The following is a 44,066-nucleotide window of genomic DNA, read 5'->3' on the forward strand; positions in this document are numbered from 1 at the left end:
GACGACGTCGAAGTGCGCCTCGGGCAGGAACGCGAAGGTGAGGTCGTCGGCGAGCGTCAGGTGCGGCAGCTTGGCCTGGAGTCCCTCCCGTACGAGGGTGTCCTGGGCGGCGAGCAGGATGGCCGGGGAGATGTCGATGCCGTAGTAGTTGCCGGTGTCCAGGTGGCCGATGAACAGCCGCCCGGCCCGCAGGTTGCCGCAGCCGATGTCGAGCATCCGGTGCCCCGGCTCGAGCCCGTGCCGCAGCAGGTAGTCGAACTGCAGCCGGCCGATGCGCTCCCAGGACTCGGCCGACGGGTTGTGCCCGACGGCGGCCTTCGGGTCGCGGGCGGCGTCGGAGGCCATGACGGCGCGGTAGTACGCGATGTGGTCGCGGTGCCTGAGCCGCAGCCACGTGTCGCGCGCCAGCCGCCGCACGTGGGCGGGCACCTTGTCCGGGTGGGACAGGGCGTACCGCACCTGGTGGGCGAGGCTGCTGCGGTTCCTGGCCGGCCGGGTTCTCGCCATGGGGGCCTCCTGCGGGAAGAACTCGGCTTCAGCGTGCGCTGTATCCGGCGACTCGGCCACCTCAAGGAGTGCGATCGTGAGCGAAGGACACCGGATCACCGTCGGCAGGAGCGACCGGCACGTGCGCGTGGTGCACGACGGCCAGGTCCTCGCGGAGAGCGACAACGCCCTGGTCCTCAAGGAGACGGGCTGCCCGGAGCGCTACTACCTGCCGCCGGAGGACGTGCGGCTGGACCTGCTGACGCCGTCCGGCACGCGGACGTACTGCCCGTTCAAGGGCACCGCGTCCTACTGGTCCCTGCCGGACGCGCCGGACCTCGTGTGGGCGTACCCGGACCCGAAGCCGGCCGTGGCCGGGATCAAGGGCCACCTGTGCTTCTACGAGGTGGAGGTGTCGTGAGGGATTAATCGCCTGTCTTGGGGCAGTCTGCACAGGCATGGACAACGAGACGCTTTCCCAGGACGGCACGTCCATCGCGTACCGGCAGACCGGCCGGGGGCCCGCGGTGATCCTCGTGAGCGGTGCGATGTCGACGGGCGCCACGGTGGCCCCGCTGGCCGGACCGCTCTCCCGGCACTTCACCGTCGTCGTCCACGACCGCCGGGGGCGCGGCGAGAGCGGCGACACGCAGCCGTACGACGTGCGCCGCGAGGTGGAGGACCTGGCGGCGCTGATCGACGTGGTCGGCGGGGAGGCGTCGCTGTACGGCGTCTCGTCGGGCGGCGCGCTCGTCCTGGAGGCGGCGGCGAGCGGACTGCCGGTGCGCCGGGCCGCCGTGTACGAGGTGCCGTACGCCGTGGACGAGGACGGCGTGCGGCAGCGGCGGGAGTACACCGCGCGGCTGACCGAGGCGCTGGGGCAGGGGCGGCGCGGGGACGCGGTGGAGCACTTCCTGCGCCTGACGGGGCTCGCCGAGGAGATGATCGAGCGCGCGCGGCAGTCCCCGATGTGGGCCGCGATGGAGTCCCTCGCGCCGAGCCTGGCCTACGACGACGCCTGCCTGGGCGACAGCCGGGTCCCCCGCGAGAAGCTGGCCGCGCTCACCGTGCCGGTGCTGTCGGTGGCGGGCGGCGCGAGCCCGCCGTGGATGGCTCGGGCGGCCCGGGAGATCGCCGACGCCGCGCCGCGGGGCACGTACCGCGAGCTGGAGGACCAGACCCACCTGGTCGACCCGAACGTCCTGGCGCCGGTGCTGACGGAGTTCTTCGCGGGCTGACCGGCCCGGCGGGCCGGGACGCCGCTCCAGCCGCTCAGGCCACGCCCGCCGCCGTCGCCCGTACCGTCGACGCGATCGTCGCCGAGCCCACCACGCGCGTGCCGTCGTACAGGACGATCGCCTGGCCCGGCGCGACCCCGCGGACGGGCTCGGTGAAGCGGACCTTCAGCTCGTCGCCGGAGGGCTCGGCGATCACCGGGGTCTCGTCGCCGTGCGCGCGCAGCTGGGCCGTGTACGTGCCGGGGCCGCTGGGGGCGGCGCCGCACCAGCGGGGCCTGATCGCGGTCAGCGCGGTGACGTCCAGGGCGGACGCCGGACCGACCGTGACGGTGTTGTCGACGGGCGAGATGTCCAGGACGTAGCGCGGCTTGCCGTCGGGGGCCGGGGTGCCGATGCGCAGGCCCTTGCGCTGGCCGATGGTGAAGCCGTACGCACCCTCGTGCGTGCCGAGCCTGGCGCCGGACTCGTCGACGATGTCGCCCTCCGCCTTGCCGAGCCGGGCGGCCAGGAAGCCCTGGGTGTCGCCGTCGGCGATGAAGCAGATGTCGTGCGAGTCGGGCTTCTTGGCGACGGCGAGGCCGCGCCGCTCGGCCTCCGCGCGGATCTCCTCCTTGGTGGTGACCGTGTCGCCCAGCGGGAACATCGCGTGGGCGAGCTGCCTGCCGTCCAGCACACCCAGCACGTACGACTGGTCCTTCGCCATGTCGGAGGCGCGGTGCAGCTCGCGTGTGCCGTCCTCGTTCACCACGACCTTGGCGTAGTGGCCGGTGCAGACCGCGTCGAAGCCCAGCGCCAGCGCCTTGTCCAGCAGGGCGGCGAACTTGATCTTCTCGTTGCAGCGCAGGCACGGGTTCGGGGTGCGGCCGGCCTCGTACTCGGCGACGAAGTCCTCGACGACGTCCTCGCGGAAGCGGTCGGCGAGGTCCCACACGTAGAAAGGGATGCCGATGACGTCGGCGGCGCGGCGGGCGTCGCGGGAGTCCTCGATGGTGCAGCAGCCGCGCGCGCCCGTGCGGAACGACTGGGGGTTCGCCGAGAGTGCGAGGTGGACGCCGGTGACGTCGTGGCCCGCCTCGGCCGCGCGGGCGGCGGCGACGGCTGAGTCGACGCCGCCGGACATGGCGGCGAGGACGCGGAGGGGTCGGGTGCGCTGCGGGGTGTCAGTCATAGCCCCTCCAGGGTACGGGGGTCCGGGAACCAGGACCCCCGGGTATCCGTTCACGATCACATGGGGGCGACACGGGCATCGAAGGACACCGACCGGCGCGTCGGGCGGCGGGCGCTGATCGTCGGCGGGATGGCGGCGGCCGTCGGCACGGCGGCCCTGACGCGCGACGAGCTGGCCCGGCTGTGGTGGCGGGCGCCGGGTGTGGAGAAGCCGCGCAAGGCGGGCGAGGTGGACTTCCGGGGGGCGCGCTGGGTGGCGGCGTCGGAGGCGAACTGGCGGCGTGCGGACCGGCCCGACGACTACGGCATCGACATGGTGGTCGTCCATGTCACGCAGGGCAGCTTCGCCAGCGCGGTCAGGGCGTTCCAGGACCCGGGGCACAGGGCCGCCACGCACTACATCGTCGGCCAGGACGGCCACATCGCGCAGATGATCCGCGAGCTGGACGTGGCGTACCACGCGGGCAACCGCGACTACAACGAACGCAGTGTCGGCATCGAGCACGAGGGCTTCGTGGACCGGCCGCAGGACTTCACGGACGAGATGTACGAGGCGTCGGCCCGCCTCACGGCCCGGGTCTGCGCCCGCTACGGCATCCCCGTGGACCGGGAGCACATCATCGGCCATGTGGAGGTGCCGGGCACCGACCACACGGACCCGGGCCCGCACTGGGACTGGGACCGCTACATGAAGCTGGTGCGGCGGGCGCGCACGGCCGTGGCGTGAGCGGGCCGGGACCGGCGGCGACGGGGGCGAGGCCCTGACCGAAGGTCCCCGCGTACGGGCCTCGCCGGCCGGTCCGCGCTGCGCCAGCCGCTCTCCCTACGTCAGCCCCGCCGCCCGTGCCCGCTCCACCGCCGGCCCGATGGCCCGGGCGAGCGCCTCGACGTCGGCCTCGGTGGAGGTGTGGCCGAGGGAGAAGCGCAGGGTGCCGCGGGCCAGTTCGGGGTCGGTGCCGGTGGCGAGCAGGACGTGGCTGGGCTGGGCGACACCGGCCGTGCAGGCGGAGCCGGTGGAGCACTCGATGCCCTGGGCGTCGAGCAGGAGCAGCAGCGAGTCGCCCTCGCAGCCGGGGAAGGTGAAGTGCGCGTTGGCCGGGAGGCGGTCCTTCGGGTCGCCGCCCAGGATCGCGTCCGGCACGGCGGCCAGGACCGCGGCCACCAGGCTGTCGCGCAGGGCGCCGATCTCGCGGGCGAACCACTCGCGCTGCTCGGCGGCCAGCCGCCCGGCGACCGCGAAGGAGGCGACCGCGGGCACGTCGAGGGTGCCGGAGCGCACGTGCCGCTCCTGGCCGCCGCCGTGCAGCACGGGTACGGGCGTGTGCTCACGGCCGAGGACCAGGGCGCCGATGCCGTACGGGCCGCCGATCTTGTGCGCGGACACGGTCATCGCGGCGAGCCCGGAGGCGCCGAAGTCGACGGGCAGCTGCCCGAAGGCCTGCACCGCGTCGGCGTGCAGCGGGACGCCGAACTCGCTCGCCACGTCGGCGAGTTCGCGGACCGGCATGACCGTGCCGATCTCGTTGTTGGCCCACATCACGGTGGCGAGGGCGACGTCGTCGGGGTTGCGGGCGACGGCCTCGCGCAGCGCGTCCGGGTGGACGCGGCCGTAGGAGTCCACGGGCAGGTACTCGACGGTGGCGCCCTCGTGTTCGCCGAGCCAGTGCACGGCGTCGAGGACGGCGTGGTGCTCGACGGGGCTCGCCAGGACGCGGGTGCGGGCCGGGTCGGCGTCGCGGCGGGCCCAGTACAGGCCCTTGACGGCGAGGTTGTCGGCCTCGGTGCCGCCGGAGGTGAGGACGATCTCGCTGGGGCGGGCGCCGAGGGCGTCGGCGAGGGCTTCCCTGGCCTCCTCGACGGTGCGCCGCGCGCGGCGGCCGGCCGCGTGGAGGGAGGAGGCGTTGCCGGTGACGCCGAGATGCGCGGTGAGTGCCTCGACTGCCTCGGGAAGCATCGGGGTGGTCGCGGCGTGGTCGAGGTAAGCCATGGTAAGCCCGATTCTACGGGGCTGCTCCACGGGGCCGGGGGGCGCGCCCCGCCACCCCCCGGGGACTCCCGGCCGCCCGCCCGCGAGCTCCAGGCGAAGGGCTCAGAAGCTCCAGGAGACGGTCTGGTCGGCCTGCATGAACACCGCCAGCACCACGAGGTCGGCGACGCCGAGCCCGAGGCCGAGGGCGGCCCGGCCGCGCCGGGCGGTGCCGCGCCGCAGGGCGACGGCGGCGAGCGCGATGGCGATCGGCCCGAGGAACACGTTGAGGACGAGGAGGCCGAGCAGGCCGAGGACGAAGGACGCCACGGCCATGCCGTCGGTGTCGCGGATGCCGGTCCGGTGCGTGGCCGGTGCGGTCAGATGCATGGGTGGGTCAGCTCCCGACGGTCGGTTCGGATCGGGCGTGCGGGTCAGCCGGCGAAGGGGCCGCGGCGGCGGGCGTGGCGCTCGCGGAGGGCGAAGACGCCCAGCCACGCGGCGATCACGACGGCGGCGACCAGGCTGAAGGACACGGGCGCGTGGGCGACGGTGCCCAGCACCGCGCCGAACAGCAGGAGCGCTGCGACCAGGAACACCATGGAGTTTTCCCCCTCCGGTCGGGTGAACAATTGTGGTTACACTTGTTCACTGACTTTCCAGTCTAACGCGGTCCACGACTTTCCAAAGGGCGCGGAACAGTTGTTGACTACATGTCATGAGTCACACCCTCGGCGTCCGGCAGGCCCAGAAGCGGAAGACCCGGCAGGCACTGCTGGACGCCGCGCTGGGCCTGCTGGAGGAGCAGAGCCTGAGCAGTCTCGGGCTGCGGGAGGTCACGCGGGCCGTCGGCGTCGCCCCGACCGCCTTCTACCGGCACTTCCGCTCCACGGCGGACCTGGGCGTGGCGCTGGTCGAGGAGGCGCTGGGCAGTCTGCACCCGATGATCCGGTCGACGGTGGCCACGACGGGCGACAGCGCCGAACGCATCGACCGCGCCGTCGAGGTGATCGCCGGCCATGTGGAGGCGTACCCGGCGCACGTCCGGTTCGTCGCGCGTGAGCGGCACGGCGGGGTGCGGCCGGTGCGGGAGGCCATCCGCGCCCAGCTGGCGCGGTTCGCCGACGAGGTGAAGGCGGAGCTGGCCCGGGACCCGGTGTCGGAGGGCTGGGACGACGGCGACCTGCTGATGCTCGCGCACCTCTACGTCGACCAGATGCTCGTCACGGCGTCGCTGTTCCTGGAGGCACTGGAGGCCCCGGCACCGCAGCGCGAGCGCGAGCGCGTCACACGGCTCGCCGCGCGTCAGCTACGGCTGATCAGCATCGGCCGCAGGCACTGGCCGGACTGACGCCGCCCGCCCACGCCGACAGCCGGACCCACGGCCACGCCCCCCTCCACGCCCGCCCGGCCCGGACAGCGCGTCAGCCGAGCCGCACCCGCGCGAGCTGCCGGGACTGGGCCACCAGCCGGTCGGCGCTGTCCCAGACCTCGGCGTCCTCCTCCAGAAAGCCGCCGGCGAGGTTGCGCGTGGTGACGGACACCCGCAGCGGGCCGGGCGCCGGGCGGCACCGCACGTGCACGGTCAGCTCGACCGTGGGCACCCAGCCGCTCAGCCCCAGCTCGAAGGCGGTGGGCGGCAGCGCGTCGACCGCGAGGAGCAGCGAGAGCGGGTCGGCGTCCCGGCCGTCCTTGAGGCCGAACCAGGCACGCATCTCGCCCTTGCCGGACGGCTGCCCGAGCGCCCAGCCGAGGGTGGCCGGGTCCACCTTGATCATCAGCCGGTCGGTGAGGGCCGAACCGCTGGGCACGGGGGCCGGCCCGTCCTCGGGCCCGAAGCACTGGTCCAGCGGCGGGATCGCGGGCGGCACCGCCGACGTGCGGACGTCGTCGGGCAGCCCGTCGAGGTCGCCGTAGGAGGCGAGGACGCGGATCCGCTCGACCTCGTTGCCCTCGTCGTCGTACTGGTGGAGCGAGGCCTGGCCGGTGGAGAGGGTGCGGCCGGTGCGGACGGTCTCGGTGCGCACCACCGCCGGGCCCGGCCGGGAGGCGGTGAGGTAGTGCGCGGTGATGGTGAACGGGTCGGGGTGCGGCAGCGCCTGCGAGAGGGCGCGGCCCAGCACGGCCAGCAGATAGCCGCCGTTCACGGCGTTGAAGATCGTCCAGTCGGCGGACAGGTCGATGGCGTAGACGCCTTCCGCGCGCCGGGTGACGGCGGTGTCGCGGTCGAACTCGCTGCTGCCGATGGTCGCCTGGGATGCCTGAGCCATGGCGGTACCGTACAACATCAAACTACTAAGCGGTAGCTTTCTCTGGCCACCGTGTGAACGATGCGGGTCAGGAGAACGACGAGGCCCCGCGGTCCTCCTCCCGCACGGTCGACCTGCGGTTCCAGGCGCGCGGGGCCCGCCAGTGGTAGCACATCGCCAGCAGCCGCAGCACGAAGGCCGTGACGACCGCGAGGCCGCTGGTGACCGGCGTCAGCGCGTCGTGGCGGATGCACAGCGCGACCATCGTGGCGCCGACGATCGCCGGGACCGCGTACAGGTCACGGTCCCAGCGCAGCAGGGACGGCACCTCGTTGGCGAGCACGTCCCGCAGCACGCCGCCGCCCACCGCCGTGGCGAGGCCGAGGCAGGCGGAGGCGGTCAGGCCGAGCCCGTACGCGTGCGCCTTCGTCGTCCCGGCGACGCAGAACAGGCCGAGGCCGGCCGCGTCGAAGACGTTCACGCCGGCCTGGATGCGCTCCACCTGGGGGTGCAGGAAGAAGACGAGCGCGGCGGCGAGCAGCGGGGTGAGGAAGTAGCCGAGGTCGGTGAAGGCGGCGGGCGGCACGGCTCCGATGACCAGGTCGCGCAGCAGCCCGCCGCCCAGCGCGGTGACCTCGGCGAGGACGGCGATGCCGAAGACGTCGAAGTTCTTCCGGACGGCCAGCAGGGCGCCGGAGATGGCGAAGACGAAGATGCCGATCAGGTCGAGCGTGTGCTGGACGGACGGGCTGAACAGTTGCTGAAGCACCCTGCCATTCTGACCCACGAGCGAGCCCCCGCCTTCCAATGAAAGGCGAGGGCTCGTTCCTGCTTGCTACTCCTTGGAGGGAGCGTCCCCGGAAGCGTTCCGCCCGTCGGCGGACGGGCCCTCGGAGGAGACCTCCTTGGCCACCGCCGCCGACGTCTGCGCCGACTCCTCCAGCACCGCGTCGCCCACCAGCGCGCCGGCCTCCTTCGCGGCCGACAGCAGCACCGTGTCGCCCGGGGCCTGGTCCGCGAAGTTCTCCGGGTGGTGGCAGGCGACCCGCTGGCCCGGCCGCAGCTCCAGCAGCGGCGGCTCCGTCGTGCGGCAGATCTCCGTCGCCTTCCAGCACCGGGTGTGGAAGCGGCAGCCGCTCGGCGGGGAGATCGGCGAGGGCACGTCGCCCTTGAGCAGGATGCGCTCGCTCTTGCCCGCCTTGCGCCGCGGGTCCGGGATCGGCACCGCCGACATCAGCGCCTTGGTGTACGGGTGCATCGGCGCCTTGTAGAGCGAGTCGCGGTCGGCCAGCTCGACGATCTTGCCGAGGTACATCACCGCGATGCGGTCCGAGACGTGCCGGACGACGGACAGGTCGTGCGCGATGATCACGTACGTCAGGCCGAGTTCCTGCTGGAGGTCGTCCAGCAGGTTCACCACCTGCGCCTGGATCGACACGTCCAGGGCCGACACCGGCTCGTCCGCCACGACCAGCTTCGGGTTGAGCGCCAGCGCGCGGGCGATGCCGATGCGCTGGCGCTGGCCTCCGGAGAACTCGTGCGGATAGCGGTTGTAGTGCTCGGGGTTGAGCCCCACGACCGACAGCAGCCGCTGCACTTCCTTCTTGACGCCGCCCTCGGGCGCGACGCCCTGGAGCTTGAAGGGGGCGCCGACGATGGTGCCGATGGTGTGCCGGGGGTTCAGCGACGAGTACGGGTCCTGGAAGATCATCTGCACGTCGCGGCGCAGCGGGCGCATCCCGCTCACACCCAGGTGCGTGATGTCCTTGCCCTCGAACTCCACCGTGCCGGCGGTCGGTTCGAGCAGCCGGGTGATCAGCCGGCCCATCGTCGACTTGCCGCAGCCCGACTCGCCCACGACGCCCAGGGTCTCGCCGGAGCGGACCTCGAAGTCGATGCCGTCGACCGCGCGGACCGCGCCGACCTGCCGCTGGAGCAGGCCCTTGCGGATCGGGAAGTGCTTCTGGAGGCCGGTCACCCTCAGCAGGACCTCGCCGGGGGCGGCGCCCTCGGCGAGGGTCGCGCCGCCGCTCGTCGCGGGGGTGGTCACGTCGGTGTCCTTGGAGTTCTCGCTCACAGCTTCGGCGCAATCTCTTCGGTCCAGATACGCTCCCGCTGCTCCCTGCTCATGTGGCAGGCGGCCCAGTGACGGCTGCCGACCTCGGCGAGCTCCGGACGGACCGTGCGGGTGACGTCGTCCTTCGGGACGTCCGCGTAGGGGCACCGCGGGTTGAAGGCGCAGCCCGACGGGATGTTGATGAGCGAGGGCGGGGAGCCCTTGACCGGGATGAGCCGCTCCTGCTGCTCGCGGTCCAGCCGCGGCATCGAGCCGAGCAGTCCCCAGGTGTAGGGGTGGCGCGGCTCGTAGAAGACCTGCTCCGCCGGGCCCCGCTCGACGCAGCGTCCGCCGTACATCACCAGGATGTCGTCGGCCAGTTCGGCGACGACGCCCAGGTCGTGGGTGATGATGATGACCGCGGAGCCGAACTCCTTCTGCAGGTCGCGGATCAGGTCGAGGATCTGCGCCTGGACCGTGACGTCCAGGGCGGTGGTCGGCTCGTCCGCGATGAGCAGTTCGGGGTTGTTCACCAGCGACATGGCGATCATCGCGCGCTGGCGCATGCCGCCGGAGAACTCGTGCGGGTAGCTGTCGACCCGCTTGTCCGGCTGCGGGATGCCGACCCGGTCGAGCATCTCGACCGCGCGCCGCTTGGCGGTCTTCTTGTCGACGTCGTGGTGGATGCGGTACGCCTCCACGATCTGCGCGCCGATCGTGTAGTACGGGTGCAGCGCGGACAGCGGGTCCTGGAAGATCATCGCCATCTCACGGCCGCGCAGCCGCCGCACGTGGTCCGGGTCGGCGGACAGCAGCTCGGTGCCGTCCAGCCAGATCTCGCCGCAGATCTGCGCCTTGCGCTTGCCGTACTGGCCGGCGGTGTGCAGGCCCATGATGCCGAGCGAGGTCACCGACTTGCCGGAGCCGGACTCGCCCACGATGCCGAGGGTCTTGCCCTTGTCCAGCTGGAAGCTGAGCCCGTCGACGGACTTGACCAGGCCGTCGTCGGTCGGGAAGTGCACCTTGAGGTCGCGCACCTCGAGGAAGGCGCTGGGCGCCCGCGAGGTGCCGGTGGGCTCGCCCATGGCCGCTCCGGTCTTGCTGAGTTCGGTCATGTGAGCCTCACTCGGGGGTCGATCACGGCGTACAGGATGTCCACCACGAGGTTGGCGACGAGCACGGCGAGGGAGGTGATCAGGGTGACGCCCAGGATGAAGGGCAGGTCCTGGTTCTTGATCGCGTCCAGCACCTTCTGGCCGAGGCCGGGGAGGCTGAACGTGGTCTCGGTCAGGATCGCCCCGCCCATGAGGGCGCCGATGTCCATGCCGAGCATGGTCAGGATCGGCGTCATCGTGGAGCGCATCGCGTGCTTGCGGATGACGACCTGCTCGCGCAGGCCCTTGGCGCGGGCCGTGCGGATGTAGTCCTCGCCGAGGATCTCCAGCATGGTGGCCCGGGTGATCCGGGCGTACATCGCCGCGTACAGGAACGCCAGGGTGACCCACGGCAGGATCATGCCGCCGAGCCAGCCGGTGAGGCTGTCCTCCATCGGCACGTACTCGCCGTCGATCCAGCCCAGTCCGTAGCTGAAGATCGCCAGGCTGAGCAGACCGGTGAAGTAGATGGGGAGGGAGACGCCCGCCAGGGCAACGACCATCGCGCTGCGGTCCCAGACGCTGCCCCGCTTGAGCGCGGAGAGCACGCCCGCCGCCACGCCCATGATCAGCCACAGCAGGGCGGCACCGAGCGCGAGTCCCAGGGTCACCGGGAAGCGGTCGGTCAGCACCGGCCAGACGGCCTGTTCGCTGCGGAAGGAGTACCCGAAGCACGGCGCGGCGCACTCGGTGACGTCGCCGCCGGCCGCGTAGGTGCGGCCCACGAAGATGCCCTTGAAGAACTCCCAGACCTGGACGAGGACGGGGTCGCTCAGGCCCAGCTTCTGCCGCACCGCCTCGACGGCGGCCGGGTCGGCCTGCTTGCCCACGAAGCTCGTGGCCAGGTCGACTCCCGCCCACTTGGGGACGAGGAAGAAGATGCTGAAGACCACCAGGATGATGACCACCAGCATCACTGCGGCGGCGAACAGCCGCCTGATGAGGTAAGCGAGCACAGCTCTCGGCCCGGCGGCGGACCGGGGCCACCAGAGGTTCTCTGGTGGCCCACGGTCACACCGCCCCGGCCTTCACCTGCCTTTCGTGCCGTGTGGCGGGTGTGCCGGCCGGGTTACTTCTTGACGCTCAGGTTCACGAAGTCGTACTGCCCGTTGTAGGCGTCGGTCGTGTAGACGTTCGCCAGGTCGGACGAGCGCCAGTTGATGAACTTCTCGAAGGTGAAGGGCATGTAGTAGGCGCCCTCCATGACCTTGTGGTTGATCTGCTTCGAGATGTCGGCCTTCTTCGCCTCGTCGAGCTCCTTGACGTAGTCGTCGAAGAGCTTGTCGATCGCCTTGTCCTTGATCAGGGCGAAGTTGTTGTTGCCGCTCTCGAGGATGTACTTGCTGCTCCACAGCGGCAGACCGAAGCCCTGGACGGTGGCGAAGTCCGGGCCCCAGCCCATGATGATGATGCCGTAGCCCTTCTTCTTCACGTTCGAGGGGCTGCCGATGATGCCGGAGGTCTGCGAGCCGTCGTACTGGTCGATCTCCGCCTGGATGCCGACCTTCTTCAGGGACGCCTGCATCGACTCCGCGGTGGCCACCTCGACCGGCTTGTTGTTGCGGACCGCGATGCGGGTCTTGAAGCCGTTGGGCTGACCGCAGGCCTTGAGCTCTTCCTTGGCCTTGGCGATGTTGCCCTTCTTGTTGGCACCCGCCATCTCGTACGGGTCGTACTTCTGGCCCTCGGAGCCCGGCACCGACGGCGGCAGCATGTTGGTGCCGATGTCACCGCCGGCGATGGGGCCGCCGCGCGCGTTCTGCAGCGACACGTGGTCGGCGCCGTAGATGACGGCCTTGCGGCAGTGGATGTTGTCGAACGGCTTCACGCTCTGCGGGAAGACCGCGTACCGGATGTAGCCGCTGACCGGGTTGTCCAGGTTGCCCTTGTGCTTCTTCAGGGCGGTGGTGCGGCCCTGCGGCGACATGCCGGTCTGGTTGATGTCCAGGTGGTAGTCGCCGTTGATCAGGCGCTGGTCCATGTCGTTGGCGTTGGTGAAGAACCGGACGCTGATCTTGTCCGGGTACGCCTTGCGGATCGGGTCCGACTCCTTCTTCCACTCCGTGTTGCGGACGAGGACGAGGGACTTGCCCGGGGAGTACGACTGGAACTTGTACGGGCCGCTGGAGAACGGCCGCAGCGCGTACTTCGACTTGGTGTCCTTGTCCTGGCGGACCGGGGACGCCGACGGCATCGCGAGCATCTCGGGGAAGTCGCTGTTGGCCGCGGGAAGCTTGAAGACGATGGTCTTCTCGTCCGGCGTCTCGATGGCCTTCAGGCCGAGCTTGTCGGGGGACTTGTCCTTGTACGGGCCCTGGTACTCGCCCTTCGGGTCCAGGATGTCCTTCAGGTAGACGGGACCGCCGGACAGCACGTCCTGCGCCCACTGGCGCTGGATGCCGTACTTCACGTCCTGGGACGTGATCGGCTTGCCGTCCTCCCAGGTGATGCCGTCACGCAGGGTGAAGGTGTAGGTCTTGCCGTCCTCCGAGACCTTGCCCGAGTCGGTGGCGAGGTCCGGCGTCAGTTCGGCGCCCGTCTTGCCCGGCTCCGTCTTGAAGCTCAGCAGCTGACGGCTGTAGAAGCGCATGAAGTTCCAGGCGAAGCCGTAGTAACCGCGCGTGGTGTCCCACGAGTCGGCGTCCTGGGCTCCGGCGAACTTCAGCTCGCCGCCCTTGGTGGTGGACGCGTTGGCCAGCTTGTTGTTGGCCGCGTTGAAGCCGGCCGCCTTGTTGCCGCCCTCGCCGCCGCCGTCGCCGCCGCACGCCGCCGTGGCCATCAGCGCGGCGACCACGGCGGCAGCGGCCACGGCCTGCTTGCGCCGCCCTGAGGTGCGTTGGGTAGTCACGATCTCGGATCCTCCGGTTGTGATGAGAGGTCCCGTGCCAGATGCCACGGGCCGCTAGGGGTACGGCAGTTCAGCGGGAGCCCTTCGGGTCGAGCGCGTCACGCACGCCGTCGCCGAAGAGGTTGAAGGCAAGAACGGTGATGAAGATCGCCACGCCCGGGATCACCATGTACATGGGGTCCGAGTCGTAGTAGTCGATCGCGCTCGAGAGCATCTGGCCCCAGGAGGCCGTGGGCGGCTTGACGCCCACGCCCAGGAAGCTGAGTGCCGCTTCGGTGAGGATGTTGGTGGGGATCATCATCGTCGTGTAGACGATGATCGGCGCGACCAGGTTGGGCAGCAGTTCCCTGAAGAGGATGTAGAACCGCCCCGCGCCCAGCGACCGGGCCGCCTCGACGTACTCCCGTTCGCGCAGGGAGAGCGTCTGGCCGCGCACCACGCGTCCGATGTAGGGCCAGCCGAAGAAGCCGATGACGAGGATCATCACGAACAGGCGCACGCCCGTCCCCGTCAGTCCCAGCATCTCGTTCGGCATGACGGAGACCAGCGCGATGATGAACAGCAGCTGGGGGAAGGCCAGCAGACCGTCCATCACCCTGCTGATCGCGGCGTCGACCCACCCGCCGAAGAACCCGGCGAGGATGCCCAGCACGGTCCCGATGACCACCGCCACCAGCGCCGACAGGAAACCGACGAGCAGTGAGATCCGCGCGCCGTAGACGATGCGGGCGAAGATGTCGCGGCCGTTGACCGGTTCGACGCCCAGCAGGTGCTCACTGCTGATGCCGCCCCAGGAGCCCGTCGGGGTGCCGAACAGCGGGTCAATGAGGTCCTCGTGGTGCGACTCGGGATCCTGCCCGACCAGGCTCGTGATCACCGGCGCGAACAGCGCGACAGCGACCAGGAACAGCACGACGACGCTTCCCGCGAGGGCCAGTTTGTCCCGTTTCAGGCGCTCCCAGGCGATCCGGCCCAAGGAGCGTCCCTGCACGGCCTTCGCGCCGGAGCTGACTACCGCCGCTTCTTCGGCCGCACTCGGGGCCGCTTCCGCGGTCGGCTCGTGCAATGGTGCCGTCATCTGGCAGGGACCCCTCTCAACCGGCGGGTGGCCGGCCCGCACTTGCCGCTGTGGCGGCGATTCAGTCCGTCGTACGCAGGCGTACACAGGGGTGAACACCCCTGGTGCGGGAGTCTTCAACGCTTCGGCGTTTCGTTGCCAGACTTGACGGAGAATGGATGCGCAACCGTGATGCTGACTGGGAAATTCCGTTATCCGAACAGCTCATCGCGGCTCTCGGACGCACGCGAGTCGGACCATTCGGCCCAGTCCGGGACCTACCGCCCTTCTCTACGCGCGGAGAGTCGCCCCGGCCGAGCCCGCCCGTCCGTCATGCGGAGGGGTCAGTACCGGCCCTGCGCCGGGGGGAATCCGTACCCCGCCGCGGGCGCCTGGGCGGGGCCCGCGTGCGCCTCGCGGTCGTAGAACGGCCGGGCGTTCGCGCGCAGCCACATCGCCACCGGGTCGTGCTCGTCGGACAGCGCGACCGTCGACACCGGCAGGCCCTCCGGGACCGCGCCGATCGACTGCCGCATCATCGCGCGCACCGATTCCACGGCCGGCGGGCTGGTGTCGTACACGTCGAGACCGATGGCGAGGTACGGCGCGCCCAGCGCCGGCTGCACCCAGGCGCGGCGCAGCGAGCGGACCGCCGGGGTGCGGTGGGCGTTCTGCGCGATCAGGGCGTAGAACTGCGGGATCTCGATGGCCGGTTCGGACAGCCGCAGGGGGCCCGCGGGCTGCCGGTCCAGGCCGGTGGCGATGCGGCGCAGGTCGAGCCAGGGGATGCCGACGCCGCCGCCCGGGGCGTGCGGGTTGAGCCAGAGGCCGTAGCGGTCCGGGTAGAGGGCGCGGGCCACCTCCAGGCCGTCGACCACCTCGTACGACCGGTTCCAGCCGCTGGCCGACAGCTCCTGGGCGGAGGTCACGCAGGGCGCGTAGCCGTGGCCGTCGACCTCCATGCCGGCGTACTGGGCGTCCGGGGAGCCGGCCCGGCCTTGCCACAGCAGCATCCAGACCTGCCCGGAGGAGGGGGTGGCGAGCGCGCGGAGCAGCGCCTCGTAGGCGTCGTAGCGCCCGGGCGTCACCTGGCGCAGCATGTGCTCGACCTGTCCGGCCGCGGCTGTGCCGCTCGCGCTCACGTTGTGCCCCTTCGGGAAAGTGCCGTCGGTTAGGAGACCAGATTAAGTGCGGCGGGAGCCGGTGCGGGAGTTCGGTGCCCGGCCCGCGCCTACATCGGCTGCTGGTAGAACGGCTTGACCCTCTCACGCATCCAGTCCCCCACCGGGTCCTGCGCCACGTCCAGCAGGACCAGGTTGACGGGCCATGTGACCGGGGACCTGCCGAGGGCGCGGGACAGGGCGTCCATGGGCAGGGCCCGCAGGTCGCCCTCGCAGTGGGTCAGCTCGACGCCGACGAACATGACCGGCTCGGCGGTCTCGATGGCGGCGAGGCAGCGGCGGGCGGTGCGGACCACGCCGGTGCCCTCGAACTCGGCCGCGGCCGTGGACAGGAAGTCGACCGGGTCGTCCTGCCAGTCGGGCTCGAACAGGCGGACCCGGCCGCCGCTCGCGGGACCGTCCAGCGGGGTGCGCCCGGTCCGGCACAGCTCGGCGACCGCGGGCGGCGGCAGGGGTACGCCGACCACGCCGCCCGGGTTGACGGCTATGCCCGCCTGCGGGGGCAGGCCGCGCGCGAACTCCACGGCGGGCGCTATGGCGTACGACATGTGGGCGCCGACGACCTGGCGGAACTGTTCCTCGGAGCTGAACACCGGCACGTAGGCCTGGCCCTCGATCTCCAGCGTGGGCAGGTCCAGCGGGCCGCTGTGCGGGCCGCCGCCGCCCGGCAGCGGGACCCAGACGAAGCTGCGGCCGAGCACCTCGACGATCCGGCCGCCGGCCGAGGGGACGCCGAGGGAGGCCGAGAGCACCTCCTCCAGTTCGTTGCCGGGCCATCCACCGTGCGGGTGGGGGTGCGCCTGCGCCGGGAAGTCCGCGGAGTGTTCCGCCGGGAAGTCCATCTGCCTACCGCCTGACTGGTGCCACTGCTGTGGCGGAAAAGGCTATCGGGTGCCGGGCGCGGTCCGGTCAGCCCGTGAAGCCGATGCGGCGCAGCGCGTTCGCCGCGTCCCGGTCCACGAGGACCGCCGAGCCGCAGCCGGCCGGCAGATCGCCCTCGGTGATCGCGCGCCGCAGCCGGTCGGTGGCCGCGCGGTGCCTGCGGAAGGCGTAGCGGGAGACGCCCCGGCCGCGGTCGCGCTGACCGGCCAGCGCCTGCTGCGGGGTGACGTCGAGCAGCAGCAGGTGCAGCTTGCCGCCCCGGCGGCGGGCCTCGCGGGCCAGCCAGGCGCGCACCCAGGCCTGGGTGCCGCAGTCGTGCACGACGACGCCCTCGCCGGAGCGCAGCGCGCGCCACAGCCCGGCGTAGTGCGCGAGGCGGACCAGCGGGCGGTAGACGGCGTACGGCAGGAAGCCCGGCAGGCGGCGGTCCCAGCGGTCCCGGGTGTCCTGGGAGTCGACGCGCCGGCCGGGCACGGCGCGCCGCATCAGCGTGGACTTGCCGCTGCCGGGCAGGCCGGTGACGACGACGAGGTCGCGGGGGCCGAAGAGGAGGGCGCGGGGGCTGTGCCCGCCGCGGTCGCGCAGGTCGCGGACGACCGGTGCGGGCTGCGGGCCGCATGCTCCCCGGGCCGGGACAGCGGCCTGCTCGGGCAGCGCGATGCCCGATGTCGTGGCGTACGCCGAGGTCCTGTTCACCGTGATCGTCCCCCCTGGGGTCGGGTACGGAGTCCCGTTCCCGACGAGTGTAAAAAGAAGGTAATGCAGACGGTCCCGCTTTTTCGTTCACTTACTGCCACAAGCCGGTGACAAGTGCGGGCCTGTCGGCGAGCCGTCCGGGCGTGCAATGATGTGGCCGCCAACTGCATACCGGCCGTTTGAATCCGCGCGGGAGAGTCCCCGGCACTGCCCGGGGCGCCGAAGGAGCAAGTCCCTCCCTTGAATCTCTCAGGCCCCAGTTACCGCGCGGGCGAGGCACATCTGGAAAGCGGGCCGCCGTTCGGTGGCCCCACCCAAGGTGCAAGCCATGTCCATCCCTTTCCCGGGCCGGTCGTGGCGAACCTCTCAGGTTCCGATGACAGATGGGGAGGAACGACCTCGCCCTCCCCCACGCTCGCATCACGCTCGCGTGGGAGGTGCCCCATCGCCCTTGGAGACGACCGTCCGATGAGCAGTAACGAACCCCGCCGTACCGCGCTGGACGCCCTGCACCGCTCGCTCGGCGCGACCATGACCGACTTCGCCGGCTGGGACATGCCGCTGCGCTACGGCTCCGAGCGCGACGAGCACGTCGCCGTGCGCACCCGGGCCGGCCTGTTCGACCTCTCCCACATGGGCGAGATCACCGTCACCGGCCCGCAGGCCGCCGCGCTGCTGAACTACGCCCTGGTCGGCAACATCGCCTCCGTCGGCGTGGGCCGCGCCCGCTACACCATGATCTGCCGGGCCGACGGCGGCATCCTGGACGACCTGATCGTGTACCGGCTGGCCGAGACCGAGTACATGGTGGTGGCGAACGCCTCCAACGCCCAGGTGGTGCTGGACGCGCTGACCGAGCGCGCCGCGGGCTTCGACGCCGAGGTGCGCGACGACCGGGACGCCTACGCGCTGCTCGCCGTGCAGGGGCCCGAGTCCCCGGGGATCCTGGCGAGCCTCACGGACGCCGACCTGGACGGCCTGAAGTACTACGCGGGCCTGCCCGGCACCGTCGCGGGCGTTCCCGCGCTGATCGCGCGCACGGGCTACACCGGCGAGGACGGCTTCGAGCTGTTCGTGAAGCCGGAGCACGCCGTCGAGCTGTGGCAGGCGCTGACGAAGGCCGGCGAGAGCGTCGGCCTGGTGCCCTGCGGCCTGTCCTGCCGGGACACGCTGCGCCTGGAGGCCGGCATGCCGCTGTACGGGCACGAGCTGACGACCTCCCTGACGCCGTTCGACGCCGGGCTCGGCCGGGTGGTGAAGTTCGAGAAGGAGGGCGACTTCGTGGGGCGCGAGGCCCTGCGGGAGGCCGCCGACCGCGCCCGGGAGAACCCGCCGCGGGTCCTGGTCGGCCTGATCGCCGAGGGCCGCCGCGTGCCGCGCGCCGGGTACTCCGTGGTCGCGGGCGGCGAGGTGATCGGCGAGGTCACCTCCGGCGCCCCCTCGCCCACGCTGGGCAGGCCGATCGCGATGGCGTACGTCGACGCGGCGCACGCGGCGCCGGGCACCCCCGGCGTCGGCGTGGACATCCGCGGCAGTCATGAGCCCTACGAGGTCGTGGCTCTGCCGTTCTACAAGCGCCAGAAGTAGACACTGAAGCGCGGCTCGGGGCCCGGCACGCCTGCCGGGTGGGTCGCCGCGCCCCTTTACGCTGCTCAGCAGCGGTCCCAGCAGTCTCTCCATTCACCAGCACTCCCTCGCGTACAGGAGAATCCAGGCCATGAGCAACCCCCAGCAGCTGCGCTACAGCAAGGAGCACGAGTGGCTGTCGGCCGCCGAGGACGGCGTCTCGACGGTCGGCATCACGGAGCACGCGGCGAACGCGCTCGGCGATGTCGTCTTCGTCCAGCTCCCGGACGTCGGTGACACCGTGAGCGCCGGCGAGACCTGCGGCGAGCTGGAGTCGACGAAGTCGGTCTCCGACCTGTACTCCCCGGTCACCGGCGAGGTCACCGAGGTCAACGAGGACGTCGTCAACGACCCGTCGCTGGTGAACTCCGCGCCCTTCGAGGGCGGCTGGCTGTTCAAGGTGCGCGTCTCGGAGGAGCCGGCCGACCTGCTCTCCGCCGACGAGTACACCGCCTTTTCCGCCGGCTGAGAGGTTGTAGCACACATGTCGCTCCTGAACACGCCCCTGCACGAGCTCGACCCGGACGTGGCCGCCGCGGTCGACGCCGAGCTGGACCGCCAGCAGTCCACCCTGGAGATGATCGCCTCCGAGAACTTCGCGCCGGTCGCGGTCATGGAGGCGCAGGGCTCGGTCCTCACCAACAAGTACGCCGAGGGCTACCCGGGCCGCCGCTACTACGGCGGCTGCGAGCACGTCGACGTGGTCGAGCAGATCGCCATCGACCGCGTGAAGGCCCTCTTCGGCGCCGAGCACGCCAACGTGCAGCCGCACTCGGGCGCCCAGGCCAACGCCGCCGCGATGTTCGCGCTGCTCAAGCCCGGCGACACGATCATGGGCCTGAACCTCGCGCACGGCGGGCACCTGACCCACGGCATGAAGATCAACTTCTCCGGCAAGCTCTACGACGTCGTCGCCTACCACGTCGGCGACGACGGCCGCGTCGACATGGCCGAGGTCGAGCGCCTCGCCAAGGAGGCCAGGCCGAAGCTGATCGTGGCGGGCTGGTCGGCCTACCCGCGCCGGCTGGACTTCGCCGCGTTCCGCCGGATCGCCGACGAGGTCGGCGCGTACCTGATGGTCGACATGGCGCACTTCGCCGGTCTGGTCGCGGCCGGGCTGCACCCCAACCCGGTCCCGCACGCGCACGTGGTCACCACCACGACCCACAAGACGCTGGGCGGCCCGCGCGGCGGTGTGATCCTGTCCACGGCCGACCTCGCCAAGAAGATCAACTCGGCGGTCTTCCCCGGTCAGCAGGGCGGCCCGCTGGAGCACGTGGTCGCCGCCAAGGCCGTCGCGTTCAAGGTCGCCGCCTCCGAGGACTTCAAGGAGCGCCAGCGCCGTACCCTGGAAGGTGCCCGCATCCTCGCCGAGCGCCTGGTCGAGGACGACGTGCGGGCCGTGGGCGTGGACGTGCTGTCCGGCGGCACGGACGTGCACCTGGTCCTGGTGGACCTGCGCGACTCCGAGCTGGACGGCCGGCAGGCCGAGGACCGCCTCCACGAGATCGGCATCACCGTCAACCGCAACGCGATCCCGAACGACCCGCGCCCGCCGATGGTGACGTCCGGCCTGCGGATCGGCACGCCCGCCCTCGCCACCCGCGGCTTCACGGCCGAGGACTTCGCCGAGGTCGCGGACGTGATCGCCGAGGCGCTGAAGCCGTCCTGCGACGCGGAGGCGCTCAAGGGCCGCGTGAAGGCGCTGGCCGGCAAGCACCCGCTGTACCCCGGGCTGAACAAGTAGGCCCCCCGGGCACCGCACGCGGCGACACGTGCGGTGCCCGGCCCCCCGCACCACCCCCGCTGTAAGGAGTCCCCGTGGCCATCTCGGTCTTCGACCTGTTCTCGATCGGCATCGGTCCGTCGAGCTCCCACACGGTGGGCCCGATGCGGGCGGCGCGCATGTTCGCCCGCCGGCTGCGCAACGAGGACCTGCTGGGCTCCGTCGCCTCGGTCCGCGCCGAGCTGTACGGCTCGCTGGGCGCGACCGGACACGGCCACGGCACGCCCAAGGCGGTGCTGCTCGGCCTGGAGGGCGACTCGCCCCGCACGGTCGACGTGGAGACCGCCGACGAGCGGGTGGAGACGATCAGGTCCACCGGCCGGCTCCGCCTCCTCGGCGACCGCGAGATCGCCTTCTCGTACGACGACGACCTGGTCCTGCACCGCCGCAAGACGCTCCCCTACCACGCCAACGGCATGACCCTGTGGGCCCACGACGCCTCCGGGGCCGAGCTGCTGTCGAAGACGTACTACTCGGTGGGCGGCGGCTTCGTCGTGGACGAGGACGCGGTCGGCGCCGACCGGATCAAGCTGGACGACACGGTCCTGAAGTATCCCTTCCGTACGGGCGACGAGCTGCTGCGCCTGACCCGGGAGACGGGTTTGTCGATCTCCGCGCTGATGCTGGAGAACGAGCGGGCCTGGCGCACCGAGGAAGAGATCCACGACGGGCTGCTGGAGATCTGGCGGGTCATGCAGGCGTGCGTCAGGCGCGGCATGTCCCGCGAGGGCATCCTGCCCGGCGGCCTCAAGGTGCGCCGCCGCGCCGCGAACACCGCGCGCAAGCTGCGCTCCGAGGGCGACCCGAAGGCCCTCGCGATGGAGTGGATCACCCTGTACGCGATGGCCGTCAACGAGGAGAACGCGGCCGGCGGCCGGGTCGTGACCGCCCCGACGAACGGCGCGGCCGGCATCATCCCGGCGGTCCTGCACTACTACGTCAACTTCGTGCCCGGCGCCGACGAGGAGGGCGTGGTCCGCTTCCTGCTGGCGGCCGGCGCGATCGGCATGCTGTTCAAGGAGAACGCCTCCATCTCCGGCGCCGAGGTCGGCTGCCAGGGCGAGGTCGGCTCCGCCTGCTCGATGGCGGCGGGCGCGCTCGCCGAGGTGTTGGGCGGCTCCCCGGAGCAGGTGGAGAACGCCGCCGAGATCGGCATGGAGCACAACCTCGGCCTGACCTGCGACCCGGTCGGCGGCCTCGTCCAGATCCCGTGCATCGAGCGCAACGGCATGGCCGCGGTGAAGGCCGTGACCGCCGCCCGCATGGCGATGCGCGGTGACGGCTCCCACAAGGTGTCCCTGGACAAGGTCATCAAGACGATGAAGGAGACCGGCGCGGACATGTCGGTCAAGTACAAGGAGACGGCGCGGGGCGGGCTGGCGGTCAACATCATCGAGTGCTGACGGGACCGGCCGCACCGCAACCGCCGCGCCGCGCCCGTCACCGCTGCCCCGCCCCCTGCTGTGCAGCCCGTGCCGTGCGACCGGGAATCGTGCCGCCGTGGACCCGGCCGCCCGCCGTGGACCGAAGTGGACAACTTCGGCCGGACACGGATCAGTCGGGTCAGTGTGGGGCATACAACAATCCCGACTCCTCTCCCCACAGCGGCACTTCAAGGGGGTTCCCATGCTGCGCGGCATCGACGTGAGCGCCTACCAGCCCTCCTCCTACGACACCGACGGCCTGTCCTTCGTCTTCGTCAAGGCGACGGAGGGCCGCACCTACGTCAACCCCAGACTCGCGGCCCAGACGAAGACGGCCCGCGACGCCGGACTCGTCGTCGGCTTCTACCACTTCCTCTGGCCGGGCAACCTCACGGCCCAGGCCGAGTACTTCGTCAGCAAGGCCCCGGAAAGGGCGGGCGACATCCTCGCGGTCGACTGGGAGAGGACCAGCGAGGGCACGTACGCGAGCAACGCCGAGAAGGACCGCTTCATCAGGAAGCTGCGCGAACTGCGTCCGGCCAACCGGGTGATCCTGTACTGCAACCGGCACTTCTGGCTGAACATCGACACGACGTCGTACGCCGGTGACGCCCTCTGGATCGCCGACTACGTCACCGCGGGCAAGCCCCGCATCAAGGCCAGGTGGCGTTTCCACCAGTACACCGACGACCCGCTGGACAAGAACGTGGCCGATTTCGAGAGCCGGGCGGCCCTGCGGACGTGGGCGAGGCGGGACTGACGGGCCGGGCCGCAGAGGGGCGGGCATGCCGAAGGGGCGCCGGATGCCCGCGGGAAGCCGCGCCCCTTCGTGAGCGCCTACTTGTTCAGGTACGACCAGAACTCGTCGAACGACATGAGCTTGTCGCCGTTCAGGTCGCGGCTGTTGATGATCGCCTCGGCGACCGACTCGGTGACGTGCCAGTCGCCCTGCTGTGCCAGGGCGGTCTTGAACTCGGCGGCGGTGATCAGGCCGTCCCCGTCCAGGTCGATCCTGTCGAACTGCTTGCGCGCTTCCTCGATGTCGGCCACCGGCCCGCCCCTCATTCCGTGCTGTGATCCCGCGGATCATCCACTGTCGCCGGTCAGATTAACCGGCGATCACAGCACACCGGGGGCGGGGTCCGGCCCGGTGGGTCAGCGGAAGACGCCGGTGTGGCCGAGGGAGTAGCGGCCGGGCTGCGGGTAGACGGCGAGGCCGTGCGGTCCGCTGCCGACCTTGATGCGGGCGAGCTGGATGCCGGTGCGGGTGTCGATGGCGTACACCTCGGCGTCGTAGCGGCCGGAGAGCCACAGGACCTTGCCGTCGGCGGAGACGCCGCCCATGTCGGGACTGCCGCCGTCGGGCAGGGTCCACTTCTTGGTGAGCCTGCCCCGGGTGAAGTCGAAGACGGAGACGGTGCCCTCGCCGCGGTTGGAGATGTACATCTCGCGGGAGTCGCGGCTGACGTACAGGCCGTGGCAGCCCTTGCCGGTGGGCAGGAACCGCGGCTTGCCGAAGGTGTCGCCGTCCACGATCCACATGCCGTCGGCCATCATGTCGGCGATGTAGAACCTCTTGCCGTCGGGTGAGAGCTTGACGTCCTGCGGCATGGCGCCGTCGAACGGCAGCCTCTGCTGCCCGACGACCTTCATCTTCTCGGTGTCGACCTTGAGCAGTTCGCCGCTGAACTCGCAGGAGACGATGAAGTAGCGGCCGTCGAGCGAGAAGTCGGCGTGGTTGACGCCGTAGCAGCTGACCGGCACGGTCTTCTTCCGCTTCATGGTGTGCGGGTCGCGGAAGACGAGTTCGCGGTCGAGGGAGGCCATCACGACGGCGTACTTGCCGTTCGGCGTGAAGTAGAGGTTGTACGGGTCGTGCACCTCCACCGGCTTGCCCGCCCTGCCGGTCCTCGGGTCGACGGGGGTGAGGGTGTGGCCGCGGTTGTTGTTGACCCACAGGGTCTTCAGGTCCCAGCTCGGGACGACGTGCTGGGGCTGGCGGCCGACGCGCAGGGTGTCGACGACCTCGTACGTCTTCGGGTCGATGACGGTGACCGTGTCGGACTCGGTGTTCGGGACGTAGACGCGGGACGGGAAGTCCTTCACGACCGGGGACAGCTTGTTCGGGCGGTCGGCCGCGTACACGTCCTGCGGGTCGAGCACGGGCGGCATGCCGGGCAGGCCGTCGGTCTGCTTCTCCGGCGGGGCGGGTACGGCGGCGCCGGTGGCGCGGGCCTGCGCGGCCCGGTCCTCGGTGTCCGCGCCGCAGGCGGCGAGAGCGGCGAGCGCGGCGCCGGCGAGCAGGGCTCGGGTGAGGGGGAGGAGGGGGGCGAGGGTGGGGCGGGTCTTGCGGCGTGAGGTCGTGGTCACGCGCACCATTTAAGGGGCGTTGCGGGGGAAAACCGGTGATTCACCCGGTCGGCGGTCCGGGCGGGCGTCGGCGGTCCGCGCCGCCGGGACGCCCCGCAGCGCCCCGGAACACCCGCCGCGTCCTCACCGGTCGGCGACCCGCATCTCGAACCACGTCGTCTTGCCGCGCGGCAGCAGGTCCACGCCCCAGCGGTCGGACAGCTTGTCGACGAGGAACAGCCCCCGGCCGCTGACGTCCATCTCCTGCACCGGCATCAGGCAGGGCAGCCCCCGCGACGGGTCCCGCACCTCGAACCGCACCCAGCCGGGGCGGCGCTTCATGCGGAGGCCGAAGATCCGGGCGCCGGTGTGCCGTACGGCGTTGCCGACCAGCTCGGAGACGAGCAGGACGGCGCTCTCCGCCAGCTTCGGCGTGAGTCCCCACTGGCGCAGGACGGCGACCTGGGCGAGGCGGCGGGCGGTGCCGGCGGACTCGGGGAGGGACGGTAACAGCACCTCGCACTCCGCGGGGTTGCCGTACAGCTCCACCGCCCTCAGCGCGCGTTCGTCCTCGACCGCCGGCGACCAGCGCGCCGCGGTCGCACGTGCGTCTCCCCGCGGCTGATCCGTACCCTCCAGCCCCGCCATGCCCCCATGATGGCCGCCCGGCGGTGGCTCCGGGGCCGTTCCGGGGGAACGCGCACCCCGGAACGTCCCGGTTCGTGACGGCCGGGCGGCCTGCGCCGACGACGCTTCGATATCGGTGACATCCCGCCCGACCTGCGGCGACGGCTCGGTTGGAGGCAATCGACGGGCTCCCTCGGCGCGGCGGAGTTGAGGCGGGCTCAAGGCTGCCACAAACCGCCCCGACGGGGGACCCGGATCGGACACCGCGTCAATTGCACGGTCCATTGCACGCGGCGGAACGGCGGAGAAGCCTCAGAGAGACCTCAGAGGAACTTCGCCTTGCCGGGGCCCTCCTCGACGAAGCTGCGCATGCCGCGCTCGCGGTCCTCGGTGGCGAACAGGCCCGCGAACCAGCTCCGCTCCACGGCGAGCCCGGTCTCGATGTCCGTCTCCAGGCCCGTGTCGATGGACTCCTTCGCGGCGCGCAGCGCGACGGCCGGTCCCTGCGCCAGCTTCGCCGCCCAGGCGTGCGCCTCGGTGTACACGTCGGCGGCCGGGACGACGCGGTCCACGAGGCCCATGGTGAGCGCCTCGTCGGCCTTGACCATCCGGCCGGTGAAGATGAGGTCCTTGGCCTTGGACGGGCCGACCAGCCGGGCGAGGCGCTGGGTGCCGCCGGCGCCGGGGATCAGGCCGAGCAGGATCTCCGGCTGGCCGAGCTTGGCGTTGTCGGCGGCGATGCGGAAGTCCGCGCACAGCGCCAGCTCGCAGCCGCCGCCGAGGGCGTAGCCGGTGACGGCGGCGACGACCGGCTTGGGGATGCGGGCGACGGCGGTGAAGGAGTCCTGGAGGGCGCGGGCGCGCAGGACCATCGCGGTGTGGTCCATGGCCTGCATCTCCTTGATGTCCGCGCCGGCCGCGAACACCTTCTCGCCGCCGTAGACGACCACGGCGCGCACGTCGTCGCGGCGCGTGGCCTCCTCGGCGAGTTCCTTGAGCCGGTCCTGGGTGGCGATGTCCAGCGCGTTCATCGGCGGGCGGTCCAGGCGCAGCGTGCCGACGCCTTCGGCGACTTCGAGATTCACGGTCATGCAGGCAGGTTAACGGGCACTAACGGCGGCGGACCCGGTGCCGTAGCTCACACCGGGTCCGCCGTGGCAGGCAGGGCTCAGGCCTTCCACTTCTCCCAGGACATGTTCCAGCCGTTGAGGCCGTTGTCGGGGGCGACGGTCTTCTCGTCGGAGTTCTTGACGATCACGACGTCGCCGATCATCGAGCGGTTGAAGAACCAGGCGGCGGGCGTCTTCTTGTCCCAGCCGCCGCGCACGTCGCGCAGCCCGACGCAGCCGTGGCTGTCGTTGTAGTTGCCGAAGGCGTCGCCGCCCCAGTAGTTGCCGTGCAGGAAGGTGCCGGAGGTGGTCAGGCGCACGGCGTGCGGGACGTCCTTGATGTCGTACTCGCCGCCGTAGCCGACCGTGTCGCCGTTCATGCGGGTGACGGTGAGCTTCTCGCTGATGACCATCTGGCCGTTCCAGGTGTCGTAGCCGGGCTTTCCGGTGGTGACGGGGATGGTCTTGATCAGTTCACCGTCGCGGACGACCTTCATCTTCTTGGTCTTGACGTCGACGGTGGAGACCTGGCTGCGGCCGATGGTGAACTTCACGGTCTTGGCCTGCTCGCCGTACACGCCCGGGCGGCCTTCGACGCCGTTGAGGTTGAGCTTGACGGTGACCCTGGTGCCGGCCTTCCAGTACTTCTCCGGGCGGAAGTCGAGGCGGTCGTTGCCGAACCAGTGGCCGGCGACCTCGACGGCGGGTTCGGTGGTGACGGTGATGGCCTTCTCCACGTCCTCGGGCTCGGTGATGCCCCGGGTGAAGCGCACGGAGAACGGCATTCCGACTCCGACGGTGGAGCCGTCCTCCGGGGTGAAGTGGCCGATGAAGGTGTTCTGCGGCGTGAGGGTGGTGAAGCCGGACTCCGCGGCGGACGTGCGGCCCGCGGAGTCCTTGGCGACCGCGTGCACCGTGTACTTGGTGGAGGCGGCCAGGTGGGTGGACGGGGTCCAGGTGGCGCCGTCCCCGGACATCTTCCCGGCTATCGTGCCGCCGTCGGAGTCCTTGACCACGACCTCGGCCAGCTTGCCCCGGTCCGCGGTGACCTTCAGGGCGCCTTTGGTGTCGACGGACTTCGCGCCGTCCTTCGGGGCGATGGTGACGACCGCCTCGGACTGCCCGCTCTGCGCTGCCCCGGAGTCGCTGCCCCTGCCCTTGCCGTCCTCGCCGCCCGAGGCGGAACCCGAGCCGCCCGAGCCGCACGCGGTGGCGGCCAGCATCAGCACCCCGAGTATCAGCGCCAGTGCGCCCTGGCTCCGGTGCCGCGCCCGCGCGTCAACCGAAGCCCCCGGTATCGGTCGCACGTTCAATTGTTTCTCCCCTCACAGGGCCCCACCGAGGCCCACCCCCAAGCGCGTCCCGCGCCGTTTGGCGCATGTTAACCACATGGTCAGGGGGGTTGATGTGGTGAAACTGTCACTGTTCCGTACCGACTTCAACAGACCGGTGCGCCCGGCCGGAGTCGGCTACCGCAGCGCGCTGCCCGCCTTCCAGGCCCGCCAGTTCATGTTCCAGCCGCCCAGGCCGTTGTCCGGGGCGACCGTGCGGTCCCTGCTGTTGACCACCTCCACGACGTCCCCGACCAGGCTGCGGTCGAAGAACCAGCCGGCCGGGGTGTGCGCGCCGCCGCCCTTCACGTCGCGCAGTCCGACGCAGCCGTGGCTGACGTTGCGCCGTCCGAACACGGCGGGCGGCGCCCAGTAGTTGCCGTGCAGGAAGGTGCCGGATTCGGTCAGGCGCATGGCGTGCGGCACGTCCTTGATGTCGTACTCGCCGCCGAAGCCGACCGTGCGGCCGTCCATGCGGGTCACCTCGAGCATCTCCGTGACCACCATCTTCCCGTTGTACGTGGTGGTTGCCGGCGCCCCGGCCGTGACGGGCACGGTGGCCACGAGCGCGCCGTCGCGCCGGACCCGCATGGTGCGCCGGGCGGCGTCCACGACGGAGACCTGGCTGCGGCCGACGGTGAAGGCGAACGTCTCGTCCTGGACGCCGTAGACGCCGGGTGCGCCCTCCACGTCGCGCAGGCGCAGGCCGACGGTGACGCGGGTGCCGGGTCTCCAGTAGTGCTCGGGACGGAAGTCGAGGCGGTTCCTGCCGAACCAGTGGGCGCGGACGTCGACGGCGGGGCGGGCGGTGACGCGGACCGCGCGTTCGACGGCGGCGCGGTACGCGATCCTGCGGGTGAACCTCAGGGAGACGATCATGCCGGTGCCGACGGTGGCACGGCCGCCCGGGGTGACGTGCCCGGTGAAGCGTTCGACGGGGACGTGGGTGGTGAACGTGGCGTGCCGGGCCGAGCGGCGGCCGTGGCCGTCCAGGGCGACGACGTCGACGGTGTACCGGGCGGCGAGCGCCAGCCGGTCCTCGGCCGGCCGCCAGCGCCGGCCGTCGGCGGAGATCCGGCCGGGCACCGGGGTCCGCCGGGCGTCCCGGGACCTGACGACGACCCTCACCTTCGCCAGCCGCCCGCCCGCCACCCGCACCCGCAGCTTCGCGCCGGGCCGGACGCCGCGGCTGCCGTCGCCCGGCGTGATCCGGATGTGGTCCCCGGGTGCGGGCGGCCCGCCGGGAGCGCCGGGGCCGCCGGGGCTGTCACCCGTGCAGCCGGCGGCCCCGGCCAGCAGTCCCGCCCATGCCAGTACGGCGGCCAGTGCGGCCCTCGCGCGCCGCGCGCGCCCTTGTGCATGCCTCACATGGGGGCCCAACGATCAGCCCCGCCCCGGGGAAACGTGAGTGCGAGCCGTGCGGTGGGCAGACTGGGGTGAAGGACGACGCGAGGGGAGCCGGGGCGGCCCGGGGCCGGGGCGCCGCGGGCCCCGTCGTCGCGTCGTTCCGCGAGCCGTGGGAGGCGGACAGGTGTCCAGCGCAGCCGAGCAGGAGACGGTGGCCGAGGGGCCCGCCACCGGGGTGACCGAGGAGTCCGCCACCAGGGACGGGCGCCCCGCCGCCGTCGTGGTGAACGGCGTGCCGCGCCGCGCGCCGGGGACGGCCGCGTGGCCGGGTGCGCCGACGCCGCTGGGCGCCCGGTACCGGGTGGGCCCGGAGGGGGTGGCCGGCACCAACTTCGCCCTGTGGGCGGGCGGCGCCGAGGCGGTCGACCTGTGCCTGTTCGACGCGGACGGCGCGGAGACGCGGGTGCGGCTGACCGAGCTGACGCACGGGATATGGCACGGCTTCGTGCCGGACGTGCTGCCGGGCCGCCGGTACGGCTACCGGGTGCACGGCCGCTGGGACCCGTGGACGGGCGCCCGCTGGAACCCGGCGAAACTGCTCCTCGACCCGTACGCGCGCGCGGTGGACGGCGACTTCCGGCTGCCCGCGGAGGTGTACGGGCATGTGCGGGACTGGCCCGACCAGCACGTCGCCGACACCGTGCGCGACGGCCGTGACTCCGCGCCGTACGTCCCGAAGGGCGTCGTCGTCCATGACGACGACGACTGGTCGGACGACCGGCGGCCGAAGACGCCGTGGGCGGACTCGGTGATCTACGAGCTGCACGTGCGCGGCTTCACCATGCGTCACCCGGGCGTCCCCGAGGAACTGCGCGGCACCTACGCGGGTCTCGCGCACCCGGCGGCGATCGAGCATCTGACGAGGCTCGGTGTGACGGCGGTGGAGCTGCTGCCGGTGCACCAGTTCGCGCACGAGGACCATCTGCTGCGGCGGGGCCTGAGGAACTACTGGGGCTACAACTCGATCGGCTACTTCGCCCCGCACGCCGGGTACGCCGCCTCCGGTACGACGGGCCAGCAGGTCGGCGAGTTCAAGCGGATGGTGCGCGCGCTGCACGCGGCGGGCATCGAGGTGATCCTCGACGTGGTCTACAACCACACGGCGGAGGCGGGCGAGCTGGGGCCGACGCTGTCGATGAAGGGCATCGACAACCGCGGCTACTACCGGCTCCAGCCGGACGCGCGCCGCTACGCCGACTACACGGGCTGCGGGAACACCCTCCACGTGGTGCAGCCGCACGTGCTGCGCCTGATCACGGACTCGCTGCGCTACTGGGTGACCGAGATGGGCGTGGACGGCTTCCGCTTCGACCTGGCGGCGGCGCTCGCGCGGTCCATGCACGACGTGGACATGCTGTCGCCGTTCCTCGCGGTGATCGCCCAGGACCCGGTGCTGCGCCGGGTGAAGCTGATAGCCGAGCCGTGGGACATCGGCTCGGGCGGCTACCAGGTGGGCGCCTTCCCGCCGCTGTGGACGGAGTGGAACGACCGCTACCGCAACGCCGTGCGGGACTTCTGGCGCCACGCACTGCCGGACGTACGGGAGATGGGCTACCGCCTGTCGGGCTCCAGCGACCTGTACGCGTGGGGCGGGCGCCGCCCGTACGCCTCGGTCAACTTCGTCACCGCGCACGACGGTTTCACCCTGCGGGACCTGGTCTCCTACGAGCGCAAGCACAACGAGGCGAACGGCGAGGGCAACCGGGACGGCACCGACGACAACCGGTCCTGGAACTGCGGCGCCGAGGGCGAGACGGACGACGAGGCCGTCCGGGCGCTGCGCCGCCGCCAGCTGCGGAACCTGCTCACGACGCTGCTGTTGTCGACGGGCGTGCCGATGCTGGTCGCGGGCGACGAGATGGGCCGGACGCAGCGGGGCAACAACAACGCCTACTGCCAGGACAACGAGATCGGCTGGCTGGACTGGGGGCTGCTGGACGACCCCGGCTGGCGTGCCCTGTTCGATCTCGCCGCCCGCCTGATCGCCCTGCGCCACCGGCATCCGGTGCTGCGCCGCCGGGCGTTCTTCTCGGGCCGGCCGCACTCCGCGGACGGGCTGCGGGACCTGGCCTGGTTCACCTCGCGCGGCACGGAGATGACGGAACGGGACTGGTACGCGCCCGCGGCCACGCTCGGCATGTACCTGTCCGGGCGGGACATACCGGGCCGGGACGAGCGGGGCGACCCCGTCGTGGACGACAGCTTCCTCGCCGTGCTGCACGCCGGGGAGACCCCGGTGGACTTCGTGCTGCCGGGTCCGCCGTGGGCGCAGCGGTACGAGGTGGTCGTGGACACCTCGCGCGAGGAGCAGTCCGGCGAACCGGGCACCACGCACCCGGGGGGCACGGAGATCACGGTGCCGGGGCGGACGGTGCTGCTGTTGCGGGTGCAGGCGCAGGGCTGAGGGCGGGACGGGTCGCGGCCTGACCGTGGGGTGGGGGGACGTGGGGTCGGGCGGGGAGGCCGAGCCGCGGGGTGGGCCTCGGGCCGGACAGTGGGCCTGAGTTCGGAGCGGGCGGCCGGGGGGCCGGGCCGCGAGGCCAGGAGGCCGGGCCGGGAAGCCGGACTGCGAGGGCAGGAGCCGGGAGCCGGGCCGCGAGGCCAGGAGGCCGGGCCGCGAGGCCAGGAGCCGGGCCGCGAGGCCAGGAGCCGGGCCGCGAGGCCAGGAGCCGGGCCGCGAGGGCTGGCGGTGGGTGGGCCGAAACTCGGTGGGCAGTGTCAGTGGTGTTCCGTAGGCTCGCTGCTGATGCCCACGAAAACCGCCGCCGAGGACCGTTCCGCCGTTCGTGCCCTGCTGCGTCTGTGGCCCTATGTGCGCCCCGTGCGGGTGCGGCTGTTCAGCGCGGCCTTCGTCGCGGTCCTCGCCTCCTGCCTGGGTCTGGTGATCCCGCTCGTCCTGAAGTGGATGGTGGACGGGCCGATCGCGGACCGGGACCCGGCGGGCGTGTGGCTCGGCGCGCTGTACCTGCTGCTGCTCGGGGTCGGCGAGGCGCTGCTGTTCGGGCTGCGGCGCTGGCTCGTGGCGCGGCCCCTGTCGCGCGTCGAGGCGGAGATGCGGGCCGATCTGTACCGGCACCTCCAGCGGCTGCCGATCGCCTTCCACGACCGGTGGCCGTCGGGCCAGCTGCTGTCCCGTGCGACCACCGACCTGATGCTGCTGCGCATGTTCCTCGCCTTCCCGCTGACGTTCCTGCTGGTCAACGGCGTGACGATCGTCGTCGGCGTGATCATCATGCTGATGCAGGACTGGATGCTCGGCCTGGTGATCCTCGGGCCCGCCGTCCCCGTGATGGTCACCTGCGTGGTCTTCGAGAAGCGGTACGCGCGCGTGGCGCGGCTCGCCCAGGACCAGGTGGGGGACCTGACGACGGTCGTCGAGGAGAGCGTGCTCGGCATCCGCGTCATCAAGGGCTTCGGCCGGCACCGCAGCCAGGCGCGGGCGTTCCGCGACCTGTCCGGCACCCTGCGCGGTACGGAGCTGCGCAAGGCGGGCCTGCTGGCGACGATCTGGGGCGTCATCGTCACCCTGCCCGAACTGGCCATCGGCGCGGCCCTGGTGGCCGGCGCCGTCCAGGTCGCGGACGGCGACCTGTCCGCGGGCACGCTGGTCGCGTTCCTCTCCACGGCCCTGGCCCTGCGCTGGCCCATCGACTCGATCGGCTTCCTGCTGGCCATGAGCCAGGAGGCGGCGACGGCCACGGAACGCTACTTCGAGGTGATGGACGCCCCGGAGGAGTCCGGGGTGCGGGCCCGCCCCGAGGCCGGCCGCCCCGACGGCATCCGCTTCGAGGACGTCACCTTCCGCTACCCCGACGCCGCCCCCGGCTCCCCGCCCGCCCTGGCCGGGGTGACCCTGCACGTGCGCCCCGGCGAGTCCATGGCCCTGGTGGGCGCGACCGGCAGCGGCAAGACCACCCTCACCGCGCTGATCCCCCGCCTGCACGAGCCCACCTCGGGCCGCATCACCCTCGACGGCGTCGACATCACCCGCATGGCCCGCGACACCCTGCGCTCCAAGGTCGCCGTGGCCTTCGAGGAACCCACCCTCTTCTCGGCGACCGTCGGGGAGAACGTCCTGATGGGCGCGGGTGACGACGCCGGTGAGGCGGAGCTGCGCCACGCCCTCGCCGTCGCCCAGGCCGACTTCGTGCACGCCCTGCCGCAGGGCACCGGCACTCAGGTGGGTGAGCAGGGCCTCAGCCTCTCCGGCGGCCAGCGCCAGCGCCTCGCCCTGGCCCGCGCGGTCGTCGGCCGCCCCGACTTCCTCGTCCTGGACGACCCGCTGTCCGCGCTGGACGTGCACACCGAGGCCGCCGTGGAGGCCGCGCTGCGCCGGGTGCTCGCCGGGACGACCGCGCTGATCGTCGCCCACCGTCCGTCCACGGTGCAGCTCGCCGACCGCGTCGCCCTGCTGTCCGGCGGCCGGATCACCGCCGTCGGCACCCATCACGAACTGCTGCGGACGAACGCCGAGTACGCACATCTGATGTCGGGCCTCGACGGCACCCCGCACGGGGCCGCCGAAGAAGGTCCCGGAAAAGAGGAAGCGGAGGCCGAGCGATGACCGCGCCGACGACGTCCGTCCCGGCCACCGGCGACGAGGACCGGCCGGACCCCGCGCCCGGCGCCGGCGACGCCTTCGACCGGGACGTCCTGCCCGCTCCCCCGGGCGCGACGCGCGCGCTGCTGCGTTCCCTGCTCGCGCCGATGAAGGCGCGCGTCGCGGTGACCACGCTCCTGCTGCTGCTCCAGCAGGCGGCGGTGCAGGCGGGCCCGCTGCTGGTGGCGTACGCCATCGACCGGGCGGTGCCCGCGTTCCGCGACCACGACCGGGGTCCGCTGATCGCGGTCGGCGCCGGGTATCTGCTGTGCGCGCTGGCCGCGGGCGCGCTCCAGTACGCGTTCATCGTCGCCTCCGCCCACGTCAACCAGAGCGTGCTGCTGGATCTGCGCGGCCGGATCTTCCGGCACGCCCAGGCGCTCAGCATCGACTTCCACGAGCGCTACACCTCGGGCCGGCTCATCTCCCGGGCCACGACGGACGTCGAGTCGCTGCGCGAGCTGCTGGACGAGGGGCTCCAGGAACTCGTCTCGGTCATCCTGTCGTTCGTCTACATCTCGGCGCTGCTGCTCTGGCTGGACCTGGGGCTCGGCGCGGTCGCGGTGGCGTCGTTCGGGCCGCTGTACCTGCTGGTGCGGGTCTACCGGCGGCGCGCGGGCCGGGTGTACCGGGCGCGGTCCACGGCCATCGCCGCGGTGATCGTGAAGTTCGTGGAGACGATGAACGGCATCCGGCCGGTGCGCGCGTTCCGCCGCGAGACCGTCAACGACGCGGACTTCCGGGTCCTGAACCGGCGCCACGAGCGCACGAACGGCGACGCGCTGCTGGAGATGGCGCGGTACGTGGTCGGCTCGCGGCTGGTCGCCAACACGGCCGTCGCGCTGATCGTGCTGTGGGGCGCGTACCGGGTGGCGGAGGACTCACTGGCGCTGGGGGTGCTGGCGGCGGCGGTGCTGTATCTGCGGCGGCTGTACGACCCGATCGACCGGCTCGGCATGTTCCTGAACTCCTACCAGTCGGCGGCGGCCTCGCTGGAGAAGATCGCGGGGCTGCTGGCGCAGACGCCGTCCGTGCCGGAGCCGGTGGCGCCGAAGCAGTTGCCGCCGCTCGCGGGCGACCGGCCCGGCCGCACGGTCGTCTTCGACGCGGTCGGCTTCCGCTACCGCACGGGCGGCGAGGTGCTGCCCCGCTTCGACCTGACGATCCCGGCCGGGCAGACGGTCGCCGTGGTCGGCTCGACCGGCGCGGGCAAGTCGACCCTGGCCAAGCTGCTCGCCCGGTTCTACGACCCCTCCGCCGGGCGGGTCCTGCTGGACGGCGTGGACCTGCGCGACCTGGCCTTCCCGGAGCTGCGGCAGGGGGTGGTGATGGTGACGCAGGAGGCGTTCCTGTTCTCCGGCACGGTCGCCGAGAACATCGCGATCGGCCGCCCGGACGCCTCGCGCGAGGACATCGAGCGGGCCGCGAGGGCGATCGGCGCGCACGACTTCATCAGCGCCCTGCCCGACGGCTACGACACCGACGTCCGCAAGCGCGGCGGCCGGATCTCCGCGGGGCAGCGGCAGCTCGTGGCGTTCGCGCGGGCGCTGCTCGCCGACCCCGCGGTGCTGATCCTGGACGAGGCGACGAGTTCGCTGGACATTCCCGGAGAGCGGGCCGTGCAGCGGGCGATGGCGACGGTGCTGAGGGGACGTACGGCGGTCGTCGTCGCGCACCGGCTGTCCACCGTGGAGATCGCGGACCGGGTGCTGGTGATGGCACAGGGGCGCGTCGTGGAGGACGGCACCCCGGCCGAACTGATCGCCGGCACGGGCAGGTTCGCGGACCTGCACCGGGCGTGGCGGGACAGCCTGGCGTGACGCGGGTGACCGGCGCCGGCCCCCGAGCCCGTCCGGCGTGACCGGCGCGCGGCACGTCCACGGGCGCGGCCCGACCCGGCCCCGGGCACGCCCGCTACCCGACTCCACGCTTCAAGTGTCCGTATACCGAACGTGAACTCCCGGACAACGAACCGTTTCCAGCCAATGTTCTGACGCGGCCCTGACAGACCCGGCATCTCCTGCCACGCTTCCCACGGCCGCTTCACAGCAACCCCACAGCTCCGCCACCCCGTGCTGTGTGCCGCGGCCGAAGCTCCCGCACGTGGTTCTGCGTACCACCTCGCTGTGCCCGGCCGGCCCACCCGCCGACCGGTCTCCCCGGCCGCGCGATCCGCGGCCACGCAGAAGGAGTCAGTGTTGAGCAGCAGGTCCTCCCACAGACGCACCTCCCACACCGTGCCCACCCCGCGCCGCCGCACCGCGGCCGTCGCGCTCGCCGGAGTCGCCGCGCTGATCGCCGCGGCCGTGCAGACCGGCACCGCCACCGCCGCACCCGAGCAGGCCCCGAAGGCGGCCCCCGGCTCCGAATCCGTGCGGCTGTCCCCCGCCCAGCGGGCCGAGCTGATCCGCAAGGCCGACGCCGGCACCGCGGAGACCGCCCGCGACCTGGGCCTCGGCGCCAAGGAGAAGCTGGTCGTCCGCGACGTCCTCAAGGACCGCGACGGCACCGTGCACACCCGCTACGAGCGCACCTACGACGGCCTGCCGGTCCTCGGCGGCGACCTCGTGGTCGCCACCTCGGCGTCGGGCGCGGCCGAGAGCGTCGTGAAGGCCACCCGCGCCGCCGTGAAGCCGGCGACGACGAAGGCCGCGGTGCCCGCCGCCGACGCCGAGCGGCAGGCGCTGGACGCGGCGAAGGCCGAGAAGGCCAAGGACTCCGACGTCAACCGCGCGCCCCGCAAGGTGATCTGGGCGGCCGGCGGCAAGCCGGTCCTGGCGTACGAGACGGTCGTCGGCGGGCTCCAGCACGACGGCACCCCGCAGGAGCTGCACGTCGTCACCGACGCCACCACGGGCGAGAAGCTGTACGAGTGGGAGGCCGTCGAGACCGGCACCGGCAACACGGTCTACAGCGGTACGGTCCCCCTCACCACCACCCAGTCGGGGTCGACGTACACCCTGACCGACGGCGCGCGCGGCGGGCACAGGACCCACAACCTCAACCGCGCCACCTCGGGCACCGGCACCCTGTTCTCCGGGCCCGACGACGTGTGGGGCAACGGCAGCCCGTCGAACCTGGAGTCGGCCGCCGCCGACGCCCACTACGGGGCCGCGCTGACCTGGGACTACTACAAGAACGTGCACGGCCGCAGCGGCATACGCGGCGACGGCGCCGCCGCCTACTCGCGGGTGCACTACGGCAACAACTACGTCAACGCCTTCTGGACGGACAGCTGCTTCTGCATGACCTACGGCGACGGCGCGAACAACGCCAACCCGCTGACCTCCATCGACGTGGCCGCGCACGAGATGACGCACGGCCTGACCTCCCACACCGCGGGCCTGAACTACTCGGGCGAGTCCGGCGGCCTGAACGAGGCGACCAGCGACATCTTCGGCGCGACGGTCGAGTTCTACGCGGCGAACTCCTCCGACGTCGGTGACTACCTCATCGGCGAGGAGATCAACATCCGCGGCGACGGCACCCCGCTGCGCTACATGGACAAGCCCAGCAGGGACGGCTCCTCCAAGGACGCCTGGTACTCGGGCATCGGCTCGATCGACGTGCACTACTCCTCGGGCCCGGCCAACCACTTCTTCTACCTGCTGAGCGAGGGCAGCGGCACCAAGACCATCAACGGTGTCACCTACAACTCGCCCACCTCGGACGGCCTTCCGGTCACCGGCATCGGCCGCGCCAAGGCGGAGAAGATCTGGTTCCGCGCGCTGACGACGAAGTTCACGTCGACCACCAACTACGCGGGCGCCCGCACCGGCACCCTCGCGGCGGCCGGTGAGCTGTACGGCACGACCAGCGCCGAGTACAAGGCGGTCCAGGACGCGTGGGCGGGCGTCAACGTCGGCTCGCGCTCCGGCGGCGGCGGCGGTGGCGGCACGTCCTTCGAGAACACCGCCGACGTGGCGATTCCGGACAACGGCCCGGCCGTGACCTCGTCGATCACCGTGTCGGGCCGGACGGGCAACGCGCCGAGCAACCTCCAGGTCGCGGTGGACATCGTGCACACCTGGCGCGGTGACCTGGTGATCGACCTGCTGGCCCCGGACGGGACCGCGTACCGCCTGAAGGGCTTCAGCTCCACGGACTCGGCGGACAACGTCAACCAGACGTTCACGGTCAACGCCTCCACCGAAGTCGCCAACGGCACCTGGCAGTTGCGGATGCAGGACCAGGCGGCGCAGGACACCGGTCACCTCAACGGCTGGAAGCTGACCTTCCCGTAGAGCACCGGGCCCGCCAGGACAGGGCGCCGCCCCGGTGGTTCGACTCCCCGGGCCGGCGCCCTTTTTTGCCAAGTCCATACGCCCGTCCTGTTGGGCCTTTACCGAGGTCACGTCTCTCCACGTACGCGCATCCTTCACCCCGGTGACGGTTTTCGGCCAACATCACTTCGGGGTCATGACATGTACGCGCCGCAAATGCCAGTCTTCGGTCACCGCCGCACAACCTCACCACCACTCCGGCCCGCCGCCCCCGCACGGGCCGGACCTCCCCCACGAAGGAGCTTGTGTGTCTCCCCACTCCGCGCCCCGCAGGCGCATCACGCCGGCCATCGCCGCCACCGTCGCGGCCGGCGCCCTCCTCGCCACCGCGCTGACCACCACCGCCAGCGCCCGGGGCACGGCCGACGCCGCCGAGCGGCCCGCCCTCGCCGCCGCGCCGATGCTGCTGTCGAACGCCGCGCGCACCTCGCTCATCCGGCAGCAGCAGCAGACCGCGCCGGACACGGCCCGCCGGATAGGCCTCGGCGCCAAGGAGAAGCTGCTCGTCAAGGACGTCGTGAAGGACGTCGACGGCACGGTCCACACCCGCTACGAGCGCACCTACGACGGCCTGCCGGTCCTCGGCGGCGACCTCGTCGTCCACACCGCGAAGTCGGGCGAGACCAAGGGCGTCACCAAGGCCACGAAGGCCGCCATCAAGGTCGCCTCCCTCAAGCCCGCCGTCCCCGCGGCCAGGGCCGAGCGGCAGGCGGTGACGCTCGCCGAGAGAGCCGGCTCCGAGGACACCGAGCCGAGCCAGGCCCCGCGCAAGGTCGTCTGGGCGGCCGGCGGCACACCCGTCCTCGCCTACGAGACCGTCGTCGGCGGCCTCCAGGACGACGGCACCCCGAACGAACTGCACGTCGTCACCGACGCCACCACAGGCGAGAAGCTGTACGAGTACCAGGGCATCGAGACCGGCAGCGGCAAGAGCCTGTACTCCGGCACCGTCACCCTCGGAACCACCCTGTCGGGCTCGGCGTACCAGCTGTACGACCCGACGCGCGGCGGACACAGGACGAACAACCTGGCCCGCGCCACCTCGGGCACCGGCACCCTGTTCACCGACGCGGACGACGTGTGGGGCACCGGTGTGGCCTCCGGCTCGGCCACCGACCAGACCGCGGCCGTGGACGCCGCCTACGGCGCCCAGGTGACCTGGGACTTCTACAAGAACACCTTCGGCCGCAGCGGCATCAGGAACGACGGCAGGGCCGCCTACTCGCGGGTCCACTACGGCAACAACTACGTCAACGCCTTCTGGTCGGACAGCTGCTTCTGCATGACCTACGGCGACGGCTCGGGCAACACCCGCCCGCTCACCTCGCTGGACGTCGCCGGCCACGAGATGACCCACGGCGTCACCTCCAACACCGCGGGCCTGAACTACTCGGGCGAGTCCGGCGGCCTGAACGAGGCGACCAGCGACATCTTCGGCACGGGCGCGGAGTTCTTCGCGAACAACGCCTCCGACGCCGGCGACTACCTCATCGGCGAGAAGATCAACATCAACGGCAACGGCACGCCGCTGCGCTACATGGACAAGCCCAGCAAGGACGGCAGCTCCGCCGACTACTGGTCCTCCACCCTGGCGAACAAGGACGTGCACCACTCGTCCGGCGTCGCCAACCACTTCTTCTACCTGCTGGCCGAGGGCAGCGGAGCGAAGACCGTCAACGGCGTGAGCTACAACTCGCCCACCTACAACGGCGCCACCGTCACCGGCATCGGCCGCGCCAAGGCGCTGCAGATCTGGTACAAGGCGCTGACCACGTACATGACGTCGACGACGAAGTACGCGGGCGCCCGCACGGCGACCCTGAACGCGGCGTCGGCGCTGTACGGCTCCACCAGCACCGAGTACCGGACGGTGGCCGCGGCCTGGTCCGCCGTCAACGTCGCCTGACCGTCCCGCGCCGGGCGGGCGGCACCCGCAGCACCGTGGCTGCGGGTGCCGCCCTACGCTTGGGCCCCATGTCCTTCACGTACGACGACGTCGGCGCCACCCGGGAGCAGGGTTTCTGCCCGCCGGGCTTCCACTCCCTGCACGTGCGCACCCGCCTCGGGGAGGGCCACGGCGTCTTCCTCCGGGCGGCGGACGCGGTCCTCACCTGGGAGATGCACCGCGCCCTCGGCGTCGGCATCCGCGCGGGCGCGGACCGTGCCGCCCCCGGCGTCGACGTCACCGTGACCCTGGCCGGTGTCATCAAGGCCCCCTGCCGCGTGGTCTGGACGGTGGAGGACCCCCGCCGGGCCGGCTGGGCGTACGGCACGCTGCCGGGCCACCCGGAGTGCGGCGAGGAGTCCTTCGTCGTGGACCGCACGGGCGACGGCACGGTGTGGCTCACCGTGACCGCGTTCAGCCGCCCGGCCAAGTGGTACGCGAAGGCGGGCGGCCCGGCGACGCGGGGCTTCCAGCACGCCTACGCCCGCAGGTGCGGGAGCGTGCTGCGGCAGCTGTGCGAGAAGGACCTCACCGGCTGACTCACCGCATCAGCACCCCCGCCGCCTCCACCACGTCGTCCGACGGGACCGCCACCAGGCCGAGTTCCGCGCTCGACGCGAGCAGCGGGTGCGCCGGCAGGATGCGGACCGTGTAGCCGTAGGGGCCGGTGCGGTCCAGGGAGAGCGGGCCCTCGTACACCCAGCGTCCGTCCTGGTCGGGGCCGCCCGCCGGTTTCAGCGGCACCGACGTGGCGTCGGTGATGCGGTCCTCGGAGTCCACCCGCCCCGACACGGCCTGCACGTCGACGTCCTCCGGTCCGAGCCCGCCGAGCCCGACCCTCACCCGCAGCGCCAGCGTCGTGCCCAGCTCGGCGGTGTCCATGGCCGCCGACGTCTCCACGTGGTCCACGGTCACGTCGTGCCAGGCGCCGCGCACCCGGGCCTTCCACGCGGCGAGGGCGCGGGCGGCGTCCGGGGTCATGGCGCGGTGCGCGCGGGCCGCGGGCTCGTAGAGCCGCTCGACGTACTCCCGGACCATGCGGCCCGCCAGCACCTTCGGCCCGAGCAGGGACAGCGTGCGCCGGACCATCTCGATCCAGCGGTCGGGCAGCCCGCTGTGCCCGCGCTCGTAGAAGCGCGGCGCGACCCGCCGCTCCAGCAGGTCGTAGAGGGCCTCGGCCTCTATGTCGTCGCGCCGGTCCGGGTCGGTGCCGGCGCCGTCGGCCGTGGGGATGGCCCAGCCGAAGTCGGGCTGGAACCACTCGTCCCACCAGCCGTCCAGCACCGACAGGTTGAGGCAGCCGTTGAGCGCGGCCTTCATGCCGCTGGTGCCGCACGCCTCCAGGGGCCGCAGCGGGTTGTTCAGCCAGATGTCGCAGCCGGGGTAGAGCTTCTCCGCGAGGCCCATGCCGTAGTCGGGCAGGAACACGATCCGGTGCCGCACCCGCGGGTCGTCGGCGAACCGCACCAGCTCCTGGATGAGCCGCTTGCCGCCCTCGTCGGCGGGGTGCGCCTTGCCGGCGACGACGACCTGCACGGGCCGCTCGGGGTGCAGCAGCAGCTCCATCAGCCGGTCCCGGTCCCGCAGCATCAGCGTCAGCCGCTTGTACGACGGCACCCGCCGGGCGAAGCCGATGGTCAGCACGTCGGGGTCGAGCACCCCGTCGATCCACCCCAGCTCGGCCGTGCCCGCGCCGCGCTGCCGCCAGGAGGCCCGCAGCCGTCGCCGCACCTCGGCGACCAGCTGCTCGCGCAGGCACCGCCGCAGGTCCCAGATGTCCTGGTCGGGAATGTCCTGGACGGAGTCCCACCGGTCGGAGCCGCCGACGGTCAGCGCCTCCTCGGCACGCCGGTCGCCGATCTGCCGGGCGCCGAGACGGAGCACCTCGGGCGCCACCCAGGTGGGCGCGTGGACGCCGTTGGTCACCGAGGTGATGGGCACCTCGTCGGGGTCGAAGCCCGGCCACAGCCCGGAGAACATCTCGCGGCTGACCTTGCCGTGCAGCAGCGACACCCCGTTGGCGCGCTGCCCGAGCCGCAGCCCCATGACCGCCATGTTGAACAGGTTGGGCTCGCCGCCCGGATAGGTCTCCATGCCGAGCCGCAGGATGTGCTCGACGTCGATGCGGGGCAGCTCGGCCTGCGGCCCGAAGTGCCGGGCCACCAGTTCACGGTCGAACCGGTCGATGCCGGCCGGCACGGGGGTGTGCGTGGTGAACACGGTCCCGGCCCGCACCGCCTCCAGGGCGGCGTCGAAGTCGAGGCCCTGGTCGCACAGCTCGGCGATGCGCTCCAGGCCCAGGAATCCGGCGTGGCCCTCGTTGGTGTGGAAGACCTCGGGTGCGGGGTGCCCGGTGAGCCGGCAGTACGTCCGCACGGCCCGTACGCCTCCTATCCCGAGCAGCATTTCCTGGAGCAGCCGGTGCTCGCTGCCGCCGCCGTAGAGCCGGTCGGTGACACCGCGTTCGCCGAGGTCGTTCTCCTCGACGTCGGAGTCCAGCATCAGCAGCGGGACCCGGCCGACCTGGGCCAGCCAGATCCGGGCCCGCAGGGAGCGCCCCCCGGGCAGGGCGAGGACGACCTGCGCGGGGGTGCCGTCCGCCTCCTCGAGCGGTGTGAGCGGCAGCTCGTTGGGGTCGAGGACGGGGTAGTGCTCCTGCTGCCAGCCGTCCCGGGACAGCGACTGCCGGAAGTACCCGTGCCGGTACAGCAGCCCGACGCCCACGAGCGGCACCCCGAGGTCGCTGGCGGCCTTCAGGTGGTCGCCGGCGAGGATGCCGAGCCCGCCGGAGTACTGCGGCAGGGCCGCGGTGATGCCGAACTCGGGGGAGAAGTAGGCGACGGCGGCGGGGAAATCCGAGGACTGCTCCTGGTACCAGCGGGTGCCTCCGACGTATTCCCGCAGGTCGTCGGCGACGGCCGTGAGCCGTTCCAGGAAGGCGGTGTCACGGGCCAACTCGGCGAGCCGCCCCGGCGACACACAGCCCAGGAGCCGCACGGGGTCGCCGTCCCACTGCTCGGGATCGACGGACCGGAACAGTTCGCGGGTCTCGGCATGCCAGGACCAGCGCAGATTACGAGCCAGATCGCTCAGGGGCCGGAGGGGTTCGGGGAGGACGGGACGGACGGTGAATCGACGGATCGCCTTCACATTCCACCTCGGCGCGTTGGAGATGACGCGGTCTGCGTCCCGCACGACAGTACCGGCGTGGGTGCCGCCGACACGGGAACTCTGGGAGCCCGTAGGGGTCGAACCCGGCGCACTGGGGGAGCGAACCCCCGCCCCTGCCTGGTGGGAAGGGGTGCCGCCGGGACCGGGCCGTTCTTTGCCCGGAAAGGGCCTGCCCTCCGAGTAGACATCCGCGCGAGGAGTTAACAAAGCGCCGGATTGCCCACCCGAAGTGGATGGGAAGGCTCCTCCGGGTAACCCAGCAGGTACCACCGCACCAGCAGGACACGCAGGACCCACCTCCCCAGAACCATCCGCCCACCACTGTTCGACGCGGACAGGAGCGGTCATGCCCGCCAAGCACCAGTCGTCGCCACCGCGCGGCACCACCCCCGACCCCGACATCAACCGTGCGGCCGACCAGCCCGGCCGGCCGCCCGTGACGCCGTGGGCGCCCGCCGCCCCGGCACCACCTGTCCCCCGGTACCGCCCCGACGCCACGGCCGTGGGCCGCATACCGGTCCTGGACGTCCGCCCGGTCGTCCAGGGTGGCAGGCGCCCCGCGAAGGCGGTCACCGGGGAGTCGTTCGAGATTTCGGCCACCGTGTTCCGTGAAGGCCACGACGCGGTGGCCGCGAACGTCGTCCTGACCGACCCGCAGGGCAGGCCCGGCCCGTGGACGCCGATGCGGGAGCTGACCCCGGGCACCGACCGCTGGGGCGCCACGGTCACCGCGGGCGAGCCGGGCCTGTGGACGTACACCGTGGAGGCGTGGGGCGACCCGATCTCCACCTGGCGCCACCACGCGGAGATCAAGATCCCGGCCGGGATGGACACGGACCTGGTCCTGGAGGAGGGCGCGCGCCTGTACGAGCGGGCCGCCGAGGGTGTCCCCGGGGACACCGACCGCGACGTGCTGCTGGCCGCCGTGGCGGCGCTGCGCGACGACTCCCGCCCCCCGGCGTCCCGGCTGGCGGCGGCCCTGACCCCGGAAGTGGACGCGGTGCTGTCCCGGCACCCCCTGCGGGACCTGGTGACGGCGTCCGATCCGCTGCCGTTGCTGGTGGAGCGGGAGCGGGCGCTGTTCGGTTCCTGGTACGAGTTCTTCCCGCGGTCGGAGGGCACGGCGCAGGAGCCGCACGGCACGTTCCGTACCGCGGCGCGGCGGCTGCCGGCGATCGCGGCGATGGGCTTCGACGTGGTCTACCTGCCGCCCATCCACCCGATCGGCACCACGTTCCGCAAGGGCCGCAACAACACCCTCTCCCCCGGCCCGGACGACGTGGGTGTGCCGTGGGCGATCGGCTCCCCGGAGGGCGGCCACGACGCGGTGCACCCGCGGCTGGGCACGCTGGAGGACTTCGACGCGTTCGTGGCCGCCGCCCGTGACCTGGGGATGGAGGTCGCGCTGGACTTCGCGCTGCAGTGCTC

General features: G+C 72.0%; 38 protein-coding genes and 1 riboswitch (1 of these 39 only partly in view). Of the genes, 16 read left to right on the plus strand and 22 right to left on the minus strand.

The genetic code is table 11. The features are described from left to right. Positions 1-507, minus strand: the 5' portion of a protein-coding gene (locus AB0M97_RS17055; protein WP_365961650.1) for a methyltransferase. It extends 297 nt beyond the left edge of the window; the window shows 507 of its 804 coding nt (coding positions 1-507); the start codon lies at positions 505-507; its stop codon lies beyond the left edge, outside the window. Between the two features lie 76 nt (positions 508-583). Between AB0M97_RS17055 and AB0M97_RS17060 the strand changes: the two genes are divergently transcribed. Together AB0M97_RS17060 and AB0M97_RS17065 are read left to right on the plus strand one after the other, a co-directional pair. After that, positions 584-907, plus strand: a complete 324-nt coding sequence (locus tag AB0M97_RS17060) for a DUF427 domain-containing protein (protein WP_365961651.1) — start codon at positions 584-586, stop codon at positions 905-907. Positions 908-944: 37 nt separating this feature from the next. Further along, positions 945-1,724 carry an alpha/beta hydrolase gene (locus tag AB0M97_RS17065; RefSeq protein ID WP_365961652.1) on the plus strand — a complete coding sequence of 260 codons (780 nt, stop codon included), beginning with the start codon at positions 945-947 and terminating at the stop codon, positions 1,722-1,724. 34 nt (positions 1,725-1,758) lie between these two features. Here the strand turns inward: AB0M97_RS17065 and mnmA are convergent, their stop codons facing one another. Further along, positions 1,759-2,892 (minus strand): tRNA 2-thiouridine(34) synthase MnmA, encoded by a 1,134-nt coding sequence (gene mnmA / locus AB0M97_RS17070; RefSeq protein WP_365961653.1) that lies wholly within the window; start codon positions 2,890-2,892, stop codon positions 1,759-1,761. 60 nt (positions 2,893-2,952) lie between these two features. Between mnmA and AB0M97_RS17075 the strand changes: the two genes are divergently transcribed. Beyond that, positions 2,953-3,618, plus strand: coding sequence for a peptidoglycan recognition family protein (locus AB0M97_RS17075; protein ID WP_365961654.1), 666 nt, complete (start codon positions 2,953-2,955; stop codon positions 3,616-3,618). Positions 3,619-3,714: 96 nt separating this feature from the next. Here AB0M97_RS17075 and AB0M97_RS17080 read toward each other — a convergent pair whose 3' ends face one another. The 3 genes from AB0M97_RS17080 to AB0M97_RS17090 form a co-directional block, all read right to left on the minus strand. Further along, complete coding sequence (locus tag AB0M97_RS17080) at positions 3,715-4,878, minus strand: cysteine desulfurase family protein (RefSeq protein ID WP_365961655.1); 1,164 nt, start codon at positions 4,876-4,878, stop codon at positions 3,715-3,717. 102 nt (positions 4,879-4,980) lie between these two features. Then, positions 4,981-5,247: a DUF4190 domain-containing protein gene (locus AB0M97_RS17085; RefSeq protein WP_365961656.1), complete on the minus strand. Its 267-nt coding sequence runs from the start codon at positions 5,245-5,247 to the stop codon at positions 4,981-4,983. A 44-nt stretch (positions 5,248-5,291) separates the two neighbouring features. After that, complete coding sequence (locus AB0M97_RS17090; protein ID WP_365961657.1) at positions 5,292-5,459, minus strand: hypothetical protein; 168 nt, start codon at positions 5,457-5,459, stop codon at positions 5,292-5,294. A 116-nt stretch (positions 5,460-5,575) separates the two neighbouring features. Here AB0M97_RS17090 and AB0M97_RS17095 point away from each other — a divergent pair, with 116 nt between their 5' ends. Further along, entirely contained in the window at positions 5,576-6,208 is a 633-nt protein-coding gene (locus AB0M97_RS17095; protein WP_365961658.1) for a TetR family transcriptional regulator, read from the plus strand. 73 nt (positions 6,209-6,281) lie between these two features. Here the strand turns inward: AB0M97_RS17095 and AB0M97_RS17100 are convergent, their stop codons facing one another. The 10 genes from AB0M97_RS17100 to AB0M97_RS17145 form a co-directional block, all read right to left on the minus strand. Further along, complete coding sequence (locus AB0M97_RS17100) at positions 6,282-7,127, minus strand: thioesterase family protein (RefSeq protein WP_365961659.1); 846 nt, start codon at positions 7,125-7,127, stop codon at positions 6,282-6,284. A gap of 67 nt (positions 7,128-7,194) precedes the next feature. Then, entirely contained in the window at positions 7,195-7,875 is a 681-nt protein-coding gene (locus tag AB0M97_RS17105) for a trimeric intracellular cation channel family protein (protein WP_365961660.1), read from the minus strand. 66 nt (positions 7,876-7,941) lie between these two features. After that, positions 7,942-9,183 carry a dipeptide ABC transporter ATP-binding protein gene (locus tag AB0M97_RS17110; protein WP_365961661.1) on the minus strand — a complete coding sequence of 414 codons (1,242 nt, stop codon included), beginning with the start codon at positions 9,181-9,183 and terminating at the stop codon, positions 7,942-7,944. Further along, positions 9,180-10,277 carry an ABC transporter ATP-binding protein gene (locus tag AB0M97_RS17115; RefSeq protein WP_365961662.1) on the minus strand — a complete coding sequence of 366 codons (1,098 nt, stop codon included), beginning with the start codon at positions 10,275-10,277 and terminating at the stop codon, positions 9,180-9,182. The genes AB0M97_RS17110 and AB0M97_RS17115 overlap by 4 nt, the downstream gene beginning before the upstream one ends. After that, positions 10,274-11,272 (minus strand): ABC transporter permease, encoded by a 999-nt coding sequence (locus tag AB0M97_RS17120; RefSeq protein WP_365961663.1) that lies wholly within the window; start codon positions 11,270-11,272, stop codon positions 10,274-10,276. Before AB0M97_RS17120 ends, AB0M97_RS17115 begins: the two co-directional genes overlap by 4 nt. A 113-nt stretch (positions 11,273-11,385) precedes the next feature. After that, positions 11,386-13,164, minus strand: a complete 1,779-nt coding sequence (locus AB0M97_RS17125; protein ID WP_365961664.1) for an ABC transporter substrate-binding protein — start codon at positions 13,162-13,164, stop codon at positions 11,386-11,388. A 70-nt stretch (positions 13,165-13,234) separates the two neighbouring features. After that, positions 13,235-14,242: an ABC transporter permease gene (locus AB0M97_RS17130; RefSeq protein ID WP_365961665.1), complete on the minus strand. Its 1,008-nt coding sequence runs from the start codon at positions 14,240-14,242 to the stop codon at positions 13,235-13,237. Between the two features lie 323 nt (positions 14,243-14,565). Further along, positions 14,566-15,363, minus strand: coding sequence for an enhanced serine sensitivity protein SseB C-terminal domain-containing protein (locus tag AB0M97_RS17135; RefSeq protein ID WP_365961666.1), 798 nt, complete (start codon positions 15,361-15,363; stop codon positions 14,566-14,568). An 89-nt stretch (positions 15,364-15,452) separates the two neighbouring features. Further along, positions 15,453-16,244, minus strand: a complete 792-nt coding sequence (locus tag AB0M97_RS17140; RefSeq protein ID WP_365961667.1) for an enhanced serine sensitivity protein SseB — start codon at positions 16,242-16,244, stop codon at positions 15,453-15,455. A gap of 67 nt (positions 16,245-16,311) precedes the next feature. Next, positions 16,312-16,980, minus strand: a complete 669-nt coding sequence (locus AB0M97_RS17145; protein ID WP_365961668.1) for an AAA family ATPase — start codon at positions 16,978-16,980, stop codon at positions 16,312-16,314. A gap of 180 nt (positions 16,981-17,160) precedes the next feature. Continuing rightward, positions 17,161-17,256: riboswitch (glycine riboswitch) on the plus strand. Positions 17,257-17,448: 192 nt separating this feature from the next. Here AB0M97_RS17145 and gcvT point away from each other — a divergent pair. The 5 genes from gcvT (at position 17,449) to AB0M97_RS17170 (ending at position 22,576) form a co-directional block, all read left to right on the plus strand. Continuing rightward, positions 17,449-18,567 (plus strand): glycine cleavage system aminomethyltransferase GcvT, encoded by a 1,119-nt coding sequence (gene gcvT / locus AB0M97_RS17150; RefSeq protein WP_365961669.1) that lies wholly within the window; start codon positions 17,449-17,451, stop codon positions 18,565-18,567. 130 nt (positions 18,568-18,697) lie between these two features. Continuing rightward, complete coding sequence (gene gcvH, locus AB0M97_RS17155; RefSeq protein WP_365961670.1) at positions 18,698-19,075, plus strand: glycine cleavage system protein GcvH; 378 nt, start codon at positions 18,698-18,700, stop codon at positions 19,073-19,075. Between the two features lie 15 nt (positions 19,076-19,090). Further along, positions 19,091-20,353 carry a serine hydroxymethyltransferase gene (glyA, locus tag AB0M97_RS17160; RefSeq protein WP_365961671.1) on the plus strand — a complete coding sequence of 421 codons (1,263 nt, stop codon included), beginning with the start codon at positions 19,091-19,093 and terminating at the stop codon, positions 20,351-20,353. Positions 20,354-20,427: 74 nt separating this feature from the next. Beyond that, the gene (locus AB0M97_RS17165) at positions 20,428-21,795 is read left to right on the plus strand and encodes an L-serine ammonia-lyase (RefSeq protein ID WP_365961672.1); all 1,368 of its coding nucleotides are present in this window, start codon (positions 20,428-20,430) and stop codon (positions 21,793-21,795) included. Between the two features lie 223 nt (positions 21,796-22,018). After that, complete coding sequence (locus AB0M97_RS17170; RefSeq protein WP_365961673.1) at positions 22,019-22,576, plus strand: glycoside hydrolase family 25 protein; 558 nt, start codon at positions 22,019-22,021, stop codon at positions 22,574-22,576. A gap of 77 nt (positions 22,577-22,653) precedes the next feature. On the opposite strand, the gene AB0M97_RS17175 is transcribed toward AB0M97_RS17170, so the two are convergent. The 6 genes from AB0M97_RS17175 to AB0M97_RS17200 form a co-directional block, all read right to left on the minus strand. Beyond that, complete coding sequence (locus AB0M97_RS17175) at positions 22,654-22,866, minus strand: EF-hand domain-containing protein (RefSeq protein WP_365961674.1); 213 nt, start codon at positions 22,864-22,866, stop codon at positions 22,654-22,656. A 105-nt stretch (positions 22,867-22,971) separates the two neighbouring features. After that, a complete protein-coding gene (locus AB0M97_RS17180; protein WP_365961690.1) occupies positions 22,972-24,120 on the minus strand; it encodes a YncE family protein in 1,149 nt (382 codons plus the stop codon). A gap of 189 nt (positions 24,121-24,309) precedes the next feature. Next, positions 24,310-24,813 carry an ATP-binding protein gene (locus tag AB0M97_RS17185; protein ID WP_365961675.1) on the minus strand — a complete coding sequence of 168 codons (504 nt, stop codon included), beginning with the start codon at positions 24,811-24,813 and terminating at the stop codon, positions 24,310-24,312. Between the two features lie 302 nt (positions 24,814-25,115). Beyond that, on the minus strand, positions 25,116-25,883 hold the full coding sequence (locus tag AB0M97_RS17190) for an enoyl-CoA hydratase-related protein (RefSeq protein WP_365961676.1): 768 nt from the start codon (positions 25,881-25,883) through the stop codon (positions 25,116-25,118). 77 nt (positions 25,884-25,960) lie between these two features. Next, positions 25,961-27,214, minus strand: a complete 1,254-nt coding sequence (locus AB0M97_RS17195; RefSeq protein WP_365961677.1) for an Ig-like domain-containing protein — start codon at positions 27,212-27,214, stop codon at positions 25,961-25,963. 156 nt (positions 27,215-27,370) lie between these two features. Continuing rightward, positions 27,371-28,600: an Ig-like domain-containing protein gene (locus tag AB0M97_RS17200; protein WP_365961678.1), complete on the minus strand. Its 1,230-nt coding sequence runs from the start codon at positions 28,598-28,600 to the stop codon at positions 27,371-27,373. 163 nt (positions 28,601-28,763) lie between these two features. On the opposite strand from AB0M97_RS17200, the gene glgX reads away from it, so the two are divergent. The 6 genes from glgX (at position 28,764) to AB0M97_RS17230 (ending at position 40,006) form a co-directional block, all read left to right on the plus strand. Next, complete coding sequence (glgX, locus tag AB0M97_RS17205; RefSeq protein WP_365961679.1) at positions 28,764-31,043, plus strand: glycogen debranching protein GlgX; 2,280 nt, start codon at positions 28,764-28,766, stop codon at positions 31,041-31,043. Positions 31,044-31,385: 342 nt separating this feature from the next. Next, positions 31,386-33,203, plus strand: coding sequence for an ABC transporter ATP-binding protein (locus AB0M97_RS17210; RefSeq protein WP_365961680.1), 1,818 nt, complete (start codon positions 31,386-31,388; stop codon positions 33,201-33,203). Next, complete coding sequence (locus tag AB0M97_RS17215) at positions 33,200-35,059, plus strand: ABC transporter ATP-binding protein (RefSeq protein ID WP_365961681.1); 1,860 nt, start codon at positions 33,200-33,202, stop codon at positions 35,057-35,059. The genes AB0M97_RS17210 and AB0M97_RS17215 overlap by 4 nt, the downstream gene beginning before the upstream one ends. A gap of 378 nt (positions 35,060-35,437) precedes the next feature. Then, a complete protein-coding gene (locus tag AB0M97_RS17220) occupies positions 35,438-37,483 on the plus strand; it encodes a M4 family metallopeptidase (protein ID WP_365961682.1) in 2,046 nt (681 codons plus the stop codon). 286 nt (positions 37,484-37,769) lie between these two features. Beyond that, on the plus strand, positions 37,770-39,428 hold the full coding sequence (locus AB0M97_RS17225; RefSeq protein WP_365961684.1) for a M4 family metallopeptidase: 1,659 nt from the start codon (positions 37,770-37,772) through the stop codon (positions 39,426-39,428). Positions 39,429-39,496: 68 nt separating this feature from the next. Next, positions 39,497-40,006: a DUF1990 domain-containing protein gene (locus AB0M97_RS17230; RefSeq protein ID WP_365961685.1), complete on the plus strand. Its 510-nt coding sequence runs from the start codon at positions 39,497-39,499 to the stop codon at positions 40,004-40,006. Position 40,007: 1 nt separating this feature from the next. On the opposite strand, the gene glgP is transcribed toward AB0M97_RS17230, so the two are convergent. Then, the gene (gene glgP / locus AB0M97_RS17235; RefSeq protein WP_365961692.1) at positions 40,008-42,617 is read right to left on the minus strand and encodes an alpha-glucan family phosphorylase; all 2,610 of its coding nucleotides are present in this window, start codon (positions 42,615-42,617) and stop codon (positions 40,008-40,010) included. A gap of 367 nt (positions 42,618-42,984) precedes the next feature. On the opposite strand from glgP, the gene AB0M97_RS17240 reads away from it, so the two are divergent. Continuing rightward, positions 42,985-44,066: maltotransferase domain-containing protein (locus AB0M97_RS17240; protein ID WP_365961686.1), on the plus strand; the 1,082-nt coding region annotated here is incomplete at its 3' end.

Origin of the sequence: Streptomyces sp. NPDC051207 (assembly GCF_040682395.1) — a bacterium.
Taxonomy (GTDB): Bacteria; Actinomycetota; Actinomycetes; order Streptomycetales; family Streptomycetaceae; genus Streptomyces.

Excerpts from the sequence above, each read along its gene's own strand:
- AB0M97_RS17065 (WP_365961652.1), top strand. The coding sequence starts at position 945 with ATGGACAACGAGACGCTTTCCCAGGACGGCACGTCCATCGCGTACCGG.
- mnmA (WP_365961653.1), bottom strand. The coding sequence starts at position 2,892 with ATGACTGACACCCCGCAGCGCACCCGACCCCTCCGCGTCCTCGCCGCC.
- AB0M97_RS17075 (WP_365961654.1), top strand. The coding sequence starts at position 2,953 with ATGGGGGCGACACGGGCATCGAAGGACACCGACCGGCGCGTCGGGCGG.
- AB0M97_RS17080 (WP_365961655.1), bottom strand. The coding sequence starts at position 4,878 with ATGGCTTACCTCGACCACGCCGCGACCACCCCGATGCTTCCCGAGGCA.
- AB0M97_RS17085 (WP_365961656.1), bottom strand. The coding sequence starts at position 5,247 with ATGCATCTGACCGCACCGGCCACGCACCGGACCGGCATCCGCGACACC.
- AB0M97_RS17090 (WP_365961657.1), bottom strand. The coding sequence starts at position 5,459 with ATGGTGTTCCTGGTCGCAGCGCTCCTGCTGTTCGGCGCGGTGCTGGGC.
- AB0M97_RS17095 (WP_365961658.1), top strand. The coding sequence starts at position 5,576 with ATGAGTCACACCCTCGGCGTCCGGCAGGCCCAGAAGCGGAAGACCCGG.
- AB0M97_RS17100 (WP_365961659.1), bottom strand. The coding sequence starts at position 7,127 with ATGGCTCAGGCATCCCAGGCGACCATCGGCAGCAGCGAGTTCGACCGC.
- AB0M97_RS17115 (WP_365961662.1), bottom strand. The coding sequence starts at position 10,277 with ATGACCGAACTCAGCAAGACCGGAGCGGCCATGGGCGAGCCCACCGGC.
- AB0M97_RS17130 (WP_365961665.1), bottom strand. The coding sequence starts at position 14,242 with ATGACGGCACCATTGCACGAGCCGACCGCGGAAGCGGCCCCGAGTGCG.
- AB0M97_RS17140 (WP_365961667.1), bottom strand. The coding sequence starts at position 16,244 with ATGGACTTCCCGGCGGAACACTCCGCGGACTTCCCGGCGCAGGCGCAC.
- gcvT (WP_365961669.1), top strand. The coding sequence starts at position 17,449 with ATGAGCAGTAACGAACCCCGCCGTACCGCGCTGGACGCCCTGCACCGC.
- gcvH (WP_365961670.1), top strand. The coding sequence starts at position 18,698 with ATGAGCAACCCCCAGCAGCTGCGCTACAGCAAGGAGCACGAGTGGCTG.
- glyA (WP_365961671.1), top strand. The coding sequence starts at position 19,091 with ATGTCGCTCCTGAACACGCCCCTGCACGAGCTCGACCCGGACGTGGCC.
- AB0M97_RS17170 (WP_365961673.1), top strand. The coding sequence starts at position 22,019 with ATGCTGCGCGGCATCGACGTGAGCGCCTACCAGCCCTCCTCCTACGAC.
- AB0M97_RS17185 (WP_365961675.1), bottom strand. The coding sequence starts at position 24,813 with ATGGCGGGGCTGGAGGGTACGGATCAGCCGCGGGGAGACGCACGTGCG.
- AB0M97_RS17190 (WP_365961676.1), bottom strand. The coding sequence starts at position 25,883 with ATGACCGTGAATCTCGAAGTCGCCGAAGGCGTCGGCACGCTGCGCCTG.
- AB0M97_RS17210 (WP_365961680.1), top strand. The coding sequence starts at position 31,386 with ATGCCCACGAAAACCGCCGCCGAGGACCGTTCCGCCGTTCGTGCCCTG.
- AB0M97_RS17215 (WP_365961681.1), top strand. The coding sequence starts at position 33,200 with ATGACCGCGCCGACGACGTCCGTCCCGGCCACCGGCGACGAGGACCGG.
- AB0M97_RS17230 (WP_365961685.1), top strand. The coding sequence starts at position 39,497 with ATGTCCTTCACGTACGACGACGTCGGCGCCACCCGGGAGCAGGGTTTC.